Raw genomic sequence first — 52,639 nt, forward strand, 5'->3', positions numbered from 1 at the left:
TTTCCAGGACGGCGGCCACGCCGGACCCGTTGTCGTTGATGCCCGGCCCCTCGGGCACGCTGTCCAGGTGCGCGCCCGCCATCACCACGTCGGTGGGCGAACCGGTCTTCGTCTGCGCGATCACGTTGCGGGCCTTGACGTTTTGGACGCTCGCGTTGAGCTTGATCGTGGTGGGCCCGGGCTGGGCGCGCAGCTGGATCCCGATGGACTTGGTGACGCTCAGCACCGGAATCTTCACGTGGGTGTCGGGCCCGAGGGTGCCGCCCATCTGCTGCTCGTCGACGTTGTCGGCGACGATCATCGCGACGGCGCCGCGCTGCGCCGCGGCATCCTCCTTCTGGGCGAACGGGCAGGTGCCGCGGTCCACCAGCACCACCGCGCCCTGCACCCGCAGCCCATCGAAGTCGGAGGCCTTACAGCCCGGGTCGTCGCCCGGCGGCACCGGCACCAGCGGCCCGCTCACCCCGTCGGGCGGGGTGCCGAGGCTGAACTCCAAGGCCCGGGCCTCCACGGCCGTGCCGCCGACCGTCAGCGCCGGCTTGTCGCCGTGGAACACCCGGGCCGAGAATTCGGGCGTCTGCACGTCGAAACCGCTGCCGCGCAACGTGTTAACCACGTAATCGACGCTGGCTTCGTAGCCGGGGGTGCCTACTGCGCGGGTGCCATTGTTGGCGTTGGCGATGTCCTGGAGTTTGGTCAGGTGCGCCATCATCGCGTCGGCCGTGACCTTGTCGTGCAGGGCGGTCGCGAACGAGGCCGCGGCGGGATTACCGGTCGCCGGATCCGAGCCGACGCAGCGATGAGAGCAACCGAGCAGGGATGCGGTCAGGGCGACCGCGCCGAGCACCGCCGGGATCGTCCGCGATTTTTTTACCATCGCGCCCAAGGTTAGACATACAGCGCGGTGAATGGCGCAAAAGGAATGTTACGCACCACAAACCAGACCGCCACCAGCAGCAGCGTCACCATCGCCGCCCAGCGCTGATGCTGCCAAGCTTGGACCCGCCGGCCCGTCACCCGGCCATAGGTCCAGGCCCCGTACGCCCACACCAGCAGCACCAGCGCCACCAGGCCCAGCGCGTTGAACCGGGCCGCCGCCGCCAGGTTGCCGTGCATCAGCGAATACAACATCCGCGCGGTGCCGCACCCCGGGCAGTCGATGCCCAGCAGCGCTTTGGTGGGACACACCGGCAGCGGTCCGCCCGGCGTGGTGGGGTCACCCACCCACGTGGCCGCGCACACCAAGGTCGTCGACGCGGCCACCAGGAGCGGCGCGCCCAGGGCGAACCGCACCGGCCGTTGGCGCGTAACCACGAGCGTCCGCGCTCAGAACATCGCGGAAATCATGGCCGCGCTGGTGTTGTCCGCGTTCATCCCGACCGCCACCGTGTAGATGATGGCGACGACAACCCAGACGACCCAGATGATGACCGACCAGATGACCCACTTGCGGGCGCTGGCGGCGGCCGCCTGCGCCTCCGCGTGCAAACCCTGTGCCCACATTCCATTGACTTGGGCGGCTTTCACGATCGCGACGATCCCGGTGATGGGAAAGCAGAATATCGTCGCCAAAATCGCCCACACCAAGTAGTTATTCGGCGCTTGCCCAACGGGCTGCTGCTGCGGCGGGTATCCCGGTGGCGGGGGTGGCTGTGTCATGGATTCTCCAGTCGCGAGTAGTTAACTGGCGTGAAGCGGTGCTTACCATACCCGAGCGGCGCGGCGACGGCACTATCTCGGCGAAATTCATTATTTGCGCATACCGGCCGAGCGGCGCGAATATGCCGGAAGGGGACGAAATAGGCTGGCCGTGAACCGCTTTGCCGTCCGGGCAGGACCGGCCATCCGCGAATAGATAGATGCCCAAACAGATAATTGCCAGCGGAATGTATTGCATAGACAGGACATAGCCCTACGATCCCTTTAGCGGAAGCATTGTTTCCGGTGCGCGACGCAATCGTTAGGAGCCAGGGATGCCTCATCTGAGCAAGGCGCTGCGAGCCGCGGCGGCCGCAGCGCTCGCGGGCGGTTTCGCGTTGGCCGGTGCCGCCGCGGCGGTCGCGGACCCCAACACCGGTAACCCGGCGGACGTCAACACGCTGGCCGCCTCTCTGTCCAAGGGCTACGGCCTCAACAACTGCACGCCCGGAAACATCGACGCCGGTGAACTGGCCGTGCTCACCTGCGGCCAAAACCCCGACCCCGGCGGCCCGGTCCAGGCGAGGTACATCCTCCTGAACAACGCCGACAGCCTGAACGGCTCGTTCAAGACCAGCATCAAGGACGACGTGTTGACCGCGTGCGGGGACAGCGGCCCATCGCCCACGACGTGGCATCAGGGCGGTAACAACGCCAACTCGGGATCCGTGGCGTGCGGCACCTACCAGAATGCCGCCGAGGTGATCTGGACCACGGACTCCAAAAACGTGCTGAGCCTCATCCGCGGATCCAACTCCGACGTCGCGGCGCTCTACCAGTGGTGGCGCGCGAACGGCTGACATCAACCATTGGGCCGATCTATTTCGGCAACGCGGCTCGAAACATGCTCGGGTTCCTTGATTTTCCCACACGATGAAGGAGTTCAGAATGTCCCCTCTCACCAACGCGCTGCGGGCCGCGACGGCCGTGGCGCTCATGGGCGGCTCCGCCCTCGTCGGGGAGGTCACGGCGACCGCGGACCCCGGCACCGGCAGCTCGGACGACATCAACACCCTGGCCGGAGCGCTGTCGAAGGGCTACGGCCTCAACAATTGTCAAGCGGCGCCATTGTCGGGTCCCGTTCTGGCCGAACTCGATTGCGGGCAAAACCCCGATTCCGACGGACCGGCCGCCGGCGTCTACCAACTGTTCAACAACGGCAGCGACCTGGCCGCCGCGTTCACCTCCGGCATCAACGGTGTGTCGCTGAGCCCGTGCGGTGACAATGGCCAATCGCCGGGCACCTGGCACCAGGGCAGCACGGGCGCGACGGCGGGGCAGGTGGCGTGCGGAACCTACAAGAACGCCGCGGTCATCACCTGGACCACCGACGCCAAAAACGTGTTGAGCCACATCCGGGCGTCCAACACCGACGTCAACGCGCTCTACCAGTGGTGGCGCACCAACGGCTGACGCTCTACAGTTGCGCGGCAACCAAATCCGCGACCGCACGCATCCCGGCGCCGTTGGGGTGCAGCGGCGCCGGCCGCCCGGGCAGCGGCACACCGTATCGCGCGGGCGTGGTGGTCCACGGCTCGGCCGACCACGCGTGGTGTTGCCGGCTGGCGTCGGCGGCACGGACGATTTCGCATCCGGTCGCGGCGGCCGCGTCGGCGGTGGCGCGTTCGAGCGTGGTGGCGACATGGCGGCCCAGGTCGGCATCCGCCTGCGGCAACGGCGGCGCCGGCGCACCCGCGGGCGGCAGGATCGTCAGGTAGTCGACGAACAACACCCGGGCGCGTGGGGCGCCCCGGCGCACCGCGGTGCCGACCGCGCACAACGAATCGGACACGTCGGCCAGCGCCCGATCGCGCGCGTCGCGGTCCAGCAATCCGGAAATGAGCCCGCCCAGCAGTGGCAGGCCGCGGACCGCGCGCGGCAGCGCGGCGGCCATCAACAGCGGCACGTAGCCGACGTCGTTGCCGCCGATCGTCACCGTGACCAGGCTCTCCGATCCATCCAGCGCCGCGACCTGCGGCGGCCGGCCGTGCTGATGTTCGGCGAGCACGTGGCCGGTGGTGGCGCCGGAAAAGGTGACGTCGACCAGCTCGAAGTTCAGCCGTTGGGCGACCAGGTGCGGGTAGTTGCGGGCCGATCGGCCCGACCACCGCGGCGCCCCCGCCGCGCGGGGCCTGATGCCGGGGCCGGCGGCCATCGAACTGCCCAGTGCGACATAGCGCTTCATCGACTGTGCCTAATTGCCCGGCTCCTCAGCGGCCCACTGCGCGGGCCGCATCGTCGCCCGGTCGGGGCTGGACGCCTGCGCCCAGAACCGCTTCGGGATCCGCCCGGCGCGCCGCGCCAGATGGCCCGCGGTGACGGCGGCGGCCATCGCCGCGGCCATGGCCGGCGGGTCGGCGGCGCGGGTCACCGCGGTGGCCAGAAGCACGGCGTCGCAACCCAATTCCATGGCCAGCGCGGCATCGCTGGCGGTGCCGATGCCGGCGTCGAGCACCACCGGGACGCCGGCCCGCGCGACGATCATCTCGATGTTGTGCGGGTTGGTGATGCCCAGGCCGGTGCCGATCGGGGCGCCCAGCGGCATCACCGCCGCGCAGCCGGCGTCTTCCAGCCGACGGGCCAGCGCGGGGTCATCGTTGGTGTAGGGCAGCACGACGAACCCGTCGTCGACCAATTGCTCTGCCGCCCGCACCAATTCGACCGCGTCGGGCAGCAGCGTGCGTTCGTCGGCGATCACCTCGAGCTTGACCCAGTTGGTGTTCAGCGCCTCGCGGGCGAGCTGCGCGGTGAGCACCGCCTCGGCGGCGCCGCGGCAGCCCGCGGTGTTGGGCAGCGGCGTGATGCCCAGGCGGCCCAGCAGGTCCAGCAGCCCGGTCCCGCCCTCGGCGTCCACCCGGCGGATCGCGACGGTTGTCAGCTCCGTCCCCGACGCGACCAGCGCCTCCTCGAGCACCGCCAGGTTCGTCGCTCCCCCGGTGCCCATGATCAGCCGCGAGGCGAAGCTGCGGTCCGCGATCGTCAGTTTGGCATCAGCCACCTTGCACCGCCGTCACCACCTCGAGTCGGGCACCGTCGAATAATGTTGTGGCCCACCGCGACCGCGGCAGCACCGCCAGGTCCATCGCCACCGCGATGCCCCGCTCGGGGAAGCCCAGCGACTCCAGGAGCGCGGCGACGGTGGTCCGCTCGTCGACCTCGACCTGCTGCTCGTTGACCGTGACGATCATGAGTGGGCCCCGACCGGGAGGAGTTCGGACACGATCTGTTCGGCGGTCCACGGCGCCAGCAGGAAGCCGGACCGGCCGTGGCCGGCGGCGACCAGGGTGCGCTCGTCCAGGCGTTGCACGATGGGCAGATTGTCGGGTGTCATCGGGCGCAGCCCGGCGGCGCACTCGGCCAGTTCGTACTCCCCCAGCGCCGGCAGCACCGCGCACGCGTCATCGAGCAGGTCACGCACCCCGGACACCACCGGCGCGGTGTCGCGTCCGTGCTCGTACTGGGTGGCGCCGACGACCGCCCCGTCCGGGCGCGGCACCAGGTACACCTGGCGTCCGTGCACGCGGGCACGAATCACCCTGCGTGGCAACGGCATACACCCCTTGCGCCAGCGCAGCCGCAGCACCTCGCCCTTCACCGGGCGCACCGGCAGGCCGGGCCACAGCGTGGGCGCGTCGACGCCGTTGGCGATCACCACCGCGTCGGCCGCCACCCGCGCGAGGTCGCGCACCGGCCCAGCCCAGGCCACGCCCAGGCGCTCGCAGGCCGCGCTCAGCGCGTCGAGCACGGCGCGGTTGTCCACGGCCAGCTCGGTGGGCGCCCGGAAACCGTGCCGGATGCCCTGGGCCAGCAGGGGTTCCACGTCGCGCGCGGCCGACTCCCAGACCACCGGGTGCCCCTGCTGCGACAACCAGTCGGCGACGGTGCGCAGGTCCGCGACGTCGGCCCGGTCGACTGCCACCACCAGCGACTCGCGGGCGGTGACCACCTCCGGCGGCAGCCCGTCCAAATAGCCGCCTTCGCGCCACAGCCGCAGCGATTCGAGGCCCAGCCGCAGCAACCGCTCCTCGCCCGGCCAGCCCTCGCTGTGCGGGGCGAGCATGCCGCCCGCGACCCACGACGCGCCCGCATCGCCGGTACGGTGCACCCGCACCGACCAGCCGGCCTGCGCCGCGCGGCGCGCCACCGACAGCCCGATGACCCCGCCGCCCACCACGGCGAGTGAATGTGGCATCTGCTGCTCCCTTCGCCGGCATGACCCGGATCAGGTGTGACGGTAAGGGCAGGTCCAGTTGTTCTGGCTGTGCCCACTCTCAGCCCCGCCGGCAACCCGGGGCTCCCGTGCTCTTCGGAGTCCACGCTAGCGCGATACCGTCGCGCTGTGCACCAACCGGCTTCCCGTCTCGCCGCGGCGAGGTTGTATCTGTGTACCGACGCCCGCCGCGAGCTGGGCGACCTGGCCGAGTTCGCCGACGAGGCCCTGGCCGGCGGGGTCGACATCGTCCAGTTGCGCGACAAGGGGTCGGCCGGCGAGCGGCTGTTCGGGCCGCTCGAGGCGCGCGACGAGCTGGCCGCCTGCGAGATCCTCGCCGAGGCGGCGCGCCGGCACGGCGCCCTGTTCGCGGTCAACGACCGCGCCGACGTCGCCCGCGCGTCCGGCGCCGACGTGCTGCACCTGGGCCAGCGGGACCTGCCGCTGCGCGTGGCGCGCGAGATGGTCGGGCCAAACACGGTGATCGGGCTGTCCAGCCACGATCCCGGGCAGGCGGCGGCCGCCGCCGCATCCGAGGCCGACTACTTCTGCGTCGGGCCGTGCTGGCCCACCCCGACCAAGCCGGGCCGCCCGGCGCCGGGCCTGCAGCTGGTGCGGCTGGCCGCCTCGCTCGCCACCGACAAGCCGTGGTTCGCGATCGGCGGCATCGACGCCGAGCGGCTGCCCGACGTGCTCGGCGCGGGCGCGCGACGAGTCGTGGTGGTGCGGGCCATCACCGCGGCCGCGGACCCGCGGGCCGCTGCCGAACGGCTCAGGTCGGCGCTTGCAGCAGCGAGCTGATGCGGCGGCTCAGCTGCGACGGCTCCTGGCCGGCCTCACCCGGCATGCACCACACGAACACGCCGGCCTCGATCTCGAGGGTGCGCGGCAGGTACTTGCGCCGTTCGTCGCCGTGGTCCAGGTGCACCAGCGCCGGCGCGGTCCGCAGCCGCTGCCAGCTCGCCGCGAAACCGGGATGCAGCGGGAGGTCGGCCACGTCGCTCTCGGCGACCCAGCGCATCTCGGCGCTTTCCCGGTTGGGGACGGTCTGCAGCAGCTCGGCCGCGTCGGCGACAACGGTGGTGTAGCTCCAACGGGTGCCACCGATGCCGGACACCTCGGCGGTGACGACCGTGGCCCGGACGGAGACCAGGTCGGCCAGCAGCCCGGCCTCCTCGTGCGCCTCGCGGACCGCGGTCTGCTCCGGGGTCTCGTGGCTGTCCCGCGCGCCGCCGGGCAACCCCCACGTGCCGCCCTGGTGGCTCCACACCGCCCGGTGCTGCAGCAGCACCGCGGGCGTGCCGTCGGGCGCGGGGGCGCGCAACAAGAGGCCGGCCGCCCCGTAGCGGCCCCAGTAGTGAGCGCCGCTGTCGGATACCACCCATCCGTCACCGTCGCCGTGCACGTGATCAGGATATGCAGGAGATCCGCCCGGTCAATCGGGTCGCCTCCCCCCATCCGGGCGAACATTCTCTTAGAATTCGCTTATTCGGGTTCGTGCGGCGAAATTTGGGGCCTAGAGATGAGGGCTGAGCAGACGTGACGGTTGAGCTGGCGCACCCGTCGACCGAGCCGAAGGGGTCGCGGTCGCCGGCCGAACCCGCCCACCCCCGGTGGTGGTTCATCTCCACGACGCCGGGGCGGATCCTGACCATCGGCATCGTGCTCGCCGCGCTCGGCGTCTCCAGCGCCTTCGCCACCTCGACGACGATCAACCACCGCCAGCAGGTGCTCTCCACGGTGCTCAACCACACCGAGCCGCTGTCGTTCGCCGCCGGGCGGCTCTACACCACGCTGTCGGTGGCCGACGCGGCGGCGGCCACCGCGTTCATCGCCCAGGCCGAGCCGCGCCCGGTCCGGCTGCGCTACGAGCAGGCCATCACCGACGCCGCGGTCGCGGTGACCCGGGCGTCGAGCGGGCTGACCGACGAACCGCTGGTGCAGTTGCTGGGCCGACTCAACGCCGAATTGGCGGTCTACACCGGGCTGATCGAGATCGCGCGGACCAACAATCGGGAGGGCAACCCGGTCGGGTCGTCGTACCTGTCGGAGGCCTCGGGGCTGATGCAGTCGAGGATCCTGCCGGACGCCGCGCAGCTCTACCAGGCGACGTCGGAGCGGGTGGACAGCGAGACCACGGCGTCCACGCATTTCCCGGCCCCGGTGATCCTCGTCGTCGCCAGCACGGTGGTGTTCGGCGCGTTCTCGCATCGCTGGCTGGCCCGGCGCACCAGGCGCCGGATCAACCCGGGGCTGGTCGTCGGCGCGCTCGGTATCCTCGTCATGGTGGTATGGGTCGGGACCGCGCTAACCATCTCCACGACCGCGAGTCGTAGCGCCAAGGACACCGCCGCGGAGTCCCTGCGGACCGTCACCAACGTCGCCATCACCGCCCAGCAGGCGCGGGCCGACGAGACGCTGTCGCTGATTCGCCGCGGCGACGAGGAGATGCGCAAGCAGTCGTTCTACGACCGCATCGACTCCATGCACTCCCAGCTCGAGCAGTACCTGTCGCGCAGCGACGCCGTGGACAAGCCGGACCTGCAGGGCGCCGATCAACTGCTGGTGCGCTGGCGCCAGGCCAACGACCGGATCAACTCCTACATCTCCGTGGGCAACTACCGGGCGGCCACCCAGGTCGCGCTGGGCAGCGGCGAGGACGACTCGACCCCGGCGTTCGACAAGCTCGAGGACGAGTTGGGCAAGGCCATGGACCAGAGCCGCACCCACCTGCGCAACGACGTGATCAACGCGCGCAGCGGGCTGTCCGGCGCCCAGGTGGGCGGCGTGGTGCTGTCCCTCGGCGCCGCGATCGCCCTCGCGCTGGGCCTGTGGCCGCGGTTGAAGGAATACCGGTGATGAGGCGCTACCTGGGCGCGCTGGCCGCCGCGGTCGTCCTGGCCGGGTGCGGCCACACCGAGACGCTGACCGTGGCCACCGTGCCGACGCTGCCGCCGCCCACGCCGGTCGGCATGGAGCAGCTGCCGCCGCAGCCGCCGGTGCCGCCCGACGATCCCAGCCAGGGCTGCAACGCGACCGCCAGCCTGCGGCCGTTCGGAACCAAGGCCGAGGCCGACGCCGCCGTCGCCGACATCCGGGCCCGCGGCAGGCTGATCGTCGGGCTCGACATCGGCAGCAACCTGTTCAGCTTCCGCGACCCGATCACCGGCGAGATCACCGGCTTCGACGTCGACATCGCCGGCGAGATCGCCCGCGATATCTTCGGCGCCCCGTCGCACGTCGAGTACCGGATCCTGTCGGCGGACGAGCGCGTCACCGCCCTGCAGCGCAATGAGGTCGACGTCGTGGTCAAGACCATGACGATCACCTGCGAAAGGCGCAAGCTGGTCAACTTCTCCACCGTCTACCTCGACGCCAACCAGCGTATCCTGGCTCCGCGTGACTCGCCGATCGCCAAGGTGGCCGACCTGTCCGGCAAGCGCGTCTGCGTGGCAAAGGGCACCACGTCGCTGCACCGGATCCAGCAGATCGACCCGCCACCGGTCGTCGTGTCCGTGGTGAACTGGGCCGACTGCCTGGTGGCCATGCAGCAGCGCGAGATCGACGCCGTCAGCACCGACGACTCGATCCTGGCCGGGCTGGTGGAGGAGGACCCCTACCTGCACATCGTGGGGCCGAACATGGCCACCCAGCCCTACGGCGTCGGCGTCAACCTGAACAACACCGGCCTGGTCCGGTTCGTCAACGGCACGCTGGAACGGATCCGCCGGGACGGCACGTGGAACACGTTGTACCGCAAGTGGTTGACGGTGCTCGGACCCGCACCCGCCCCGCCGACGCCGAGGTACGTGGACTGATGGCCGAGCTGGATCACACCGAGCAGCCCGGCGCCGACGACGGCGCCGCAGCCCCGGACACGCAGGGCGGTCCGGTGACCGGGCGAATCCAGGCCACCCAAGCGCTGTTCCGCCCCGACTTCGACGACGACGAGGACGACTTCCTCATCCCGGGGATCGACACCGACGCGCCCGAACGGATGACGGTGGCCACGCGCGTGCTCCCGCCGACGCGGCAGCTCGGCGGTGGCCTGGTCGAGATCCCGCGCGTGCGGGACATCGATCCGCTCGAGGCCCTGATGACCAACCCGGTGGTGCCGGAGTCCAAGCGCTTCTGCTGGAACTGCGGGAAGCCGGTCGGCCGGTCGGGCGCCGAGGGCAAGGGCGAGTCGGAGGGCTGGTGCCCCTCGTGCGGCAGCCCGTATTCCTTTTTGCCGCAACTGAATCCGGGTGACATCGTCGCCGGCCAATACGAGGTCAAGGGCTGCATCGCGCACGGCGGCCTGGGTTGGGTCTACCTGGCGCTCGACCACAACGTCAACGACCGCCCGGTGGTGCTCAAGGGCCTGGTGCATTCGGGTGACGCCGAGGCGCAGGCCATCGCCATGGCCGAGCGGCAGTTCCTCGCCGAGGTGGTTCACCCGCAGATCGTGCAGATCTTCAACTTCGTCGAGCACACCGACGCGAACGGGGCCCCCGTCGGCTACATCGTCATGGAGTACATCGGCGGGCAGTCGCTCAAGCGGGCCCTCAAGGACGGCAAATCCGAGAAGCTGCCCGTCGCCGAGGCGATCGCCTACCTGCTGGAAATCCTGCCCGCGCTGACCTATTTGCACTCCATCGGCCTGGTCTACAACGACCTGAAGCCGGAGAACATCATGCTCACCGAGGAGCAGCTCAAGCTCATCGACCTCGGCGCGGTGTCGCGGATCAATTCGTTCGGATACCTCTATGGCACACCGGGTTTCCAGGCGCCCGAGATCGTGCGGACCGGCCCGACAATCGCCACCGACATCTACACGGTGGGCCGCACGTTGGCGGCGCTGACCCTGAACCTGCGCACCCGCAACGGCCGTTACGTGGACGGTCTGCCGGACGACGATCCGGTGCTGAAGAACTACGACTCGTTCGGCCGGCTGCTGCGGCGCGCCACCGACCCGGACCCGCGGCGCCGGTTCTCCACCGCCGACGAGATGTCCGCCCAGTTGATGGGCGTGCTGCGCGAGGTGGTCGCCCAGGACACCGGGATACCGAGACCCGGCCTGTCGACGGTCTTTTCGCCCAGCCGCTCGACGTTCGGGGTGGACCTGCTCGTCGCGCACACCGACGTGTACCTGGACGGGCAGGTGCACTCTGAGAAGCTGACCGCCAGGGAGATCGTGACCGCGCTGCCGGTGCCGCTGGTCGACCCGACCGACGTCGCGGCGCCCGTGCTGCAGGCGACGGTGCTGTCCCAGCCGGTGCAGACGCTGGACTCGTTGCGCGCGGCCCGACACGGCTCGCTGGACGCCGACGGCATCGAGGTGGCCGAGTCGATCGAGCTGCCGCTGATGGAGGTCCGCGCGCTGCTGGACCTCGGCGACGTGGCCAAGGCCACCCGCAAGCTCGACGACCTGGCCGAGCGGGTCGGCTGGCGGTGGCGGCTGGTCTGGTACCGGGCCGTGGCCGAGCTGCTCACCGGCGACTACGACTCCGCCACAAAGCATTTCACCGAGGTACTGGACACCTTCCCCGGCGAGCTCGGGCCCAAGCTGGCGCTGGCCGCAACGGCAGAGCTCGCCGGCAACACCGACGACCACAAGTTCTACCAAACCGTGTGGAAGACCAACGACGGCGTGATCTCGGCGGCTTTCGGGCTCGCCCGGTCGCTGTCGGCCGAGGGCGATCGCGAGGCCGCGGTGAGCACCCTGGACGAAGTGCCGCCCACCTCAAGGCATTTCACCACCGCGCGGCTGACCAGCGCGGTGACCCTGATGTCCGGCCGGTCGACGGGTGAAATCACCGAGGAGCAGATCCGCGACGCGGCCCGCCGCGTGGAGGCGCTGCCGCCGACCGAACCACGCGTGCTGCAGATCCGCGCCCTGGTGCTCGGCGGCGCGATGGACTGGCTGCAGGACAACGAGGCCAGCACCAACCACATTCTTGGTTTCCCCTTCACCGAACACGGCCTGCGCCTGGGCGTCGAGGCGTCGCTGCGGAGCCTGGCCCGCGTCGCGCCCACCCAGCGGCATCGCTACACGCTGGTGGACATGGCAAACAAGGTGCGGCCGACGAGCACGTTTTAGGCTGTGCCGTGCGCTGCGGCCCCCGTCGCGAGCGTGAGTCCTGGTCTTTGCGTGTGCATTCAGGGATTCGCGCGTGCGTTGAGGGCGGGAAGATCGCCCCGACGTCGCCGCGGGCTCACACTGGAAGCCGTCAACGCACGGTCAAGTCCGTCAGCACACGTGGCGGCCGTTGACCACACCGGGCCGCTGATGAGTTTGCGTGTGAATCGATGGCTTTGGGTGTGAATCCTGGGCTTGAAATTCGCCCGGATCCTGCGCTGTGTTCACAACCAAAGCCGCAGGTGCACAATGAAAGCCAAGGAATCGCGCTCACCTCGTCAGTGCGCCGCCCAACCCCGTTCCAGCAGCGCCAATCGCACCCGGCGCACGACACTGGCGCGGGGATCCTCGGCGACGACCCGGACGATGAGCCAGCCCATCCGATCAAGCATCTCGAGGCGCTGAATGTCGTAGACGTGCCGCCGCCGGTCGGTCTGGTGTTGCTCGCCTTCATATTCGACGCCGACCATGTACTGTTCCCAGCCCGCGTCGATGTGAGCGACGGGAATGCCGTCCGCGCCCAACACCGGTATCTGGGTCTGCGGCCGCGGGAATCCCGCTTCGATGAGGAGCAGCCGAAGATAGCTCTCCCTGGGAGACTGTGCGCCCGCATCGACGAGTTCGAGCGCGGTCTCCAACCGCCGCAGACCCGGTGAGCGCGGGTGGCGCCGCGAAACCCGCAAGACGTCCTCGACCTTGAAACCCGTCGCGGCCGCCAGCGCATCCAACCGCGCAACGGCCGAGTGAATCGCCCCACCGCGCCCGATGTCGAACGCCGTGCGCTCCGGCGTGGTGACCGACCGGCCGCCCATCGGCTGAGCTTCACCGTCCAACAGCACGCAGCGGCGGGTCAGGACGCCGCGCGGCGGCCGGGAGTTGACGCAGACCAACTCGACCGGGACGTCATGGGGAACCCACTTGGTGCCGTGCAGCGCCGCGGCAGCCGCACCCGCGATGGTCGCCCTGCCTCTCGACCACAGCCAAGCCGCGGAGATGCGCTGTTCCAGGGAGGGCTGCGCCGTCGTCGGCAGGTAGACGTCGGGCAACAAGGCGCGGTAGCGCGTCCGCAATTGATGGCGGTTCAACGCGCCCGACCCCAATGCCTCGCTGCCGATAAATGGTTCGCTCATGCGCCGCAGAGTTGCACAGCGGCCGCGGGCCGTGTCGACTTCCATCCACAGGCGCGCACCTAGCGAAAACCCAGGTTCGTGCCGCACACTTAGCCCATGCCGGGGGAGTCAGCTCGGTGGATCAGCACCGCCCGCGGGCTGCGCCGCTCCGGGTTCGGGGTGACCGGGCCCGAGGTCGACGCGGCCATGGCCCGGGACTGGTCGAGCCACGTCGACACCATGCTGGGCGCCAACCCGGACGCGGACCCGGGCGCGATCGCCACCCCGATGCCCACCCTGGCGGTTCCGCGCGCGCCCGGCAAGGGCGCGACCCAGGCGGCCCTCAAGCGGTACAACGGTCAGCTTTCCGAGCAGCAGCGCGTGCTGTCGGCGTGGTGGCTGAGCCGCATGGTCACCGTCGGCCAGCCGATTCACGAGAAGTTGACTTTGTTGTGGCACAACCACTTTGCCACCTCCGCGGCAAAAGTTCCGGTGGCCGCGTACTTGGCCGCGCAAAACCAGAAGCTCCGCGCCGGATCGCTGGGCGACTTCCGCACGCTGGCCTACGCGATGCTGACCGACGCCGCGATGTTGCGCTGGCTGGACGGCGAGAGCAACACGGCCAAGGCCCCCAACGAGAACCTCGCCCGTGAATTCATGGAGCTGTTCGCGCTGGGTCACGGCAACGGCTACACGGAGGACGACGTGCGCGCCGGCGCGCGGGCCCTGACGGGATGGGTGATCGGTGCCAACGGACAAACGGTGTTGCGTGCGAAACGCCACGACGCGGGCGCCAAGACGCTGTTCGGCCGAACCCAAAACTTCGACGCCGCCGGATTTTGTGACGCCGTGCTGAGCCAGCCCAAGTCGGCGGAGTATGTCGCGGGACGCCTGTGGCAGCAATTGGCGTCGGACGACCCGCCGTCGCCGCAGGCGCTCGGCCGCCTGGTCGCCGCGTACGGCGCGCGACGCGACCTGCGGGCGCTGACCCGGGCGATCCTCACCGACGACGAATTCACCGGCGCGCGGGCGACGGTCGTCAATACCCCGGTCGAATGGCTCGTCGGCGTGATGCGTGCGCTGCGGGTGCCACCGGCCATCCCGGCGCACCCCAAGCTCGCCCAGGCGACGTTGATTTGGCTGGGGCAGCGGCCGTTCTTCCCACCGAGCGTCGGCGGCTGGCCGCGGGGCCAGGTGTGGCTGTCCACCGCGAGCGCCGAAATCAGGCTTCGCACCGCGAGCCTGTTGGCGCGGGTCGGCGACCTGTCGGGCGTCGAAAGCGCCGCCCCGGGCGACCGCGTCGACGCGGTCGGCTACCTGATCGGGGTGGGCGCCTGGTCGGACCGGACCGCTGATGCGCTGCAATCCCTGGTGCGCAGACCGCCGCAGTTGGTCGCCGCCGCTGTCAACACTCCCGAATACCTGACCTCCTGAGTGGATAGCCGATGCCCGAGATCAACCGCCGCAGATTCCTGATCGCCAGCGCGGGCGCCGGCGCGGCCGGCCTGCTGTCGGCGGCGGTGACGGTCGAATGGCCCGATCTCATGCGCGCGGCCCGAGACCGGCCGCTACCGGCCGGCGCCAGCGTGCTGGTGATCGTCACGCTCTCCGGCGGCAACGACGGCATCAATACCCTGATCCCCCACGGCGACAACGCGTATCACGACGCGCGGCCCGGCCTCGCCTACCTGCCGGGTGAGGTGATCCACCTCGACGAGCGGCTCGGACTCAACCCGGCGATGAAGGGCCTCGCGGGGCTGTGGAACCAGCGCCGTCTCGCCATCGTCCGCGGCGTCGGCTATCCCAAGCCCGACCACAGCCATTTCCGGTCCATGGACATCTGGCAGACGGCCTCGCCGGCCGAGCCCGTCTCGACCGGCTGGATCGGCCGCTGGCTCGACGCCACCGGCGACGACCCGTTGCGCGCGGTCAACATCGGGCCCGTCCTACCGCCGCTCGCGGTCGGTGAAAAGTGGACGGCGGCCGCTCTTTCCCTCGCGCAGGCCCCGGTCGGCGACGACCTCGACGCCATCATGGGCGCGCTCGGCACCGATGATCCCGACGACACCCCGGCGATGGCGGCGGTGCGCCGGTCCTATCGCACCGCTCGGACCGTGAACAAGACGTTTAATTCCGTGAAACCACCTGGCCACCAAGTCAATCCGCTGTCCGCGCAGTTGAGCACGGTGGTCGCGGCGGTGCACGCCCGGGTGCCGACGCGGGTCTACACGGTGCAATTGGGCGGCTTCGACACCCATGCCAACGAACGCGGGGCCCAACAGCGCCTGCTGCAGGCCTTCGACGAGGCGGTCACCGGCTTCCTGCGGGAGGTGGGCAATCCGAATGTGGTGGTGATGGCGTACTCGGAGTTCGGCCGCCGGGTGCGCGCCAACGCCTCTCAAGGCACCGACCACGGCACCGCCGGCCCCGTCTTCGTCGCGGGCGCGCCCGTGCGGGGCGGCTTTTACGGCGAGGAGCCCAGCCTCACCGACCTGGACAACGGAGACCTGAAGTACACCACCGACTTTCGCGACGTCTACCACGAGCTGCTGACGCGAACCGTGAGGACCGATCCCACCCCGTCGGTGGGGACGGGACGAAAGAGCCTGGGATTCCTAACCGCTTAACGCGCTGACGCAGTCGCGGGCGATGGCGAGTTCCTCGTTCGTCGGTACCACCAGCACCTCGATCGGCGACCCGTCGGCGGAGATCTGCCGCGCGCCCCGGCTCCCGCTGAGGTTGCGGCGCTGGTCGAGCACGATGCCCAGCTCCTCCAGCCCGGCCACGGCGTCGCGGCGCACGGCCGGATCGTTCTCGCCGATGCCGGCGGTGAAGGTGATGACATCGGTGTGCCCCAGCACCGCCAGGTAGGCGCCGATGTACTTGCGCAACCGGTGAATGAACACGCTGTAGGCCAATTGTGCCGCGCCGTCGCCCGATTCGATCATCTCACGCAGCCTTCGGAAGTCACGTTCGCCGGATAGGCCCAGCACCCCGGACCGCTCGTTGAGCATGGCCTCGACCTCGTCGACGCCCATGTCGGCCCGATGCCACAGGTAGCTGACGATGCTGGGGTCGATGTCGCCGCTGCGGGTGCCCATGACCAGGCCCTCCAGCGGCGTCAGGCCCATCGACGTGTCGATGGGCCGGGTGCCGGCGATCGCGGACGCCGAGGAGCCGTTACCCAGATGCAGCACAATCTGTTTCAGGCCGCCGAGCGGCCGGTCCAGGAAAGCGGCGGCCTGCTCGCTGACGTAACGGTGCGACGTGCCGTGAAATCCATAGCGCCGGATCTGCCACCGCTCGGCCACCTGACGGTCGATCGCGTAGGTCGCCGCCGCGGGCGGCATGTCGTGGAAGAATGCCGTGTCGAACACCGCCACGTGGGGCACGCCGGGGAGCAGCTTGCGGGCCACCTCGATTCCCTTGAGCGCGGGCGGATTGTGCAGCGGCGCCAGCTCGGACAGCTTCTCGAGGGCGGCGATGCGGGCGTCGTCCATCAGTGTCGGCCGATAGAACTCGTTGCCGCCGTGCACCACCCGGTGCCCGACGGCGACCAGCCCGCAGGTTCGCAGGTCGATGCCGTCCTGCGCCAATCCGTCGAACGCGCGGTGCAGCGCCGCGTCGTGATCCGGTACCGACGATGCGCCTTCCCCGATCCGCTCGATGTGGCCGGCGGCGCGCGCTTCGCCCGAATCCGGCTCGACCAGTTGAAATTTCAGGGACGACGAGCCGGAGTTGATCACCAGCACGAGGCGGCTACCGGCCATGGACGCCCTGCGCTTGGATCGCGGTGATGGCCACCGTGTTCACGATGTCCTCGACCGTGGCGCCGCGGGACAGGTCGTTGACAGGTTTGCGCAGCCCCTGCAGCACCGGGCCGATCGCGATCGCCCCGGCGCTGCGCTGCACCGCCTTGTAGGTGTTGTTGCCGGTGTTCAGGTCGGGGAAGATCAGCACCGTGGCGCGCCCGGCCACCGGTGAATCGCGCAGCTTGGTGGCCGCCACGGACGGCTCGATGGCGGCGTCGTACTGAATGGGGCCCTCGACCAGGAGCTCGGGCTCGCGCCGCCGCACCAACCCCGTTGCCGTCCTGACCTTTTCGACGTCGGCGCCCGCCCCCGAATCGCCGGTCGAGTAGGACAGCATCGCCACTCGCGGCTCGATGCCGAAGTGCGCAGCCGTGCGCGCGGAGCTGATCGCGATGTCGGCGAGTTGCTCGGACGTCGGATTCGGGATGATCGCGCAGTCGCCGTAGACCAGCACCCGGTCGGGCAGGCACATGAAAAAGACGCTGGAGACGGTCGACACGTCGGGAACGGTCTTGATGACCTCGAAGGCGGGCCGAACGGTGTGCGCCGTGGTGTGGGCGGCGCCGGACACCATGCCGTCGACCGCGCCGTTGTGGACCAGCATGGTGCCGAAATACGTGCCGTCGCGCATGATCTCGCGGGCGTGCTCGACGGTGATCCCCTTCGCCTTGCGAAGCTCGGCGTACTGTTCGGCGAACTTCTCCCGCAGCTCGCTGCTCAGCGGATCGATCACCGTGGCTCCGTCGAGGTTCACGCCGAGCTCCGACGAACGCAGCCGGATCTGGGCTTCGTCGCCCAGGATGGTCAGGTCGGCGACGCCGCGCTGCAGCAGGCGGCCGGCGGAGCGGAGGATGCGGTCGTCGTCGCCCTCGGGAAGGACGATGTGCTTGCGATCCGCGCGGGCGCGCAGCCGCAGCTGGTAGGTGAACATCTGCGGGGTGACCACGGTCGGCATCGAAATGGCAAGCTGCGCCAGGAGATCGGCGATGTCGACGTGGCGGTCCATCAGCTCGAGCGCGGTGTCGATCTTGCGCTGCGACATCGCGGTGACCCGCCCGCGCGCCGAGGCGGCCGCGCTGGCGGCGTCGTAGGTGCCCAACGCGGTGGCGATGATGGGCAGGCGCAGCCGCAGGCCGCTCACCAGCGCCGCGATCGAAGGATGCAACTCGAACCCGCCATTGAGCACCAGGCAGGACAGCGAGGGAAACCCTTCCGCCGCATGGGCGCTGGCCACGGCGAGCACCACGTCGGAGCGGTCGCCGGGGGTGATGACCGCCATGCCGTCGCCCAGCCGTTCCAGCACGTGGTCGGCGGTCATCCCGGCCGCAAGCACGGCCATCACCTCGCGCTCCCGCAACGACGCCTCGCCGCTGACCGGCGTCCCGCCGATGGCCGCCTCCAGTTCGGCGACGGTCGGCGCCGACAGCAGCGGTTCCTCGGGCAGCACGTAGCTGCGCTGGGCGAACGCCCGCAATGCCGCAGCGACGTCCGCCAGCTCCGCCGGAGCGCAGCGGTTGGCCACCACCGCCGCGGTGTGGGCGTGCTGAGCGTTCAGCTCGGCGAGGCACACCTCGACGACGCCGGCCACCTCGGCAGGGGTCCGGCCCTTGCCGCTCACGGTCAGCAACACCGGCGCGCCGAGGTTGGCCGCGATGCGCGCGTTGACCGAGAGCTCAGCGGGCCGGGTGACGTCGGTGTAGTCGCTGCCGACGATCACCACCGCGTCGCAGGACTGCGCCATCGCGTGATACGAGTCGACGATGCCGGCGATCGCGGCGTCGGTGTCGGCGTGCAGCTGCTGGTAGGTCACGCCGACGCACTCGTCGTAGGGCAACCCCGCGCTGGTGTGCTCCAGCAGCAGTTCCAGGATGTAGTCGCGCTTCTCGCCCAGCCGGGTGATCGGGCGGAACACACCGACCCTGGCGACCGTGGCGGTCAGCCGGTGCAGCAGCCCCAGCGCGATCGTCGACTTGCCGGTCTCCGGCTCGGGAGCGGCAATGTAGATCGCTGAGGGTGGTTCAGGCAAGTCGCCGCAGCCTGGGCGCCAGGTCCTTTTCGAAGAGCTCCAGGAACCTGCGCTGGTCGTGGCCCGGCGCGTGGAACACCAGGTGGTTGAGGCCCCAGTCGACGTAGTCCTTGACCTTGGCGACGGCCTCGTCGGGATCGGAAGCCACGATCCAGCGCTTGGCGACCTGTTCGATGGGCAGCGCGTCGGCGGCCTTCTCCATCTCGATCGGGTCGTCGATGCTGTGCTTCTGCTCGGCGGTCAGCGACAGCGGCGCCCAGAACCGGGTGTTCTCCAGCGCCAGGTCGGGGTCCGGGTCGTAGGAGATCTTGATCTCGATCATCTTGTCGACGTCGTCGACGGTGCGCTCGGCGGCCGCCGCGCCCTCCTTGACGGCAGGGATCAGTTTGTCCTTGTACAGTTCCTCGCCCTTGCCGGAGGTGCAGATGAACCCGTCACCGGCCCGCCCGGCGTATTTGGCGACCGCCGGGCCGCCGGCGGCGATGTAGATGGGGACGCCGCCCTCGGGCACGTCGTAGATGGAGGCGCCCTTGAGCCGGTAGTACTCGCCGTCGAAGTCGACGCGGTCGCCGCGCCACAGCTCGCGCATCAGCCGCACCGACTCGCGCAGCCGGGCGAACCGCTCCTTGAACTCCGGCCAGTCGCCCTCGTAACCGGTGGCGATCTCGTTCAGCGCCTCACCGGTGCCGACTCCGAGGAAGATCCGGTTCGGGTACAGGCAGGCCATGGTGGCGAAGGCCTGCGCGATGACGGCCGGGTTGTAGCGGAAGGTAGGCGTGAGCACCGAGGTGCCCAGCACGATCCGCTTGGTGCGTTCGCCGACGGCGGTCATCCAGGCCAGCGAGAACGGGGCGTGCCCGCCCTCGTGCCGCCACGGCTGGAAGTGGTCGCTGACGGTTGCGCTGTCCATGCCGTGACCTTCGGCGGCGACAGCCAGCTCGACGAGCTCGCGCGGTGCGAATTGTTCAGCGGACGCTTTGTATCCGAGTTTCAGTTCAGCCACTCGTTATTTCTACTCCTACGATCGCTCCTACACTCGCGGGCATGGCGCAGCTGGTTCAGGTCACCGACACCGTCTACCTCGCCCAGGGCCACGCCGTGAACTGGACCCTGGTTGTCGACGGCACCGGCGTGCTGCTGATCGACGCCGGTTACCCCGGCGATCGCGAGGACGTGCTCGCCTCGCTGGCCAAGCTGGGCTACGGCGCGGGCGACGTGCGCGCCATCCTGCTGACGCATGCGCACATCGACCACCTGGGCTCCGCGATCTGGTTCGCCCGCGAGCACGGCACCCCGGTGTATTGCCACGCCGACGAGGTGGGTCACGCCAAGCGGGAGTACCTGGAACAGGTCTCCATTTTCGATGTGGCACTGCGCATTTGGCGGCCGCGGTGGGCGGTGTGGGGCGCGCACGTGGTGCGCAGCGGCGGACTGATCCGCGACGGCATCCCCTCGACGCGGCCGCTGACCGCCGACGTGGCCGCGGGCCTGCCCGGCAACCCGACGGCCATCGCCACGCCGGGGCACACCGGCGGGCATTGCTCGTACATCGTCGACGGCGTGCTGGCCAGCGGCGACGCACTGATCACCGGCCACCCGCTGCTGCGTCGCGGCGGGCCGCAGCTGCTGCCCGCGGTGTTCAGCCACGACCAGCAGAACTGCCTCCGCAGCCTGGGCGCGCTGGCTGTACTGGACACCGAGGTCCTACTCCCCGGTCACGGCGACGTGTGGCGCGGCCCGATCCGCGAGGCGACGGAAGCGGCGCTCCAACGCGCGAGTTGACGGCATGACAACGAGGAGTCCCGCTCGGCGCCCTAGCGCTGAGCGGCGTACTCGGGCAAAGCGATGTCGTCGCGGAATTCACGCCCGATGACCCGGTTGGCCAGCCAGGGAATGTCCAGCAACTTGGAAGCCTGATTTCGGGTCCACAGTCCGAGCGCCGTCTTCGGCGCGAACATCGAGGCGAACCCGCGCGCCGACCGCTGCCTGGCCTCGACGATCGGACGCAGCCGGCTTTCATAGCGGCCAAACGCTTCGGGGTAGTCGGCACCCGCGCGGCTGAGTTCGCCCGCCAGCACGTAGCCCTCCACCATGGCCAAACCCGTCCCCTCCCCCGCCAGCAGCGAGACGGCGCCCGCGGCATCGCCGATGAGCGCTACCCGCCCCTGCGACCAGCGGTCCATGACGATTTGGCTCACGCGGTCGAAGTACACCTCGGGGGCGGCGTCGAGTTCGCGCAGGATTTCGGGGCATTCCCACCCGGCGTCGCCGAAGACTTGCGACAGGGCGGTCCTGACCTCCGACAAGTCCTGCGGGTCGGGGCCACTCATGTGGTAGGCGGTGAAAACGAACAGAAACAACGTCTTTCCGCCGCGCATCGCGAACCGCGCGACCATGCGCCCGGGTGTGGTGTAGGCGAGGTAGACGGATTCGTCGCGCGGCTGATAGCCCTCGACCTCGAAGGCGGCCACCCGGTAACCCAGGTCGGCCTCGAATTGCGATTCGGGGCCGAACACCAAGGCGCGCACGGGCGAATGGATGCCACCGGCGCCGACGACCAGGTCGAACGGGCGTGACTGGCCGCTCTCGAACGTGACCCGGACCCCCGCGCCATCCTGCGCGATGGCCGAAACGCTTTCGCCGAACAGGGTTTCGACGTGGTCGTCGATCGAGCGGTGGATCATGGCCGCCAGATCACCGCGCGGGATGGTGGTGAACCGGCCATCGAGGGCGCGCCGGAACAGCTCCGCCGAAAAGCCGCCCACCTTGCGCGAATTCCGGTCCACCAGCCGCAGCTCCTGCACCTCGTATCCGGTGGCGTGCAATTCGGGGGTGAGTCCCATACGTTCGGCGACGGAGTAGCCGCCGCCCCAAAAATCCACGACGTAGCCGCCCGTGCGGAGCCGCGGCGCCTTTTCTATCAGTGTTGGCTCGTGGCCATAGCGCCAAAGCCAGTACGCGAGTGTTGGGCCGGCGATGCCGGCTCCGACGATGGCGACCTTCATGCGCACACCCCTTCTCTAATGCAGCGCGATTACTATATCATAGTGCAATAATTGCAGTAGGAAATTAATTAATCCGGCTCTCGGCGAGGGGGCGTTGTGCTGAAAGAACTTACGGGCATGCCGGCCGGCATTCAGGCCCTGGAGGCGGTCGGCACGGTGACGGCGGCGGACTACGACCGGGTCTTCGCGCCGCTGGTCGATCGCGCGCGACGAACTGGTGGTCGGATGCGGCTGCTGTACCAGTTCGGTCCGGGCTTCCGGCGCATCACACCGGGTGCGCAGTGGGCCGACACCCGGCTCGGGGTGAGCTACGGGCGGCTGCTCGACGGCTGCGCGGTCGTGAGCGACGTGGGCTGGATTCGGGCGGCATCCCGCAGCATCGGCGCCTGGATGCCGTGCCCGGTGCGGGTGTTCGAGGACGACGAACGCGATGACGCGATCGCGTGGCTGACCTCCTTGCCGGGCGGCGCCGGCGCGTCCGCCCGCGACCTGGCCAGGGCCTACCTCGGTGGAGTGGGCGCCGCGATCGGCAGCCTGGTCAGGCTTGCCGTCTCCGCGCGGGCCCAACCTCGCTGAGCCCCAGGTGATCCCGCAGCGTCTCGCCGGTGTACTCGGTGCGGAACGCGCCGCGCTCCTGCAGCAGCGGCACCACCCGGTCGACGAACTCGTCCAGCCCGTGCGGCGTCAGGTGCGGCACCAGGATGAATCCGTCACAGGCGTCGGCCTGGACATAGGTGTCGATCTCGTCGGCGATGTGCGCCGGGGTGCCGACGAACTGCTGGCGGCTGGTGACGGCGATGACGAGCTCGCGGATCGACAGGTTCTCGGCCGACGCGCGCTCGCGATAGCGGCGCGCGACCGCGACCGGGTCGCCGTGCCGAACCCGCCCCTGGGTGATGTCGCTGTCGACGACCGGGTCGACGTCGGGTAGCGGGCCGTCGGGGTCGTAGTCCGAGAGGTCGCGTCCCCACACCTGCTCGAGCATCGCGATCGCCGTCGCACCGCTGACCTGCTGATAGCGGATGTGACGCGCCCGGTCCTGCGCTTCGGAGTCGGTGTCGCCGATGACGAACGTCGCCGCCGGAAAAACCTTGAGCCGGTTGGGGTCCCGGCCGTAGGACGCGGCGCGGCCTTTGACATCGTCGTAGTAACGCCGGCCGTCCTGCAGCGACGAGTGCAGGGTGAACAAGGCGTCGGCGTTGCGGGCGCCGAACGCGCGTCCGTCGGCGGAGTCGCCGGCCTGTAGCAGTACCGGATGTCCCTGGGGGCCGGCGGGCAGCGTCGCGAACCCGCGCACGTCGAAGTGCGGACCGCGGTGCGCGACGCTGCGGATCCGGTCGGGATCGGCGTAGACCCCGGCGTCGACGTCGGCCAGCACGGCGTCGGCCGCCCAGCTGTCCCAGAATTGGCGGGCCACGGAGAGGAACTCCTCGGCGCGCGAATACCGGTCGGCGTGGGCCAGGAAGCCGCCGCGGCGGAAGTTGGCGCCGGTGAAGGCGTCCGACGAGGTCACCATGTTCCAGCCGGCGCGTCCGCCGGACAGGTGGTCGAGCGTCGCGAATTGCCTTGCCACTTCGAAGGGTTCGTTGAAGGTGGTGTTGATGGTGCCGGTCAGCCCGATGCGGTCGGTGACTCCCGCCAGCGCGGCCAGCACGGTGAAGGTGTCCGGGCGGCCCACCACGTCGAGCTCGTAGATGCGGCCGCGGTGCTCCCGCAGTCGCAGCCCCTCGGCCAAAAAGAAGAAGTCGAACATTCCCCGCTCGGCGGTGCGGGCCAGATGCACGAACGACTCGAACTCGATCTGGCTGCCGGCGGCGGGGTCGGTCCACACCGTGGTGTTGTTGACGCCCGGGAAATGCGCGGCCAGGTGAATCGGCTTGCGGCTCACGCGGTTAACCCCCACCGCTTGGCGATCAGTTCGTGCGAGCGCAACCGGTCGGACTGCCCGTGGGTGACCGAGGTGATGACCAGTTCGTCCGCGCCGGTCGCGCGTTGCAGCGTCTCCAACCGCTCGGCGACCTTGTCGGGATCGCCAACGAATTGCGTTGCCAGCCGGTCGATCACGACCTCGAGCTGTTCGTCGGTCAACGGGGTGCATTCGTCGGGGTGGGGATAGGGGACGGCGCCGCCGCCGGCCCGGATCGAATACACCCAATGGCCGTAGCTGGACGCCAAATGTTTCGCGGTGGCGGAGTCGTCGGCGACGACGATGTCGGCCGACACCACCACGTAGGGCCGCGGCGCCGTCGCCGACGGGACGAACGCGTCCCGGTAGGCGTCGATGGCGTCGAGCGCCGTCGCCGGGGTGAGGTGGTAGCTGGCCACGAACGGCAGGCCCCGCGCGCCGGCGACCTGGGCGCTGCGCCCCTTGCTGCTGCCGAAGATCCACGGCGTCAGGGCGGCGCCCTCCCCGGGCACGGCGTGCACGTCGAACCCGTCGACCTCGTAGGTTCCGGCCAGCATCGCCATGATGTCGCCGAGCTGCTCGGCGAAGTCGGGCGCGACGGCCTCGGGCTGCTGCAGGATCGCCTGGGTCGCCTGGACCCGGCCGCTGCCCAGCAGCTTGCGCAGATCGAACGCCGGCGGGATGACGACGCCGTCGACCTCGCGCCATTCGCGGGAAGGTTCGGGCCTGGGCGGTCTCGGGGCCCGCGGCTTGGTGATCCGCCGCTGCGCGGAGCGACCCACGCCGAGGTCGATGCGGCCCGGATAGAACGCGTCGAGCATGCCGAAGCTCTCCACCACCGCGGCGGCCGTGGTGTGACTGAGCTGCACGGCCGCCGAGCCCACCCGAATCGTGTTGGTGGCGGCCGCGATCTGCCCGATCAGCACCGCCGGTGCCGCGCTGGCGACGGCGACGAAGTGATGCTCGGCGATCCAGAACCGGCGATAGCCCCACCGCTCGGCGTGCTGGGCGAGCTCGATGGTGTTGCGCAGAGCCGTCGCCGCGTCGCCGCCGGAGCTGATCGGCACCAGGTCCAGGATCGACAGCGGCACCGGCGTCATCGGCGCACCGCCGCGTAGCGGTTGGGCGCCACGGGCAGGCCCAGGCGCGCCCGCAGGGTTTCGCCCTGCCGGTAGGCGGTACGGAAGCGGCCGGCTCGCTGCAGCAACGGCACCACCTCGTCGACGATCACCGGGAGGTCGATGGCGTTGACGGCCGGCCGCAGCCGCGCCCCGTCGACGCCCAGCCGTTGCCAGCCCACCACCATGTCCACCAATTCCGTTGCGCCGCCGGTGAAGACGAGGGCATCGGAGGAGAAGTCGCCCGCCCCGTGGAACGAAACGACCACGTCGGCAACGACTTTCAGGTGGGCGCCGCCCGCCGCCCGCAGCTCGTCGACGATGCCTTGCACCGAAGCGTCGTCGGTGGGGGTGACGAACACGACGTCGGCGCCGGCCGCGGCGAACTCGTAGGCCGGCCCGACGTGCGCCAGCGCGGCCACCACCGGCTGACCCTGCGGCGGGCGCGGCGTGATCGACGGGCCCTTGACGGAGAAGAACTTTCCGGTGAAGTCGACGTAGTGCAGTTTGTCGGCGTCGACGTAGCGCCCGGCGGTCACGTCGCGGATGATCGCGTCGTCCTCCCAGCTGTCCCACAACCGGCGCACCACGTCCACGTACTCGACGACCTCGTCGAAGAGCCGAGCCCCGGCGACGTCGCGGCGGCCGAACAGGGCCGCCTCATGGGTGGTGGCGCTCACCCGCGGCTGCCAGCCCGCCCGTCCGTGCGACACGAAGTCCAGCGTCGCAATGGATTTGGAGACGTGAAAGGGCTCGGTGTGGGTGACGGTGGCCACCGGGATCAGCCCGATGTGTCGTGTCGCGGGGGCGATTCGGGCCGCGACCAGGACGGCGTCGGCGCGCCCGGTCAGCCGATCCGGATGGATCCGGGAGCTTCGGCCGATCTGCGGCATCAGGGAGTCGTCGATGGTCAGGAAGTCCAGCAGCCCGCGCTCGGCGGTCACCGCCAGCTCGGCCCAGTACCGGCCGCCCAGCACCGACGGCGTCGCGGGCTCCGGACCCAGGGTGGCCCGCCACGCCTGCGGGTGCCATCCGTATCCGTCGAGCGCGACGCCCAGGAGCAACCGACCGGTCATGGCAGCCACTTTTCGAAGGCGATCGGCCGGAACGGCCCCCAGTCGGGCAGCGGCTCGGCCGGCGCGATGCGGGTGTAGCCCGTCGCGTCGTACAGCGCCTCGGCCTCGGGCTGGCGATTGCCGGTGATCAGATACAGCCGCCGGTAACCCCGCCCGGCGGTCTCGGCCTCCAGCGCCGCTAGCAGCGCCCGCGCGTATCCCCGGCGCCGATGGGCGCTGTCGGTCCAGATCCGCTTCAGCTCGGCCGTCTCGGCATCGAAGCGCAAAAACGCCCCGCCGGTGACCGCCACGCCGCCCACCACGCCGATGAGCAGGCCGCCGTCGGGTGCCGCCAGATCGTCCACCGGCACCGGCAGCCAGGCCAGGTGCGCGTCCGGCGTGCCGCCGTAGCGTTCCGCGTACTCGACGGCCAGCTCGCTCAGCAGCGGCCGCGCCAGCGGGTCTTCATGGGTGGCCGCGACGAACCGGAGCCGGGTGGTGGGCGTCACGTATCCATCTAACGTTTCCGACGCGCGCCCATTCCACCCGGCGGAGGGTCCGCTCTATTGGCCGGGCGGCATCAGCACCGTGTCGATCATGTACACCGTCGCGTTGGAGGTGTGCACGCCGCCGCAGACCAGGCCCGCGTTGTTCACCCGCAGGTCGTTGCCCTGGCCGGCCACGGTGAGGGGCGCGCCCTGGACGGTCGGGTGGACGCCGCCCACCGCCGCCGGGCTCAGCTGCCCCTGGACCACGTGATACGTCAAGATGCCGGTGAGCAGCGGCGCATCGGTCTTCAGCTTGTCGATGGTCCCCGCCGGCAGCTTGTCGAACGCGGCGTTGGTGGGCGCGAACACCGTGTACTGGCCGTTGTTGAGCGTCGACACCAGGTTCACGTTCGGATTCAGCTTGCCCGACAGCGCCGAGCTCAGCGTGGTCAGCATCGGGTTGTTCGACGCCGCCGTCGCCACCGGGTCGCGCGACATCCCAAGCACCGAGCCGGGGCCGCTCGGATTCTGCTTGGCGTAGTCGGCGCAGCCCGTGCCGATCAGGTCACCCGCGTTGTCGGCGAGCGCGGGACCGGCCGTGGGCCATGCCACGACGGCGATCGTCGCGAGGCCTGCCGCGGCAAGTGTTTTCGCACGAGTGCTCATCATTGCGTTTCGACTCCTTCGTCTACCGACGCCCGTGGGCGCCGTCTTCGGCTTGAACACAAGTCATTCGGAGCGGCGACGCGGATGGACGGAACTTCAGTAAATTAATCTTTAATCGACTTAATGAGCTATCGGGGCCCGCGACACCGGCTAACCGCGCGATGCCGTGACATACCGGGGCACCAGGTCCACGTGCTCCGGGCGGCCGCGCCACAAGTGGGCCAACCCCAAGCAGGTGAACAGCTCGACGATGTTCCGCTCGGCGGTCTGCCAACCGTGCGCCGCCAGATACTCGGGGACATAACGGTATTCGCCGGGGTACATCAGACTGGCCAGGTCGATGTCGAGGCCGTGCCGCCGCCAGGAGTCGACGAACGCCTGCCGCGCCGCCTGCCGGGCCGGGGTCCAGGTGGCCATGTGGTCCGCGGTGAAGCGGCTGCCGGCCGCGCTCGCCCGCGTGACGTCTTGCAGCAACCGGTGCTGCGCATCGGGCGGCAGGTACCCGACGAGCAGTTGCTCAGCGATCCACACCGCCGGCGCGGCGGCGTCGAAGCCGGCCCGGTGCAGCGCGGCCAGCCAATCCTGGCGCAGATCGACGCCGATCGCGCGGCGGTGCGTCGTCGGCCGGGCGTCCACTCCCCGCAGCACTTCGGACTTGAAATCGAGGACCTCGGGCCGATCGATCTCGTACACCGTCGTGCCCCGCGGCCACCACAGCCGGTAGGGACGGGTGTCCAGGCCCGACCCCAGGATCACCACCTGGCGGATGCCCGCCCTGCCCGCGTCGGCGAGGAACTCGTCCGTGAATCTGCTGTAGGCCGCCTGAACGTCGATGAGCCCGGCGGTGATCGGGTTGCCGCCGTCGTCGTCGGCGTATCGCTCGTCGTCGATCGCCCGGGTGAAATAGTCCACCCCGGCGGCGCGCACGAATCGCTCCGCGAAGGGGTCGTCGATCAGCCCCTTGTTGGTGGCGACGGCCCGCACGACCGCGTCGAAAGTGGTGGCCAAGCCGTCGCCGGTGGCCGGGTTCCAGCGGGCGCCTGGCATTGTCCGCTCAGGTCCTGCTCAGCGGTCGGCGCGGCGCCGCGCGGCCAATCCGGCGGCCGCCCGCCACCCGAGCAACAGAACCGCGGTGACCGACGCGGCGACCACCACGAAACTCGCCGCCACGCCCGCCGAACTGGCTTTGCGCAGCAGCATGCCGACCACGATGGTGCACAGCCAGACGATCACCCCGGTGGGGGCCACCGCGGTCGGCCGCCGCCAGCCGCGTGACACCAGCCACCCGACCAGGGTTCCGGTGAGGAACGGCCAGGCCGTCGTCGCGACGCCGCCGAGGTTGAGCCCCTCGTCGTGGCTGCGCCGGCCGACGGCGCAGAAGACCAGCACCGCGACGACGTCTGCGAGTAGCGACACAAGCCAGGCCGAGGACTGGAGCCGAAGCATGCCGCGACACTACCGGGCGAGCTGGGCATCCTTGACCCCGCGGGCGCGGTGACCCTAAATTCGGCACCGATGAATCGGGGCAGGCTCGCGGTGGTGACCGGCGCCGGGTCGGGCATCGGCAGGGCGGTGGCCCTCGCGTTCGCCGCGCAAGGCGACCGGGTCGTCGCCGCCGATATCGACGAGGCGGCCGCGCAGGCCACCGCGCAGGCGCGGCCCGAGCTGATCACCGCGCTGCCGGTCGACGTCGCCGACCCCGCCCGGGTCGAGTTGCTACGCAACAGGACCCATGCCGAGGTGGGCGTGCCCACCATCGTGGTCAACGCCGCGGGATGGGACCGCACCGACCAATTCCTCAATGCCACACCGGAATTCGCGGCCAAGGTGGTGGCGATCAACTACCTCGGCCCGGTGCACGTCTGCGGTGCGTTCCTGCCGGGAATGATCGACGCGCAGGCCGGCGGCCGCGTCGTCAACCTGGCCAGCGACGCCGGCCGGGTCGGCAGCGCGGGCGAGACCATCTACGCCGGCGCCAAGGGCGGCGTCATCGCGCTCACCAAGTCCCTGGCCCGCGAGATGGCCCGGCACCAGATCACGGTGAACTGCGTGTGCCCGGGGCCGACGGACACCCCGCTGTTCCACGCGCAACCGGAAAAACTGAAAGAAGCCCTGGTCAAGGCGATCCCGTTTCGCCGGTTGGCCCGTCCCGAGGAGGTCGCCGCGCCGGTGCTGTTCTTCGCGTCGGACGCCGCGTCGTTCATCACCGGACAGGTGATCAGTGTCAGCGGCGGCCTGACGATGGCAGGTTAGTGGCAGGCTGACTCCTATGAGCACCGATGCGCCCCCCGCCTTTGACCGCGACGACCCCCTGGGGCTGGACGCCTCCCTGTCCGACGACGAGCTCGCCGTGCGCGACACCGTGCGGAAGTTCTGCGCCGAGCACGTCATCCCTTACGTCGGGGAGTGGTTCGAGATCGGCGACCTGCCGGTGCGCCAGCTCGCCAAGCAGTTCGGCGAGCTGGGCCTGCTCGGCATGCACCTGCACGGCTACGGCTGCGGCGGGGCCTCCGCCGTGCACTACGGCCTGGCCTGCACCGAGCTGGAGGCCGCCGACTCCGGCATCCGGTCGATGGTCTCGGTGCAGGGGTCGCTGGCGATGTTCGCCATCTGGCAGTTCGGCTCGGAGGACCAGAAGCAGCAGTGGCTGCCCGGCATGGCCGCCGGCGAACTGCTCGGCTGCTTCGGGCTGACCGAACCCGACGTCGGGTCCGACCCGGCCGCGATGAAAACCCGGGCGCGCCAGGATGGTTCGGACTGGGTGATCAACGGCCGCAAGCTGTGGATCACCAACGGCTCGGTCGCCGACGTGGCGATCGTGTGGGCCGCCACCGACGACGGGATTCGCGGCTTCGTGGTGCCCACCAAGACCCCCGGCTTCACCGCCAACACCATCCACCACAAGCTGTCGCTGCGGGCCTCGATCACCAGCGAGCTGGTGCTCGACGACGTGCGGGTGCCCGCCGACGCGATGCTGCCGGGGGCACGGGGACTGCGCGGGCCGCTGTCGTGCCTCTCGGAGGCGCGCTACGGCATCATCTGGGGGTCGATGGGCGCCGCGCGCTCGGCGTGGCAGGCCGCGCTCGACTACGCCACGCAGCGGACCCAGTTCGGCCGGCCGATCGCCGGATTCCAGTTGACGCAGGCCAAACTCGTCGACATGGCCGTCGAGCTGCACAAGGGGCAGCTGCTGTCGCTGCACCTCGGTCGCCTCAAGGACGGCGTCGGCCTGCGCCCCGAGCAGGTCAGCTTCGGCAAGCTCAACAACACCCGCGAGGCGATCAAGATCTGCCGCACCGCGCGAACCATCCTGGGCGGCAACGGGATATCGCTGGAGTACCCCGTCATCCGGCACATGGTCAACCTGGAATCGGTGCTGACCTACGAGGGCACGCCGGAGATGCACCAGCTCGTCCTCGGCCAGGCGTTCACCGGCAGCGACGCGTTCCGCTGAGAGGAGTACCGCCCATGGGATCTTTCGTACATCGGATCGGTGTCCTCGTCGCCGCCTGCGGGCTGCTGTGTGCGCCGGCGGCGAGCGCCGACCCGGTCACCCTGCCGCCGATGACGTCCGGTGGCGGCGGGCCGATCATCGGCGGCGGCAACAACTCCGGCATTTCCCAGCAGCTAACGGGCCTCGGCAACCCGAACGTCCAGGAGGTTGACGGCTCGGACGCGGCCCAGTTCATCACGGCCGCTGCCGCGGTCAGCAATCCGCAGCTTGCCGCCCCCTTCGGGCTGCTCAAGCGGGCGCTGGCATGCCAGACCAACAACGCGGGGTTCGGGGCGCGCGCCTACCGGCGCAACGACGGGCTGTGGGGCGGCGCGATGCTGGTCGCCTCGAAGAGCACCACACCCAACGTCGACGCCCTGACGGCGTGCGCCAAGACCAATTGGCGCAAACCCACGACCGGTTCGGACACGGCGATGTGCAATGGCGGCTGGACGACGCCCAATTCCTTCGACAGCCGCCGCAGCAACGCGGAGGCGTACTACATCTTCCTCGCCGGGACCAACGACGACTTCTGCAACCAACTCAACGGGAAGTACAAGACCAACGCCGCCGCGTGGCCGTTCTAAATCGCTTGCACGTGAGCGGTTTTCACCACGGTCGGCGCACCCGAATCCGTGCTTGGGGAGTGCGGCAACAGGGCGGCAACGGTCCATAACGCGATGCCGCCGACGAGCACGACAGCGCCGATGACGATGCCGGCGATCGCCATGCCACGGCCCTTCTGGCCGGTTCTCTTGATCTGGGAGAGCGCCACGAAGCCGAAGATGATGCCCAGAAAGGCGCCGATGAACATGCAGACCCAGCCGAACAGGGAACACACCAACGACGCGACGGCGAAGCCGTTCGTGCCGACCAGCTGTGGCGGCGGGTAACCGGGCGGCGGGTAACCGTAACCGCCCGCGGGAGGCGGCGGATAGCCATAACCGCCCGGCGGTGGGGGTGGGTACCTGGGCGGTTGTTCCGTCACGCGAGCCTCCTACATCGAGAGGCCACACTCTACTCGCGTTTCGCCTGGTAGAGGCGTAAATCGGCCGCCACGCTAGGGGCCGCCGCCGGTGCCGCCGTGGCCGCCGACGATGACACCCGGGGTACCGAAGGTACTGGCGAGGCCGCCACCGCCACCGCCACCGATGCCGGCGGCGCCGCCGACGCCGCCGGGCGGCGAGGGCAGCGCGGTGCCACCGGCCTGACCGGCAGCGCCGCCGAGACCGGCCCCACTGTCACCGCCGCCGGTGCCCCCGGCGCCGCCGGTCCCACCGGTGATGCCGCCACCACCGCCGCCGCCGCCTTCGGCCGAGGCGATCGTGCCGACCGTGCCGATGACCGTGGCGCCGCCCCCGCCGCCGCCACCGCCCGTGGGGTTGCCCTGGCCGGCCTGGCCCAGGGCCCCGGAGGCCGCTTCGCTGCCGAAGACGGCCCCGGCGCCGCCGCCCCCACCACCTCCGGGACCACCGGTGGGGCCGGCGGGGCCGCCGCCATCACCACCGTCACCGCCGCCGGCCGAGGCCGTCGTCGTGCCCACGGCGTCGGCATTACCGCCGGCGCCGCCGCGGCCGCCGGTGCCGCCGACGCCCCCACCCGTGCTGTCGCCGCCGGCGCCGCCGCCACCGCGGCCGCCGGTACCGCCGTCGCCGCCGGTGAACGCGGCGGCACCGGTGCCGACCGTGAAGTTGCTGACGCCGCCGTCGCCGCCCCGGCCCCCGTGGCCGCCGAGGCCGCCCGGACTGAAGCCGCCGGCGCCGCCGTTGCCGCCGGTGCCGGCGGTGCCGGTGGCGCTCGAGGCACCCGCGGGGCCACCCTGGCCGCCGGTACCGCCGGTGCCGCCGTTGCCGGCATGGCCGGCCAGCAGCGCCTGGTTGACGCCGCCGATCCCACCGTCGCCGCCGCGCCCGCCGTGACCGCCGTCCATCGACGAGGCCCCACCGAGCCCGCCGGTACCGCCGGCCCCACCGTTACCGCCCTGCCCGCCGAACAGGTGCATGTTGGCGCCGCCGGCCCCACCGTTACCGCCGTGCCCGCCGGTCGCGCCGGCCGGGCCCACCACGAGCCCGGCCGAACCCCCGTTGCCGCCAATCCCGCCGGTGCCGCCGGCGCCGGCGAACAACCCACTGGCGCCGCCGGCCCCACCGTTGCCACCGGTGCCGGCGGTGCCCGCGAGGGCGTTACCGCCGGCGCCGCCGTTGCCGCCGCGGCCCCACAGCCCCGCCGACCCACCGTTGCCGCCGTTTTGGCCCGTCGCGCCGGCCGCGCCGTTGCCCCCGTTGCCGATCAGGATGCCGCCGTCCGCGCCGTTGGCCCCGGGCGTGGTCCCGTTGGCACCGTCGCCGATCAGCGGGCGACCCACGAGCAACTCGGTCGGCGCATTGATCACGCCCAACACGTCTTGCTCGAGCGTCTGCAGCGGCGAGGCGTTGGCCGCCTCGGCCAGCGAATACGCTTGCCCCGCACCGGTTAACACGCGGACAAATTCGCTCTGGAACGCCGCGGCGCGCGCGCTCAACGACTGATAGACCTGGGCGTGGCCGGAGAACAGCGACGCGACGGCCGCCGACACCTCGTCGTCGGCGGCGGCCAGCAGCGCGACGGTCGGGGCCGCCGCCGATGCATTCGCGGCGCTCACCGCCGAACCGATGCCCGCCAGGTCCCACGCCGCCGACGCCACAAACTCTGGGATTGCCACCACATAGGACATCGCTGCCCCCTTCGGTCGCACACACGAGGAGCATCCAAAATCGTACGCCGTTTGCGACCCGATGTTCCGGCGTCCAGCAAACTTTTTTCCCGCGGCGCTACATTGCCCTCGGGGGAGCGAAAAGCCAACGTCGCCAACGCATTTGGCGCGTTCTTCGGCTCAGCCGTCGATGTGCGTCGGCGGGTCGGCCAAACCCGGATCCCCAGGCCGCCGGTCGGGACCCATCACGTCGCAGCGCCGTTCGGGCACCAGGTAGGAACTGGCGCCGTGCGGAACCAACTGGGGAGCCGCCACGCAGCGTTGCCAACTGCCGTCGGGCTGGACGGGTCCGTCGCACTTGCTGAGCACCGGCCCCCCGTACAGGCAGCCGGCGCCGGCCGGCGGCGCCGCGGCGATCAGTCCCGAGGCCGCCAGCAGGCCCGCGAACATTCCGACGACGCAGCGCTTCATGGATGCCTCCCGTCACATCGCCGCTGGGGCCTGGCAATGACGCTACCGCGGCGCTGTGATCCAGGTCACCGCCGGGCTAGCATGGAGCTGTTATGAGGGCGGTCGTCATCGCGGTCTGCTCCGCGATCGTGTCGGTGTTTCTCGGCGTCCCGGCGGTGGCGCACGCGGACCCGTGCGTCAACGGCACCGTCCGGCCCGGCCCGGGTGCCGCCGTCCTGCTGTGCCAGGACCGCGGCTGGTTGCTGGTCATCCCGAGGGGCGCGGCCGGCTACGGCCCGGATCAGCCGCTGCCACCGACGTGTGCGACGTTCGCGGACAAGTACATGTGCCCGACCGAACAGTGAGGCGCCCGGTCAGCAGGCCTGTATGCCCGCGCCCGCCGGCAACATAGGGTGGAGGGCATGTCGCGCCATCGCGTCGTCATCATCGGTAGCGGGTTCGGCGGTCTGAATGCGGCCCGGTCACTCAAGCGGGCCGATGTCGACGTCACCCTGATCTCGAAGACGACCAGCCACCTGTTCCAGCCGTTGCTGTACCAGGTGGCCACGGGCATCCTGTCCGAGGGCGACGTCGCCCCGACCACCCGCCTGGTCCTGCGCAAGCAGAAGAATGTCCGCGTGCTGTGGGGCGAGGTCAGCGCGATCGACCTGACGGCGAGGACGGTGACGTCGCACCTGATGGGCATGCAGACGGTGACCGGCTGCGACAGCCTCATCGTGGCCGCCGGCGCCCAGCAGTCCTATTTCGGCCACGACGAGTACGCCGCCTTTGCGCCCGGCATGAAGAGCATCGACGACGCGCTCGAGCTGCGGGCTCGCATCCTCGGCGCGTTCGAGGCCGCCGAGGTCGCCACCGACCCGGCCGAGCGGCAACGCCGGCTGACCTTCGTGGTGGTGGGCGCGGGGCCGACGGGCGTCGAGCTGGCCGGCGAGATCGTCCAGCTGGCCGAGCGCACGCTGGCAGGGGCGTTTCGGACCATCACGCCCAGCGAGTGCCGGGTCATCCTGCTCGACGCGGCGCCGGCGGTGCTGCCGCCGATGGGCGAAAAGCTCGGCCTGAAAGCCCAACGGCGGCTGGAAAAGATGGGCGTCGAGGTCCAGCTCAACGCGATGGTGACCACCGTCGACTACCTGGGCATCACGGTCAAGGACTCCGACGGAACCGAGCGCCGCATCGAATGCGCCTGCAAGGTGTGGGCCGCCGGCGTGCAGGCCAGCCCGCTGGGCGCGATGCTCGCCGAGCAGTCCGACGGGACCGAAACCGACCGCGCGGGACGGGTGATCGTCGAGCCCGACCTCACCGTCAAGGGCCACCCCTACGTCTTCGTCGTCGGCGACCTGATGTCCGTGCCGGGCGTGCCGGGCATGGCCCAGGGCGCGATCCAGGGGGCGCACTACGCCGCCGCGCTGATCAAGCAGGCGGTGAAGGGCCACGACGATCCGGCCAACCGAAAGCCGTTCGCGTACTTCGACAAGGGCAGCATGGCCCTCATCTCGCGGTACAGCGCCGTCGCCAAGGTCGGCAAGCTGGAGTTCGGCGGCTTCATCGCCTGGCTGGCGTGGCTGCTGTTGCACCTGCTGTACCTGGTCGGCTTCCGCAACCGCATCGCCGCCATGTTCTCCTGGGGGATCTCGTTCCTGGGCCGCACCCGCGGCCAGATGGCCATCACCAGCCAGATGATGTACGCCCGGCCGGTGGTGGACTGGGTGGAGCGCCAAGCGCAAGAGGGGTCGCTCGCCGCGGCCGAACGCATCGATTCGGCCGAGCGGCAAGCGGGCTAGCTCAGCGCCTGATCGATGTCCGCGATCAGGTCGTCGGTGCCCTCCAGGCCGACGGAGATGCGAACGACGTTGTCGCCCAACCCGATCGCGGCGCGGCCCTCGGGCCCCATCGCGCGGTGGGTGGTGGTCGCCGGGTGGGTCACCAGCGATTTGGCGTCGCCCAGGTTGTTGGAGATGTCGATCAGGCGCATCTTGTCCAGCACCTCGAAAGCCCGTTGCTTGGCGGCGGTTTCGGCGCAGTCGAGCGCGAAGGTGAGCACCGTCCCGCCGCCCGACATCTGCCGCTTGGCCAGGTCGTACTGCGGGTGCGACGGCAGGTACGGGTAGCGCACCCAGCTCACCGCCGGGTGGGTCTCCAGGAATTCGGCGATCCGGTGCGCCGAGGAATTGCCGTGCTCGACCCGAACGGCCAGCGTCTCAAGGCCTTTCAGCAACACCCAGGCGTTGAACGCGCTCATTGCCGGCCCGGTGTGCCGCATCAGCTTCTGCACCGGTCCGTCGATGTAGTCCTTGTCGCCGAGGATCGCGCCGCCCAGGACGCGGCCCTGCCCGTCGATGTGCTTGGTGGCCGAGTACACCACCACGTCCACCCCGAGCGGAAAGCCCTGCTGCAGCAGCGGTGTGGCAAAGACGTTGTCCAGCAACACTTTTGCGCCCGCGGCGTGAGCGAGCTCGGTCACCGCGGCGATGTCGACCAGGGACTGCATCGGGTTCGACGGCGTCTCGAAGAACACCGCCGCCGTGGGCACCGACAGCGCCTCCTCCCACTGCGCGAGGTCGTCGCCGTCGACGAAAACCGTTTCCACACCCCACCGCGGCAGGATCTCGTTGCACACCACGAAGCACGACCCGAACAGGCTGCGCGCCGCGACCAGCCGGTCGCCCGCGGCCAGCAGCGCGCCCAGCGAGGTGAACACCGCGGCCATGCCGCTCGCGGTGGCGAACGCCGCGGGCGCCCCCTCGATCAGGCGCAGCCGCTCCTCGAACATCGTCACGGTCGGGTTGCCGTACCGGGAGTACACGAAATGGTCCACCTCGCCGGTGAACGACTGCTCCGCGACGGCCGCCGAGGGGTAGACGTAGCCGGACGTCAGGAACATCGCCTCGGCGGTCTCCTCGAACCCCGATCGCAGCAGGCCGCCGCGCACGCCGAGGGTGGCCTGGCTGACGCCGTCGGGCAACGCCTTGGGCGTGCGGGCCGATTCGGTCATCCCTGCTTCCAGGGTAATCCGACGGCGCGCCAACCGGTTTCACCGCGATGACCGTGGGCGTCGAGCTGGCCTTCGAAGCCGTCCAGCACGTTGTAGGCCGGCGTGATGCCCAGCCGCGTGGACACCTCGGCCGCGCCGATGGAGCGATTGCCCGAGCGGCACAAGAAGATCACGGGCCGCTCCTGGTCGGCCGGCGGGACCTGTTGGTTCAGCTCGTCGGCGAAGTTCGCGTTGGGCATCCCGTTGCCCGTCACCCACTCGATGTACACCACGTCGCGGCCCAGGCTCGACAGGTCGGGCACGCCGACGAAGCGCCATTCGGCGTCGGTGCGGACGTCGACCAACACGGCGTTGGGGTTGTCGCTGAGTAGCTTCCACGCCTGCAGGGGCGTGATGTCTCCCGCGTAGCTCATCCGCGTGAGTCTCGCATAGTCAGCGCGTTCGCCACCTGTCGGGCACGGTCGCGCGCGGCCGCCACGTCCGGCGCGGTGGCCAGTGCCACGCCGAGCGGGGCGGACGGCCGTTGCGGGGCGAAGATGCGGAGATCGCTTTCCGGCACCCGCAGCGCGCCGCCGAGCGCGTCGACGGTCGGGGACCCGCCGTCGTGGCCGGCGTCGATCAGGTGGGCGGCGGCCGGCGACATCATCATGGTGTCCACCGGCAGGCCCAGGACGGCCCGGGCGTGCAGTTCGAAGGCCGAGAGCCGCTGGCTGCGCAGGGTCACCCAGACGCTCGGGTGCGGGTGCGCGGTGACGTCGGAGAAGTACACCTCGTCGCCCTTGATCATCAATTCGACGCCGAAGACGCCCCGCCCGCCCAGCGCCTTGATGATCCGCGCGGCGATCGACTTGGCGGAGTCCACCGCGGCGTCGCTCATCTGCTGCGGTTGCCACGATTCCAGGACGGCGCCGTCGGCGTCCCGGTGGCCGATCGGTGAGCAGAACTCCAGCACCGGACCGGTCGGGCCCTCCTTGCGCACGGCGAGCAGGGTGACGTCGAAGTCGACGTCGACGACCGTCTCGGCCATCACCCGGCCCCCCGAGTTCCCCACCGCGCGCTGCCAGGCCGGCTCGATGTCGTCGGGCCCGGAGACCACCGAGTGCCCCCGCCCCGACACCGGCTTGACCAGCAACGGATACCCCGCGTGCGCGGCGACCGCCTGCAGTTCGCCGACCGATCCCACGAACCAGAACGGCGCGGTGGGCAGCCCCAGCTCGTCGGCCGCCAGCCGGCGCAGGGCCTCGCGGTCGGCGGTGAGCCGCACGGTGCGGGCGTTCGGCACCAGCTCGGTGCGCTCGTGGTCGTGGCTCAGCGCCTCGACGGCGACCGCGTCGGTGGCCGTCACCACGAACTGGGGTTTGTGCTGTTGAATCGCCCCCGCCAGCTCGTCGGCGTCGGCCAGGCGCTCCTCGACGGCGATCACCCGCGCGCCGAGGTGCCGCAGCGCGGTCGCCAGCTCCCGGCTGAGCTCACCGGAACCGAGCAGCAGCACCTTCGGCGCGCCGTCGGGATCGTGGGGGGGAGTTTGCGGGGGCAGGACAAGCGCCGTCGTCTTGTCGTCCTGTCCTTCGCTGAAGCCGTCGGTCACCGCTCAAGGATAGGTCGGTTCCAACGGCCCTAGGGCTGGCCGGGAAGCAGCCGCACCATCAGGCCGTTGGCCTCGGCCAGCACCGCGTCGTCGCCGTCGACCAATTCCGCCGCGACGAACGCCTTGCGGCCCTCGGCCGTGGTGACGCGGCCGCGCACCGCCAGCGGCGCGTCGATCGGCGTGACCTTGCGGTAGTCGACGTGCAGGAAGGCGGTGCGGCTGATCGGCCGCCCCGCGGCGTGGGAAATCATGCCGAACATGTGGTCAAACAGCAGCGGCAGCACGCCGCCGTGCACGGCGTGATTGCCGCCGACGTGAAACCGGCTGAAGTACCCGGTCATTTCGACGCCGTCGGGGGCGTAGCGCGTCAACGTCCAGGGGGGCAGCAGCAGGCTGCCCATGCCGGGCAGGTCGGGCGTCCGGCCGGCCGGCGCCTGGCCCTCGTCGGCCCGGAACGGGCGGAGCACCTCGACGAGGGCGGCGGCGCGGCCGGCCGCGTCGTCCCAGACGTCGTCGGCGGGGTTCGCGGACACGGCCAGGTCCTGCAGCGCTCGCATCGCCGCGACGAACCGGCCGAACCCCGGGCCGGGGCTGGCCGGGCCGTATTCGGGAAAGCCGCCGTGGTGTTCGTATTCGGGGTCGAGTTCTTTCGGGTCCGCCTCGGTCACGGGCGGGCCGCCAGGACGTCGCGGCGCACGATCGTCTGATCGCGGCCGGGCCCGACGCCGATGCATGAAATGTGGGCTCCGGCAAGCTCTTCCAGCCGCAACACGTAGTCGCGCGCCTTGGCGGGTAGGTCGTCGAACTCCCGGGCGTCCGAGATGTCTTCCCACCAGCCGGGCAGCTCCTCGTAGATGGGTTGGGCGCGGTGCAGGTCGCTCTGGGTCATCGGCATGTCGGCCGTGCGCTCCCCGTCGATCTGGTAGCCCACGCACACCGGCACGGTTTCCAGGCTGGAGAGCACGTCGAGCTTGGTCAAAAAGAAGTCGGTGATGCCGTTGACCCGGGTGGCGTAGCGGGCGACGACGGCGTCGAACCAGCCGCAGCGGCGGCGCCGGCCGGTGGTGACGCCGAATTCGCCGCCGGTCTTGGACAGGTATTCGCCGTTCTCGTCGAACAGCTCGGTGGGGAACGGCCCCGAGCCCACCCGGGTGGTGTAGGCCTTGAGGATTCCGAGCACGGTGGTGATCCGCGTCGGCCCGATCCCCGACCCCACGCACGCGCCGCCCGCCGTCGGGTTCGACGACGTCACGTAGGGGTAGGTGCCGTGGTCGACGTCGAGCAGCGTGCCCTGGGAGCCCTCCAGCAACACCGTCTCCCCGGCCTCCAGCGCCGTGTTGAGCAGCCGCCGGGTGTCGCGGATGCGGTGGCGAAAGCCCTCCGCCTGCCCCAGGAGGGCCTCGACGATCTGGTGCGGGTCCAGCGCCTTGCGGTTGTAGATCTTGACCAGGATCTGGTTCTTCAGGTCCAGCGCGGCCTCGACCTTGTGGGTCAGCAGCTCGGGGTCGAGGACGTCGGCGACCCGGATCCCCTGGCGGGCGATCTTGTCCTGGTAGCACGGCCCGATGCCGCGGCCGGTGGTGCCGATCTTCTTGTTGCCCATGTAGCGCTCGGTGACCTTGTCGATGGCGACGTGGTAGGGCAGCAGCAGGTGCGCGTCGGCGGAGATCAGCAGCTTGGTGGTGTCGACGCCGCGGTCCTCGAGGCCCTTGAGCTCGTCGAGCAGCACCCCGGGGTCGACCACCACGCCGTTGCCGATCACGTTGGTGACGCCGGGCGTCAGCACCCCCGACGGGATCAGGTGGAGAGCGAAATTCTCGCCACTGGGCAGGACGACGGTATGCCCGGCGTTGTTGCCGCCCTGATAGCGCACCACCCACTGCACGCGCCCGCCGAGCAGGTCGGTGGCCTTACCTTTGCCCTCGTCGCCCCACTGGGCGCCGATGAGGACGATTGCCGGCATGCCTTGCTCCCGCCTAATCCCACGCGTTTCAGCCTGCTTATTCGTGGTGATCGCAAGCGCGGCGCAGCCGGGCGCAGCGGGTCACCACAATAGTGTGGTCCAGCCGGTGACCCACCCTATCCCAGGAGGTTGCGAGGAACCCATGAATAACGTGGGGGTGTTGGTGTTCGGCGATCGTCGGGTGCCCGGGCCGCTGACCGGCCTGCCGGTGCAGGCGGCCGATATCGACGCCGCGATCGGGCCGTACCGGCGCCTGGCGGTCGTCGGCGCCGATGCCGACCTGGCCGCGGTGCTGACCCGGTTGCTGCGCGCCGACCGGCTCGACGTCGAGGTGGCCTACGTGCCGCCCCGCCGCACCCGCGCCACCCGGATCTATCGCCTGCCGACCGGCCGCCGCGCGGCGCGGCGCGCCCGCGCCGGCTCGGCCCGCCGGGTGACCCTGATCCGCGACGAGACCGGATCGGTGGTCGTCGGCCGCGCCGGCTGGCTGCCCGCCGACGGCGCGACGCTGCTGCGCGGCGAGGCGGTCGTCGACGACACCACGCTGTTCGACGGCGAGGTCGCCGCCGTGCGCATCGAGCCGACGCTGGCGCTGCCGGGGCTGCGGGCCTCGGTACGGAGGGGCCGCTGGGTCGCCGGCCGCGCGGCGCAGCTGGGCAGCACCGGCGTCACGGTCGTGCGCGACGGCGTCGCGGGGCCGCGCCCGGCGCGCCGGTCGACGTTCTACCGCCACGTCGAAGGGTGGCTGCTGGTCCGGTAATTTTTCAGCGTGAGCTTCCCCGCGCGCCAACACGAATCCGTGCGGCCCAGCCCGATCTTCCTTGGCCTGGTCGCGTTGACGGCGGCCGGCGGCGTGCTGGCCTGGCTGGCCGGATCGAGCGTGCGGCCGCTGTCCTACGCCGGTGTCTTTACTTTCGTGATCGCGGGCTGGCTGGTGTCGCTGTGCCTGCACGAATTCGGGCACGCCGTGACCGCCTGGCGCTTCGGCGACCACGACGTCGCCGTCCGCGGCTACCTGACGCTGGATCCGCGGCGCTACAGCCACCCCGCGCTCTCGCTCGTGCTGCCGATGGTGGTCATCCTGCTCGGCGGCATCGGGCTGCCGGGCGCCGCGGTGTACGTGCGGACGTGGTTCATGACCCCGACCCGCCGCACCCTGGTCAGCCTGGCGGGCCCGGCCGCCAACCTGGTGCTGGCGGTGCTGCTGCTGGCGTTGACCCGGGCGCTGTACGACCCGGCCCACGCGGTGCTGTGGGCCGGGGTGGCGTTTTTGGGCTTTCTTCAGCTGACCGCGGTGCTGCTGAACCTGCTGCCCGTTCCGGGCCTGGACGGCTACGACGCGCTGGAACCGCACCTGAGCCCGGAGACGCAGCGGGCCCTGGCGCCCGCCAAGCAGTGGGGCTTTTTCGTCCTGCTGTTTCTGCTGCTGGCGGCCAGCTCCTGGTTCTTCGCCCTGGTGCTGTGGCTCTTCGATTTCTCCGGTGTGCCGCACTGGCTGGTGTCCGCCGGCAACCAGCTGACCCGGTTCTGGAGTCGCTGGGTCTAACGGTTGCCATATATGCGCAATTGCGCATATATTGCTGGGCTATGGGCGCCGGCCACAATCACACCCCCGCCGAGGGCGACTCGTCCCGGATGGTCGCCCGCATGGTCGCGGCCGCGGCGATCCTGGCGACCTTTTTCGTCATCGAGTTGACCACCTCGCTGCTGATCAACTCGATCGCGCTGCTGGCCGATGCGGGGCACATGCTGACCGACGTCGTCGCGGTGTTCATGGGGCTGACCGCGGTAACCCTGGCCAGGCGCGGCAGCTCGTCTCCCGCGCGCACCTACGGCTGGCATCGGGCGGAGGTGTTCACCGCGGTCGCCAACGCCGGGCTGCTGATCGGGGTGGCCCTGTTCATCCTTTGGGAAGCCATCCAGCGGCTCAGGGAAACCCCGTCGATCCCCGGCGTGCCGATGATCGTCGTCGCGCTGCTCGGCCTGCTGGCCAACCTGGCGGTCGCGCTGCTGCTGCGGTCGCACTCGGGAAGCAGCCTGGCCGTCAAGGGCGCCTACATGGAGGTGGTGGCCGACAGCGTCGGCAGCCTGGGCGTGCTGATCGCCGGCATCGTCACGGTCACGACGCACTGGCCGTACGCCGACGTGGTGGTCGCGGTGTTGGTCGCGCTGTGGGTGGCGCCCCGGGCCATCTCCCTGGCCCGCGACGCGCTGCGCATCCTGTCCGAGGCCTCGCCGGCCCACATCGACGTGGAGGAGCTGCGCGGCGCGCTCGGTGCGGTCGACGGCGTGACCGAGGTGCACGACCTGCACGTGTGGACGCTCTCGCCCGGCAAGGACATGTGCACGGCGCATTTGACCAGCGATGGCGACTCGGACCGCGTGCTGCAGGACGCGCGCGCGGTGCTGTCGGCGCGCGGACTGGATCACGCGACCGTCCAGATCGAGGGCCCCGGCGGCGGCGACTCGTGCTCGGAGAGCTCTGGGAGCTACTGAAGCCCCAGCGCCCCGCGCGCCGCGGGGTCGCAGTCGTCGAGCAGGTCCAGGCAACGCTGGTATTCGTCGGTCTCGCCGATGGTGTCGGCGGCCTTCGCCAGCGCCGCGACGCAACGCAGGAAGCCCCGGTTGGGCTCGTGCGCGTACGGCACCGGCCCGAAGCCCTTCCAGCCGTTGCGGCGCAGCTGGTCCAGGCCGCGGTGGTAACCGGTGCGGGCGTAGGCGTACGCGGTGACGGCCTTGTCCTCCGCCAGCGCCTCTTCGGCGAGGGCCGCCCAGGCCACCGACGCCGACGGGTGCGCGGCGGCGACGGAGCTGGGGTTTTCGTTGGCGAGCAGCTCCGCCTCGGCATCGCTGTCGCCGGGCAGCAGGATCGGATCGGGTCCGAGAAGATCTCCCATCGAGGTCATGGTGTCTATTTTGCCGTCCCCCCGGTGCGGGTCGCTAAGCTCCTTGCATGCCCAACCCACCCGAACCCGACCGCGGCGGCGCGCCGAGGCGGCCCGGGTTCGATCCACGCGAATCGCGCAACGAGCCTGGCGCCGACGCGCCCGGCGGCGAGGGAGCCGAGGGCCAGCCGATGGTGCCGAGCGATCCCGAGACCGAGACCGTGGTGATCAACAAACCCGATCAGGGCGACGGCCCCGACGCGGATCCGGACGGGGCACAACGCGAACGTCGTTTCACCGCACCGGGATTCGACGCGAAGGAGACTCAGGTCATCGCGACGTCCGCCGAGCCCGCCACCGAGGTGTTCGCGTCACCGCCCGGGGCGGAAGCCCCGCCGCCACCGCAGGCCGCCCCCCCGAAAGCCGCTGTGCCGCAATCCATTCCGCCCCGATTGGGGGCCAAGCTGCGGACGACGCGGCAAATCAACTGGGGCTGGATACTGGCGCTGGTGGTGGTCGTGCTCGCGCTGGCGGCGATCGCGATCCTGGGGACCGTGCTGCTGACCCGCAGCAAGCACTCGAAAGTCTCTGAGGAAGACCAGGTTCGGCACACCATCCAGCAGTACGACGTCGCGGTGCAACGGGGCGATCTGACCGCGCTGCGCACCATCACGTGCGGCAACGCCCGCGACGGGTATGTCGATTACGACGAACACGCCTGGCAGGAGACCTACCAGCGGGTATCGGCGGCCAAGCAGTATCCGGTGATCGCCAGCATCGACCAGGTCGTCGTCAACGGCCAGCACGCCGAGGCGAACATCACCACGTTCATGGCCTACGACCCGTCGCTGCGCTCGACCCGCAGCCTCGACCTGCAGTACCGCGACGACCACTGGAAGATCTGCCAGTCCCCCAGCGGCTAGCTATTGATCGCGAGCAGACGCAAAATCGCACATTCCTTCGCGGAATCGTGCGATTTTGCGTCTGCTCGGCAAGGGGGGTTGGCCCCCGGCTCGGCAGCGTCAGCCCAGGGACTTTGCGGCGCAGTGCAGGTCGTTGCAGGCCTCGACGACGCGCTGGGTCATGCCGGCCTCGGCCATCTTGAGGTAGGTGCGTGGGTCGTAGGCCTTCTTGACGCCGACCTCGCCGTCGATTTTGAGCACGCCGTCGTAGTTGGTGAACATGTGACCGGCGATCGGGCGGGTGAACGCGTACTGGGTGTCGGTGTCGACGTTCATCTTCACCACGCCGTAGCGCAGCGCCTCCTCGATCTCCGACTTCAGCGAGCCCGAACCGCCGTGGAACACGAAGTCGAACGGCTTGGCTCCGTCGGGCAGGCCCAGCTTGGCGCACGCCACCTGCTGCCCCTGCGCGAGGATGTCGGGGCGCAGCTTGACGTTGCCGGGCTTGTAGACGCCGTGCACGTTGCCGAACGTCGCGGCCAGCAGGTACTTGCCGTGCTCGCCGTGGCCCAGCGCATCGATCGTCTTCTCGAAGTCCGCGGGCGTGGTGTAGAGCTTGTCGTTGATCTCGTTGGCGACGCCGTCCTCCTCGCCGCCCACCACGCCGATCTCGATCTCCAGGACGATCTTGGCCGCCGCCGCCTCCTTGAGCAGCTCCTGCGCGATGACCAGGTTCTCGTCGATCGGCACCGCCGAGCCGTCCCACATGTGGGACTGGAAAAGGGGGTCGCGGCCCGCGCTCACCCGTTCCGCCGAGATCGCCAGCAGCGGGCGCACGTAGCTGTCCAGCTTGTCCTTGGGGCAGTGGTCGGTGTGCAGCGCGACGTTGACCGGGTATCTGGCCGCGACGACGCGGGTGAACTCCGCCAGCGCGACGGCGCCGGTCACCATGTCCTTGACCCCGAGGCCGGACGCGAACTCCGCGCCGCCGGTGGAGAATTGGATGATGCCGTCGCTGCCGGCGTCGGCGAAGCCTTTGATCGCGGCGTTGACCGTCTCCGACGAGGTGCAGTTGATGGCCGGGAAGGCGTAGGAGTTCTCCTTCGCCCGGCCCAGCATCTCGGCGTAGATCTCGGGGGTGGCGATCGGCATGGGCTCCTCCTGGCGACTGGGCCCATCCAGTATCGCAACAACGGTATGTTGAAGCATCGTGAGCACCACCGTGACGGCCTTGCCGAACATCCTCGACCCGATGTACTGGCTGGGCGCGGGTGGCGTCTTCGGATCGGCGGTGCTGCCCGGCATCCTGGTCATCGTCTTCATCGAGACCGGGCTGCTGTTTCCGCTGCTCCCCGGGGAATCGCTGCTGTTCACCGGCGGGCTGCTGGCCGCGCACCCCAACCCGCCCGCGAACATCTGGGTGCTGGCGCCGTCCGTCGCCGTCGTCGCGATCCTGGGCGACCAATGCGGATATTTCATCGGGCGGCGGATCGGGCCGGCGCTGTTCAAGAAGGAAGACTCCCGCTTCTTCAAGAAGCACTACGTGACCGAGTCGCACGCGTTCTTCGAGAAGTACGGGCCCTGGGCGGTCATCCTGGCCCGGTTCGCGCCGTTCGTGCGGACGTTCGTCCCGCCGGTGGCCGGGGTGTCGTACATGCGCTACCCGGTGTTCCTCGGGTTCGACATCGTCGGCGGCATCCTGTGGGGCGGCGGTGTGACGCTGGCGGGCTACTTCCTGGGCACCGTGCCGTTCGTGCACCACAACCTGGAAAAGATCATTCTGGGCATCCTGTTCGTGTCGCTGATCCCGGCGTTCGTCGCCGCCTGGCGCGCCTACCGGGGGCGCCGCCGCGGGTCCGACGAGACCGACTCAGGACACCCGACTTCTGCGGTACGCAACGAAAGCGTCTAGCAGGTCGGGCCGGTCGATCGAGCTCTGCTGCACCGCCTGGTCCGGCGCGGTCCCGAGCAGGATCCGCTTGATCGGGATCTCGAGCCGCTTGCCGGTCAGCGTCCGCGGGATGCCGGGAACGTCGAGGATGTCGTCGGGCACGTGCCGCGGCGAGGCGTGCTGACGGATCTCGGCGACGATCCTCGACCGCAGCGCGTCATCCAATGCGACGCCGTCCGCCAGGTGCACGAACAGCGGCATCCAGTAGCCGCCGTCGTCCTGCTCGACGCCGACCACCAGGCAGTCGGTCACCTCCGGCATGCGTTCGACCGCCGTGTAGATCTCCGCGCTGCCCATCCGCACGCCCATCCGGTTCAGGGTGGCGTCCGAACGGCCGTGCACCACAACGGATCCCCGGTCGCTGATGGTGATCCAGTCCCCGTGGCACCACACGCCCGGGTACTTGTCGAAGTAGGCGGCGCGGTAGCGGCTGCCGTCGTCGTCGTTCCAGAAGGACACCGGCATGGACGGCATCGGCTTGGTCACCACCAGCTCGCCCTCCTCCCCGATGACGGGGTGGCCCTGGCCCTGCCAGGCCTCGATGGCCGCGCCGAGGCACAGGCACGACAGCTCGCCGGCCACCACGGGCAGGATCGAGCAGCCGCCGATGAAGGCCGTGCACACGTCGGTCCCGCCGCTCATCGAGATCACCGGAACCGCGCGGCCGAGTCCCTCTTGCACCCAACGGAATCCGGACGCCGGCAGCGGCGACCCGGTGGATCCGACCGCGCGCACGCCATCCAGTTTGTACGACGCGCCCGGCCTCAATTCCTGTTTGGCACAAGCCAATAGGTAGCCCGCACCGGCGCCGAGGAATGTGACGCCGGCCTCGGCGGCAACCTGCCAGAGCCCATCGGTGCCCGGATGCGTCGGGCTGCCGTCGTAGAGGACGATGGTGGTGCCGGCCAGCAGCCCGGACACCAGGAAGTTCCACATCATCCAGCTCGTCGACGAGTACCACAGGAAGCGGTCGCCCGGGTGCAGATCCAGTTGCAGGTTCAGGTATTTCAGATGCTCGACCACCACGCCGCCGTGACCGTGCACGATGCCCTTCGGCTTGCCCGTCGTTCCCGACGAGAACATCACCCACAGCGGGTGGGCGAACGGGACCGGCGTGATCTCGAGGGCGGCATCGTTGTCGACCGCCGCGGCCCACGCCACGGTGTCGCCGTCGGCGTCGAGCCCGAGCCGCGGCACCACCACGGTGGCCTTCAGCGTCGGCATCGCACCCCGGATCGTGGCCAGCTCCGCGCGCCGATCGATGCGCTTGCCCGCGTACACCGAGCCGTCGGTGGCGACCAGCACGGCCGGCTCCACCTGGCCCAGCCGGGCGATCACGCCGTCGACCGACACGTCCTGGTTGCACACCGCCCAGATCGCGCCCACGCTGGCCGCGGCCAGCGCGGCGACGACGGCCTCGGCGACGTTGGGCAGATACCCGACGACGGCGTCGCCGGGCTTGACGCCCAGGTTGCGCAGGTAGGCGGCGAAGGCCGCCGTCTCGCGCTGCAGCCGCGCCCAGGACCACTCGGTGGATCCGTCCTCGCCGACGGCGATCAGCGCCGGGCGCTCGTCGGTGGCGTGCCGGAAGATCTCGGTGGCGTAGTTGAGCGTGGCGCCGGGGAACCACTCGGCGCCGGGCATGGAACGCTCACCCAGCACCGCGCGGGGCGAGCTGCCCGCCCGGATGTCGAAGTAGGCCCAGATGGCGTCCCAGAACCAGTCGATGTCGTGCACCGACTTTGCCCACAGGCCTTGGTAGTCGGCGTACTCGCCGCGGCCGGTCTCGGCCAGCCAGGCCATGAAGCGGGTGAGGTTGGCGCCGGCAAGCGTTGCCTCGTCGGGGATCCAGCCGCCGCCCAGTTCGCTCATTTGTCGATCACGGCGGTGACGTTACAGGCGGCCTCCATCAGCATCCACCCCGAGAGCTGCACCGACAGATCGCGTTCGGCGATCTCGGAAGCGTTGACCGCGCCCTCGACGAATTGCGCCTCTTCGCCACCCGCCTTGGGCAGCTCGGCGTCGCGGTCCCAGAACGCGCCGAACAGCGGCAGCCCGGCCACCGTTTGCCGGTAGTCCCAGGCCGATTTCGCCGACGACAGCACGATGGTGCGCGCGGTGTCGCGTGCGACCACGTCGTCGGCGGAGTCGCCCGGCAGGGTGGTGGCGACCAGTGCGAGGTAGCGGGCGGTGATGCCGCCGAACAGGCCGCCGTCGCCGCCGCCGGCGCCGCGCAGCACGCCCGACGGTGCCATCTGCTCGCTGACCGCCGCCACCAGCCGGTGCACCCGGGCCTGATGCCGGGCCCGAGCCTCGGCGCCGGTGCGCGCGGCGAGCTCGGTCTCCAGGCCCAGCACCACGCCCTGGCAGTAGGTGTACTGCGCGCGCACCAGCGAGCCGGACTTGATGCCGTCGAACACCAGGTGCGTCTCCGGGTCGATCAGGGTGGCATCGATCCAGTCGCTCATCTGGTCGGCCCGCTGCAGGTGCTCCCCGTAGCGGGCGAGGAAGATGCCGGCCGGGCCGTTGGCCGGGGCGTTGAAGAACTTGTCCTGCTTGCGCCACGGGATGCCGCCGCCGTCCCCGGGCGCCCACGCGTCGACGAACTGGTCGGCGAGCTTGGGCAGCGCGCGATGGCGCTCGACGCCGGCGAGCCGGGCCGCGCGTTCCAGCGCCAGCGCCAGCCACGCCATGTCGTCGTAATAGCTGTTGGTCCACCTCAGGTTGTTGCGCAGCCGGTGGCTGCGGACCTGGCGGTTGATCATCGTGTGCCGGTGCGGTTGCGGATCGCGCAGCTGCGCGTCGACCAGGCAGTCCAGCAGGTGCGCCTGCCACCAGTAGTGCCAGGTGCCGAACAGCCGGTCCTTGCGGGTCGGCGGCCAGGCCACCACCCCGAGCTGGGTGCCCGGCAGCGCCCACAGCCGCTTCAGGTGTCGCTGCGCGACAGCGGCTTCGGAGCTGGCCGCCCGGTTGGCCCATAGCTGATCCATACCGCTCGATCCTGCCCTAGGCCGCCGCCGGAGGATGCTGGAGGCCATGGGCGATCTGACGGGCCTGACGGTCAATGGGCGGCGACACGAGGTCGACGCCGCGGACGACACCCCGCTGCTGTACGTGTTGCGCAACCACCTGGGCTTGAAGGGCACCCGGTTCGGCTGCGGGGTGGGGCTGTGCGGGGCGTGTTTCGTGCTCGCCGACGGCCGGCCCGTCTATTCCTGCGACACCCCGCTGTGGTCGGTGGCCGGCAAGTCGATCCGCACCGTCGAGGGACTGGGCGACGACGGGGAGCCGCACCCGGTGGCACGCGCGATCGTCGCCGGGCAGGCGGCCCAATGCGGCTACTGCATGTCGGGGATCGTGGTGGCGGCCGCGGCGCTACTGGCCGACAACCCGGACCCGACGGAGGACGAGGTGCGCGCCGCCCTGGACGCCAACCTGTGTCGGTGCGGCTCGCACAATCGCGTGGTCGCGGCGGTGCTGAGCGCCGGGGCCGAGTTACGGGGGTCCGCCGATGCCTGAGTCGCCTGCGCTGCCGGAGTCGCTGGCCGCCAATCCCATTCTGGGCGAATGGATTCGGATCGACCCGGACGGCGTCGTCGAGGTCCGCTCGGGCAAGGTCGAGCTGGGCCAGGGCGTATTGACGGCGCTGGCGCAGATCGCCGCCGAGGAGCTTGACGTGGGCGTGGCGCGCGTCCGGATGATCGCCGCGACGACGGATCGCAGCCCCGACGAGGGCTTCACCGCCGGCAGCCGGTCGATCCAGCAGTCGGGGGCCGCGCTGCGCCAGGCGTGCGCCGAGGCGCGGGCGATCTATCTGGACGCGGCGGCGGCCAAGCTGTCCGTCGCGCCCGACGAGTTGGACGTGGTCGACGGCGAGTTCAGCGGTCCGCACGGATTGGTCACCAGTTATTGGGAACTCGCCGACGATTCGCTGCTGGATCGGGCCGCCACCGGGGAAGCGGCCCCGAAGCCCGAGGCGGACTACGCGGTCGTCGGCACCGACGTCGCGCGGCTGGATTTGCCCGACAAGCTGACCGGGCGGCCGCGCTACCTGCACGACCTCGTGGTGGACGGGCAGCTGTACGGCCGCGTCGTCCGCCCGCCGTCGCGCGGGGCTCACCTGCGCGACGTCGACACCGGCCCGACGCTTGCTATGGCGGGCGTGGTCACCGTGGTGCGTGACGGCGAGTTCCTCGGCGTGATCGCCGAGCGGGAGGAGGTCGCGGTGCGCGCGGCCGAGCGCCTGCGCGCCGACGCCACCTGGGACCGGCGACCGACGCTGCCCGACGAGGACGACCTGCCGGCGTTTCTGCTGTCGGCGGCGGCCGAGACGTCGGTGCTGGCGTCCAAAGAGGCTGCGGCGCCGGTTCATTCGTCGCGGTCGCATTCGGCCCGCTACCACCGCCCGTACCTGGTGCACGCCTCGATCGGCCCGTCGGCCGCGGCGGCGCTCGCGCAGCCCGGCGGCCGCCTGGAGGTCTGGTCACACAGCCAGGGGGTGCACGTACTGCGGCGCGAACTGGCCGCGGCGCTGGACCTGCCGGCCGGTGCGGTGGTGGTGCGCCACGTCGAGGGCGCCGGGTGCTACGGGCACAACGGCGCCGACGACGCCGCCATGGACGCCGCGGTGCTGGCGCGGGCGGTGCCCGGGCGCCCGGTGCACCTGGTCTGGTCGCGCGCCGACGAATTGTCCTGGGCGCCGTTTGGTCCCGCGGCGGTGGTCGAGATCGCCGCCGATTGCGGGGACGACGGCGCCGTCGTCGACTGGCGCCACGAGATCTGGAGCGGCAGCTACATGGGCCGGCCCGGCACGACGCCGACGCCGGCCTTCCTGGCGGCCGGCGAGCGCGCCGGTGGCGAGCCGATCCGCGCCGGCGGCGAGCCGCCGGTCGAGTGGGGCGGCGGCACCGGCCGCAATGCGGTCCCGGGCTACGACTTTCCGTCCTACCGGGTGATCAACCACCTGTTGACCGAGATGCCGCTGCGCACCTCGGCGCTGCGCTCGCTGGGGGCGTTCGTCAATGTCTTTGCGGCGGAATCGTTCATGGACGAGCTGGCGGTGGCTGCGGCGCGCGATCCGCTCGAGTTCCGGTTGGCGCAGCTGTCGGACGAGCGCGGGCGCGCGGTGCTGCGGGCGGCGGCGGAGCGCGCCGGCTGGGCGGGGCGCGCGCGGCGGGAATCGGTCGGGCACGGCATCGGGTATGCGCGCTACAAGAATTCGGCCGCCTACTGCGCGGTGGTCGCCGAGGTCGAGGCGCTCGAGCGGGTCCGGGTGCGCCGGCTGGTCATCGCGGTGGACGCCGGGCTGGTGATCAATCCCGACGGCGCGGCCAATCAGATCGAAGGCGGCGCGGTGCAGGCTACCAGCTGGACCCTCAAGGAGCGGGTCCGCTTCGACGGGTTCGGCGTCACCAGCGACACCTGGGAGACCTACCCGATCCTGCGGTTCTCCGAGGTGCCCGCGGTCGACGTCGAATTCCTTGCCGGACAGGGCAATCCCCCGTTGGGCATCGGCGAGTGCGCCCAGGGCCCGACGGCCGCCGCGATCGCCAACGCGGTCCGCGACGCGATCGGCGTGCGGGTGCGCTCGCTGCCGCTGACGCCCGAGCAGCTCATCGCCGCGATGGATTAGCCAGCGCGACAAGCAAGTCGCGCAACCCGGTGAGCGAGTGCGCCGGCAAGAACAGGTCGCAATAGGGCAGGGCCGCCGCCATCGAACCGGCCAGCGGCTGGAAATCGCCGTGCGCCGCGCGGGGATTGAGCCACACCAGCGTCGCGGCGCGGCGGCGCAGCCTGGCCATCGCGTGGGCGAGCACGTCGGGCGGATCGGCGTCCCAGCCGTCGGAGGCGATGATCACCACCGCGCCGCGCAGCGCGTTGCCGTGCGGCGGGGCGAGCAGGGCGCCGACGCTGCGGCCGATGAACGTGCCGCCGTAGCGGTCGGTGACTTTCGCGTTGGCTTTCTGCAGCGCCACCTCGGCGGAGCGGTGCGACAGTACCGACGTGAGCCGGGTCAGCGACGTCGAGAACGCGAAGACCTCCGGCCGCAGGCCGTGCCGGCGCAGCGCGGCGGCACGCATCAGATGCAGGTACACCGCGGCGTAGGGCTGCATCGAGCGGCTCACGTCGCAGGCCAGGACCACCCGGCGGGGCCGGCGGCGGGGCCGGGTGCGCGCCACTTTCACTGATTCCCAGCCGGTTTGGCGCGCGGCGTTCATCGTGGCGCGCAGGTCGATGCGTTTGCCGCCCGCGCTGGGCTCGAACCGCATGCTGCGCCGCCGCGGCCAGCGCGCGACCGTGGCCTCCAGCCAGGAGCCCAGCAGGCGGAGGTCCCCGGCGTCGAAGCTGTCGAACGGCTCGTCGGCGCGGGCGGCGATCCGGCTGGGCAGCAGATCGGGCAGCAGGACGCTCGTTTCCTCGGCTGCGTCCCGGACGGTGGACGCGCGGGTGGCCCAGGGCAGTTGTCGGGCGCCGGCGTTCGGCGCGGC

55 protein-coding genes and 1 riboswitch are annotated in these 52,639 nt (G+C 70.5%); of the genes, 22 read left to right on the forward strand and 33 right to left on the reverse strand.

What is annotated here, in order from left to right:
• The 3 genes from A5673_RS24375 to A5673_RS24385 form a co-directional block, all read right to left on the reverse strand.
• The coding region (locus tag A5673_RS24375; protein ID WP_156748585.1) for a PA domain-containing protein at positions 1-877 on the reverse strand (877 nt) is incomplete at its 3' end.
• A gap of 11 nt (positions 878-888) precedes the next feature.
• A complete protein-coding gene (locus A5673_RS24380) occupies positions 889-1,314 on the reverse strand; it encodes a DUF2752 domain-containing protein (protein WP_068238578.1) in 426 nt (141 codons plus the stop codon).
• 12 nt (positions 1,315-1,326) lie between these two features.
• The gene (locus tag A5673_RS24385) at positions 1,327-1,659 is read right to left on the reverse strand and encodes a CD225/dispanin family protein (protein WP_068238580.1); all 333 of its coding nucleotides are present in this window, start codon (positions 1,657-1,659) and stop codon (positions 1,327-1,329) included.
• A gap of 314 nt (positions 1,660-1,973) precedes the next feature.
• On the opposite strand from A5673_RS24385, the gene A5673_RS24390 reads away from it, so the two are divergent.
• On the forward strand, positions 1,974-2,498 hold the full coding sequence (locus tag A5673_RS24390; protein ID WP_068238582.1) for a serine/threonine protein kinase: 525 nt from the start codon (positions 1,974-1,976) through the stop codon (positions 2,496-2,498).
• An 88-nt stretch (positions 2,499-2,586) separates the two neighbouring features.
• The gene (locus A5673_RS24395) at positions 2,587-3,111 is read left to right on the forward strand and encodes a serine/threonine protein kinase (RefSeq protein ID WP_068238680.1); all 525 of its coding nucleotides are present in this window, start codon (positions 2,587-2,589) and stop codon (positions 3,109-3,111) included.
• Between the two features lie 4 nt (positions 3,112-3,115).
• Here A5673_RS24395 and A5673_RS24400 read toward each other — a convergent pair whose 3' ends face one another.
• The 4 genes from A5673_RS24400 to thiO all read right to left on the reverse strand — a co-directional run bounded on the left by A5673_RS24400 (position 3,116) and on the right by thiO (position 5,890).
• Positions 3,116-3,883 carry an SGNH/GDSL hydrolase family protein gene (locus A5673_RS24400; protein WP_068238585.1) on the reverse strand — a complete coding sequence of 256 codons (768 nt, stop codon included), beginning with the start codon at positions 3,881-3,883 and terminating at the stop codon, positions 3,116-3,118.
• Positions 3,884-3,892: 9 nt separating this feature from the next.
• Positions 3,893-4,696 carry a thiazole synthase gene (locus A5673_RS24405; protein ID WP_068238587.1) on the reverse strand — a complete coding sequence of 268 codons (804 nt, stop codon included), beginning with the start codon at positions 4,694-4,696 and terminating at the stop codon, positions 3,893-3,895.
• A complete protein-coding gene (gene thiS / locus A5673_RS24410) occupies positions 4,689-4,886 on the reverse strand; it encodes a sulfur carrier protein ThiS (RefSeq protein WP_068238589.1) in 198 nt (65 codons plus the stop codon). The genes A5673_RS24405 and thiS overlap by 8 nt, the downstream gene beginning before the upstream one ends.
• Complete coding sequence (gene thiO / locus A5673_RS24415; protein WP_068238682.1) at positions 4,883-5,890, reverse strand: glycine oxidase ThiO; 1,008 nt, start codon at positions 5,888-5,890, stop codon at positions 4,883-4,885. The genes thiS and thiO overlap by 4 nt, the downstream gene beginning before the upstream one ends.
• A riboswitch (TPP riboswitch) is annotated at positions 5,881-6,009 on the reverse strand. (Overlaps the previous gene by 10 nt.)
• A gap of 28 nt (positions 6,010-6,037) precedes the next feature.
• Here thiO and thiE point away from each other — a divergent pair.
• On the forward strand, positions 6,038-6,709 hold the full coding sequence (gene thiE, locus A5673_RS24420; protein WP_068238591.1) for a thiamine phosphate synthase: 672 nt from the start codon (positions 6,038-6,040) through the stop codon (positions 6,707-6,709).
• Here thiE and A5673_RS24425 read toward each other — a convergent pair.
• Entirely contained in the window at positions 6,681-7,313 is a 633-nt protein-coding gene (locus A5673_RS24425; RefSeq protein ID WP_068238594.1) for an NUDIX hydrolase, read from the reverse strand. The genes thiE and A5673_RS24425 overlap by 29 nt on opposite strands.
• Before the next feature lie 134 nt (positions 7,314-7,447).
• On the opposite strand from A5673_RS24425, the gene glnX reads away from it, so the two are divergent.
• From glnX to A5673_RS24440, 3 genes are read left to right on the forward strand one after another with little or no spacing between them, the layout of a single operon-like run.
• Positions 7,448-8,767, forward strand: coding sequence for a protein kinase G-activating protein GlnX (glnX, locus tag A5673_RS24430; RefSeq protein WP_068238596.1), 1,320 nt, complete (start codon positions 7,448-7,450; stop codon positions 8,765-8,767).
• Positions 8,767-9,726 carry a glutamate ABC transporter substrate-binding protein gene (locus tag A5673_RS24435; protein WP_068238598.1) on the forward strand — a complete coding sequence of 320 codons (960 nt, stop codon included), beginning with the start codon at positions 8,767-8,769 and terminating at the stop codon, positions 9,724-9,726. The genes glnX and A5673_RS24435 overlap by 1 nt, the downstream gene beginning before the upstream one ends.
• Complete coding sequence (locus tag A5673_RS24440; protein WP_068238600.1) at positions 9,726-11,990, forward strand: serine/threonine-protein kinase PknG; 2,265 nt, start codon at positions 9,726-9,728, stop codon at positions 11,988-11,990. Before A5673_RS24435 ends, A5673_RS24440 begins: the two co-directional genes overlap by 1 nt.
• Before the next feature lie 317 nt (positions 11,991-12,307).
• On the opposite strand, the gene A5673_RS24445 is transcribed toward A5673_RS24440, so the two are convergent.
• Positions 12,308-13,159, reverse strand: coding sequence for a hypothetical protein (locus A5673_RS24445; protein ID WP_068238602.1), 852 nt, complete (start codon positions 13,157-13,159; stop codon positions 12,308-12,310).
• A 96-nt stretch (positions 13,160-13,255) separates the two neighbouring features.
• Between A5673_RS24445 and A5673_RS24450 the strand changes: the two genes are divergently transcribed.
• Entirely contained in the window at positions 13,256-14,572 is a 1,317-nt protein-coding gene (locus tag A5673_RS24450) for a DUF1800 domain-containing protein (RefSeq protein ID WP_068238604.1), read from the forward strand.
• A gap of 11 nt (positions 14,573-14,583) precedes the next feature.
• A complete protein-coding gene (locus A5673_RS24455; protein ID WP_068238606.1) occupies positions 14,584-15,765 on the forward strand; it encodes a DUF1501 domain-containing protein in 1,182 nt (393 codons plus the stop codon).
• Here A5673_RS24455 and A5673_RS24460 read toward each other — a convergent pair.
• From A5673_RS24460 to fgd, 3 genes are read right to left on the reverse strand one after another with little or no spacing between them, the layout of a single operon-like run.
• Complete coding sequence (locus tag A5673_RS24460) at positions 15,754-16,908, reverse strand: acetate kinase (RefSeq protein ID WP_068238608.1); 1,155 nt, start codon at positions 16,906-16,908, stop codon at positions 15,754-15,756. The genes A5673_RS24455 and A5673_RS24460 overlap by 12 nt on opposite strands.
• Positions 16,898-18,976: a phosphate acetyltransferase gene (gene pta, locus A5673_RS24465; RefSeq protein WP_068238610.1), complete on the reverse strand. Its 2,079-nt coding sequence runs from the start codon at positions 18,974-18,976 to the stop codon at positions 16,898-16,900. The genes A5673_RS24460 and pta overlap by 11 nt, the downstream gene beginning before the upstream one ends.
• Positions 18,969-19,979 carry a glucose-6-phosphate dehydrogenase (coenzyme-F420) gene (fgd, locus tag A5673_RS24470; RefSeq protein ID WP_068238612.1) on the reverse strand — a complete coding sequence of 337 codons (1,011 nt, stop codon included), beginning with the start codon at positions 19,977-19,979 and terminating at the stop codon, positions 18,969-18,971. Before fgd ends, pta begins: the two co-directional genes overlap by 8 nt.
• A 41-nt stretch (positions 19,980-20,020) precedes the next feature.
• On the opposite strand from fgd, the gene A5673_RS24475 reads away from it, so the two are divergent.
• On the forward strand, positions 20,021-20,758 hold the full coding sequence (locus tag A5673_RS24475) for an MBL fold metallo-hydrolase (protein WP_068238614.1): 738 nt from the start codon (positions 20,021-20,023) through the stop codon (positions 20,756-20,758).
• Between the two features lie 32 nt (positions 20,759-20,790).
• On the opposite strand, the gene A5673_RS24480 is transcribed toward A5673_RS24475, so the two are convergent.
• Positions 20,791-21,981 (reverse strand): FAD-binding domain, encoded by a 1,191-nt coding sequence (locus A5673_RS24480; RefSeq protein ID WP_068238616.1) that lies wholly within the window; start codon positions 21,979-21,981, stop codon positions 20,791-20,793.
• Positions 21,982-22,077: 96 nt separating this feature from the next.
• On the opposite strand from A5673_RS24480, the gene A5673_RS24485 reads away from it, so the two are divergent.
• Positions 22,078-22,557: an STAS/SEC14 domain-containing protein gene (locus A5673_RS24485; protein WP_068238618.1), complete on the forward strand. Its 480-nt coding sequence runs from the start codon at positions 22,078-22,080 to the stop codon at positions 22,555-22,557.
• Here A5673_RS24485 and A5673_RS24490 read toward each other — a convergent pair.
• The 7 genes from A5673_RS24490 to A5673_RS24520 all read right to left on the reverse strand — a co-directional run bounded on the left by A5673_RS24490 (position 22,520) and on the right by A5673_RS24520 (position 28,660).
• Complete coding sequence (locus A5673_RS24490; protein WP_068238620.1) at positions 22,520-23,869, reverse strand: NtaA/DmoA family FMN-dependent monooxygenase; 1,350 nt, start codon at positions 23,867-23,869, stop codon at positions 22,520-22,522. The two genes, A5673_RS24485 and A5673_RS24490, sit on opposite strands and share 38 nt — an antisense overlap.
• Complete coding sequence (locus A5673_RS24495) at positions 23,866-24,987, reverse strand: LLM class flavin-dependent oxidoreductase (protein ID WP_068238622.1); 1,122 nt, start codon at positions 24,985-24,987, stop codon at positions 23,866-23,868. Before A5673_RS24495 ends, A5673_RS24490 begins: the two co-directional genes overlap by 4 nt.
• Complete coding sequence (locus tag A5673_RS24500; RefSeq protein WP_068238624.1) at positions 24,984-26,081, reverse strand: LLM class flavin-dependent oxidoreductase; 1,098 nt, start codon at positions 26,079-26,081, stop codon at positions 24,984-24,986. Before A5673_RS24500 ends, A5673_RS24495 begins: the two co-directional genes overlap by 4 nt.
• On the reverse strand, positions 26,078-26,569 hold the full coding sequence (locus A5673_RS24505) for a GNAT family N-acetyltransferase (protein WP_068238626.1): 492 nt from the start codon (positions 26,567-26,569) through the stop codon (positions 26,078-26,080). The genes A5673_RS24500 and A5673_RS24505 overlap by 4 nt, the downstream gene beginning before the upstream one ends.
• Before the next feature lie 54 nt (positions 26,570-26,623).
• Complete coding sequence (locus A5673_RS24510) at positions 26,624-27,217, reverse strand: fasciclin domain-containing protein (protein ID WP_068238628.1); 594 nt, start codon at positions 27,215-27,217, stop codon at positions 26,624-26,626.
• Between the two features lie 147 nt (positions 27,218-27,364).
• A complete protein-coding gene (locus A5673_RS24515; RefSeq protein ID WP_068238630.1) occupies positions 27,365-28,261 on the reverse strand; it encodes a class I SAM-dependent methyltransferase in 897 nt (298 codons plus the stop codon).
• An 18-nt stretch (positions 28,262-28,279) separates the two neighbouring features.
• Positions 28,280-28,660: a DUF3054 domain-containing protein gene (locus A5673_RS24520; RefSeq protein ID WP_068238632.1), complete on the reverse strand. Its 381-nt coding sequence runs from the start codon at positions 28,658-28,660 to the stop codon at positions 28,280-28,282.
• Positions 28,661-28,729: 69 nt separating this feature from the next.
• Here A5673_RS24520 and A5673_RS24525 point away from each other — a divergent pair, with 69 nt between their 5' ends.
• The 3 genes from A5673_RS24525 to A5673_RS24535 are packed head-to-tail and all read left to right on the forward strand — an operon-like array spanning position 28,730 to position 31,294.
• The gene (locus A5673_RS24525) at positions 28,730-29,467 is read left to right on the forward strand and encodes an SDR family NAD(P)-dependent oxidoreductase (RefSeq protein WP_068238634.1); all 738 of its coding nucleotides are present in this window, start codon (positions 28,730-28,732) and stop codon (positions 29,465-29,467) included.
• Between the two features lie 16 nt (positions 29,468-29,483).
• Positions 29,484-30,668, forward strand: a complete 1,185-nt coding sequence (locus A5673_RS24530) for an acyl-CoA dehydrogenase (protein WP_068238636.1) — start codon at positions 29,484-29,486, stop codon at positions 30,666-30,668.
• Positions 30,669-30,682: 14 nt separating this feature from the next.
• Positions 30,683-31,294, forward strand: coding sequence for a hypothetical protein (locus tag A5673_RS24535; protein WP_068238638.1), 612 nt, complete (start codon positions 30,683-30,685; stop codon positions 31,292-31,294).
• Here A5673_RS24535 and A5673_RS24540 read toward each other — a convergent pair.
• From A5673_RS24540 to A5673_RS24550, 3 genes are all read right to left on the reverse strand, one after another.
• Positions 31,291-31,695: a DUF4190 domain-containing protein gene (locus A5673_RS24540; protein WP_068238640.1), complete on the reverse strand. Its 405-nt coding sequence runs from the start codon at positions 31,693-31,695 to the stop codon at positions 31,291-31,293. The genes A5673_RS24535 and A5673_RS24540 overlap by 4 nt on opposite strands.
• Positions 31,696-31,767: 72 nt before the next feature.
• Positions 31,768-33,420 (reverse strand): PE family protein, encoded by a 1,653-nt coding sequence (locus tag A5673_RS30535; protein WP_068238642.1) that lies wholly within the window; start codon positions 33,418-33,420, stop codon positions 31,768-31,770.
• Positions 33,421-33,579: 159 nt separating this feature from the next.
• The gene (locus tag A5673_RS24550) at positions 33,580-33,870 is read right to left on the reverse strand and encodes a hypothetical protein (RefSeq protein ID WP_068238644.1); all 291 of its coding nucleotides are present in this window, start codon (positions 33,868-33,870) and stop codon (positions 33,580-33,582) included.
• A 92-nt stretch (positions 33,871-33,962) separates the two neighbouring features.
• Between A5673_RS24550 and A5673_RS24555 the strand changes: the two genes are divergently transcribed.
• Together A5673_RS24555 and A5673_RS24560 are read left to right on the forward strand one after the other, a co-directional pair.
• Positions 33,963-34,214: a hypothetical protein gene (locus tag A5673_RS24555; protein ID WP_068238646.1), complete on the forward strand. Its 252-nt coding sequence runs from the start codon at positions 33,963-33,965 to the stop codon at positions 34,212-34,214.
• A 57-nt stretch (positions 34,215-34,271) separates the two neighbouring features.
• The gene (locus A5673_RS24560; protein ID WP_068238647.1) at positions 34,272-35,651 is read left to right on the forward strand and encodes an NAD(P)/FAD-dependent oxidoreductase; all 1,380 of its coding nucleotides are present in this window, start codon (positions 34,272-34,274) and stop codon (positions 35,649-35,651) included.
• On the opposite strand, the gene A5673_RS24565 is transcribed toward A5673_RS24560, so the two are convergent.
• From A5673_RS24565 to A5673_RS24585, 5 genes are read right to left on the reverse strand one after another with little or no spacing between them, the layout of a single operon-like run.
• Positions 35,648-36,862, reverse strand: coding sequence for an O-succinylhomoserine sulfhydrylase (locus tag A5673_RS24565; protein ID WP_068238649.1), 1,215 nt, complete (start codon positions 36,860-36,862; stop codon positions 35,648-35,650). The two genes, A5673_RS24560 and A5673_RS24565, sit on opposite strands and share 4 nt — an antisense overlap.
• Positions 36,859-37,275, reverse strand: coding sequence for a rhodanese-like domain-containing protein (locus A5673_RS24570; protein ID WP_068238651.1), 417 nt, complete (start codon positions 37,273-37,275; stop codon positions 36,859-36,861). The genes A5673_RS24565 and A5673_RS24570 overlap by 4 nt, the downstream gene beginning before the upstream one ends.
• A complete protein-coding gene (gene purT, locus A5673_RS24575) occupies positions 37,272-38,450 on the reverse strand; it encodes a formate-dependent phosphoribosylglycinamide formyltransferase (protein ID WP_068238653.1) in 1,179 nt (392 codons plus the stop codon). The genes A5673_RS24570 and purT overlap by 4 nt, the downstream gene beginning before the upstream one ends.
• 29 nt (positions 38,451-38,479) lie before the next feature.
• The gene (locus tag A5673_RS24580) at positions 38,480-39,118 is read right to left on the reverse strand and encodes a PaaI family thioesterase (protein ID WP_068238655.1); all 639 of its coding nucleotides are present in this window, start codon (positions 39,116-39,118) and stop codon (positions 38,480-38,482) included.
• Positions 39,115-40,413, reverse strand: a complete 1,299-nt coding sequence (locus A5673_RS24585) for an adenylosuccinate synthase (protein ID WP_068238657.1) — start codon at positions 40,411-40,413, stop codon at positions 39,115-39,117. The genes A5673_RS24580 and A5673_RS24585 overlap by 4 nt, the downstream gene beginning before the upstream one ends.
• Before the next feature lie 142 nt (positions 40,414-40,555).
• Between A5673_RS24585 and A5673_RS24590 the strand changes: the two genes are divergently transcribed.
• The 3 genes from A5673_RS24590 to A5673_RS24600 are packed head-to-tail and all read left to right on the forward strand — an operon-like array spanning position 40,556 to position 42,909.
• Positions 40,556-41,173, forward strand: a complete 618-nt coding sequence (locus tag A5673_RS24590; RefSeq protein ID WP_068238659.1) for a peptidase M50 — start codon at positions 40,556-40,558, stop codon at positions 41,171-41,173.
• Positions 41,174-41,182: 9 nt separating this feature from the next.
• On the forward strand, positions 41,183-41,959 hold the full coding sequence (locus tag A5673_RS24595) for a site-2 protease family protein (protein ID WP_068238661.1): 777 nt from the start codon (positions 41,183-41,185) through the stop codon (positions 41,957-41,959).
• A gap of 41 nt (positions 41,960-42,000) precedes the next feature.
• The gene (locus A5673_RS24600; RefSeq protein ID WP_068238662.1) at positions 42,001-42,909 is read left to right on the forward strand and encodes a cation diffusion facilitator family transporter; all 909 of its coding nucleotides are present in this window, start codon (positions 42,001-42,003) and stop codon (positions 42,907-42,909) included.
• On the opposite strand, the gene A5673_RS24605 is transcribed toward A5673_RS24600, so the two are convergent.
• Positions 42,903-43,319, reverse strand: coding sequence for a DUF3151 domain-containing protein (locus A5673_RS24605; RefSeq protein WP_068238664.1), 417 nt, complete (start codon positions 43,317-43,319; stop codon positions 42,903-42,905). The genes A5673_RS24600 and A5673_RS24605 overlap by 7 nt on opposite strands.
• Positions 43,320-43,366: 47 nt before the next feature.
• On the opposite strand from A5673_RS24605, the gene A5673_RS24610 reads away from it, so the two are divergent.
• On the forward strand, positions 43,367-44,221 hold the full coding sequence (locus A5673_RS24610; protein WP_068238666.1) for a hypothetical protein: 855 nt from the start codon (positions 43,367-43,369) through the stop codon (positions 44,219-44,221).
• A gap of 99 nt (positions 44,222-44,320) precedes the next feature.
• Here A5673_RS24610 and fbaA read toward each other — a convergent pair whose 3' ends face one another.
• Positions 44,321-45,352 carry a class II fructose-bisphosphate aldolase gene (gene fbaA / locus A5673_RS24615; RefSeq protein WP_068238668.1) on the reverse strand — a complete coding sequence of 344 codons (1,032 nt, stop codon included), beginning with the start codon at positions 45,350-45,352 and terminating at the stop codon, positions 44,321-44,323.
• Positions 45,353-45,410: 58 nt separating this feature from the next.
• Here fbaA and A5673_RS24620 point away from each other — a divergent pair, with 58 nt between their 5' ends.
• Entirely contained in the window at positions 45,411-46,112 is a 702-nt protein-coding gene (locus tag A5673_RS24620; protein WP_068238670.1) for a DedA family protein, read from the forward strand.
• Here the strand turns inward: A5673_RS24620 and A5673_RS24625 are convergent.
• Entirely contained in the window at positions 46,071-48,023 is a 1,953-nt protein-coding gene (locus tag A5673_RS24625) for an acetoacetate--CoA ligase (RefSeq protein WP_068238672.1), read from the reverse strand. The two genes, A5673_RS24620 and A5673_RS24625, sit on opposite strands and share 42 nt — an antisense overlap.
• Complete coding sequence (locus A5673_RS24630; RefSeq protein ID WP_068238674.1) at positions 48,020-49,141, reverse strand: glycoside hydrolase family 76 protein; 1,122 nt, start codon at positions 49,139-49,141, stop codon at positions 48,020-48,022. Before A5673_RS24630 ends, A5673_RS24625 begins: the two co-directional genes overlap by 4 nt.
• 46 nt (positions 49,142-49,187) lie before the next feature.
• Here A5673_RS24630 and A5673_RS24635 point away from each other — a divergent pair, with 46 nt between their 5' ends.
• Complete coding sequence (locus tag A5673_RS24635; RefSeq protein ID WP_068238684.1) at positions 49,188-49,670, forward strand: (2Fe-2S)-binding protein; 483 nt, start codon at positions 49,188-49,190, stop codon at positions 49,668-49,670.
• The gene (locus A5673_RS24640) at positions 49,663-51,783 is read left to right on the forward strand and encodes a molybdopterin cofactor-binding domain-containing protein (RefSeq protein ID WP_068238676.1); all 2,121 of its coding nucleotides are present in this window, start codon (positions 49,663-49,665) and stop codon (positions 51,781-51,783) included. The genes A5673_RS24635 and A5673_RS24640 overlap by 8 nt, the downstream gene beginning before the upstream one ends.
• On the opposite strand, the gene A5673_RS24645 is transcribed toward A5673_RS24640, so the two are convergent.
• Positions 51,764-52,639: VWA domain-containing protein (locus tag A5673_RS24645; protein ID WP_068238678.1), on the reverse strand; the 876-nt coding region annotated here is incomplete at its 5' end. The two genes, A5673_RS24640 and A5673_RS24645, sit on opposite strands and share 20 nt — an antisense overlap.

Origin of the sequence: Mycobacterium sp. E3198 (assembly GCF_001667015.1) — a bacterium.
Classification (GTDB): Bacteria; Actinomycetota; Actinomycetes; order Mycobacteriales; family Mycobacteriaceae; genus Mycobacterium.

Excerpts from the sequence above, each read along its gene's own strand:
- A5673_RS24610 (WP_068238666.1), top strand. The coding sequence starts at position 43,367 with ATGCCCAACCCACCCGAACCCGACCGCGGCGGCGCGCCGAGGCGGCCC.
- A5673_RS24475 (WP_068238614.1), top strand. The coding sequence starts at position 20,021 with ATGGCGCAGCTGGTTCAGGTCACCGACACCGTCTACCTCGCCCAGGGC.
- A5673_RS24495 (WP_068238622.1), bottom strand. The coding sequence starts at position 24,987 with ATGACGCCGGTGCCGCTGTCGATCCTGGACCTGGTGCCGATCAGCTCC.
- A5673_RS24570 (WP_068238651.1), bottom strand. The coding sequence starts at position 37,275 with ATGAGCTACGCGGGAGACATCACGCCCCTGCAGGCGTGGAAGCTACTC.
- A5673_RS24450 (WP_068238604.1), top strand. The coding sequence starts at position 13,256 with ATGCCGGGGGAGTCAGCTCGGTGGATCAGCACCGCCCGCGGGCTGCGC.
- A5673_RS24515 (WP_068238630.1), bottom strand. The coding sequence starts at position 28,261 with ATGCCAGGCGCCCGCTGGAACCCGGCCACCGGCGACGGCTTGGCCACC.
- A5673_RS24390 (WP_068238582.1), top strand. The coding sequence starts at position 1,974 with ATGCCTCATCTGAGCAAGGCGCTGCGAGCCGCGGCGGCCGCAGCGCTC.
- A5673_RS24480 (WP_068238616.1), bottom strand. The coding sequence starts at position 21,981 with ATGAAGGTCGCCATCGTCGGAGCCGGCATCGCCGGCCCAACACTCGCG.
- A5673_RS24590 (WP_068238659.1), top strand. The coding sequence starts at position 40,556 with ATGAATAACGTGGGGGTGTTGGTGTTCGGCGATCGTCGGGTGCCCGGG.
- A5673_RS24535 (WP_068238638.1), top strand. The coding sequence starts at position 30,683 with ATGGGATCTTTCGTACATCGGATCGGTGTCCTCGTCGCCGCCTGCGGG.
- A5673_RS24600 (WP_068238662.1), top strand. The coding sequence starts at position 42,001 with ATGGGCGCCGGCCACAATCACACCCCCGCCGAGGGCGACTCGTCCCGG.
- A5673_RS24455 (WP_068238606.1), top strand. The coding sequence starts at position 14,584 with ATGCCCGAGATCAACCGCCGCAGATTCCTGATCGCCAGCGCGGGCGCC.
- A5673_RS24395 (WP_068238680.1), top strand. The coding sequence starts at position 2,587 with ATGTCCCCTCTCACCAACGCGCTGCGGGCCGCGACGGCCGTGGCGCTC.
- A5673_RS24605 (WP_068238664.1), bottom strand. The coding sequence starts at position 43,319 with ATGACCTCGATGGGAGATCTTCTCGGACCCGATCCGATCCTGCTGCCC.
- A5673_RS24585 (WP_068238657.1), bottom strand. The coding sequence starts at position 40,413 with ATGCCGGCAATCGTCCTCATCGGCGCCCAGTGGGGCGACGAGGGCAAA.
- A5673_RS24435 (WP_068238598.1), top strand. The coding sequence starts at position 8,767 with ATGAGGCGCTACCTGGGCGCGCTGGCCGCCGCGGTCGTCCTGGCCGGG.
- A5673_RS24440 (WP_068238600.1), top strand. The coding sequence starts at position 9,726 with ATGGCCGAGCTGGATCACACCGAGCAGCCCGGCGCCGACGACGGCGCC.
- A5673_RS24635 (WP_068238684.1), top strand. The coding sequence starts at position 49,188 with ATGGGCGATCTGACGGGCCTGACGGTCAATGGGCGGCGACACGAGGTC.
- A5673_RS24640 (WP_068238676.1), top strand. The coding sequence starts at position 49,663 with ATGCCTGAGTCGCCTGCGCTGCCGGAGTCGCTGGCCGCCAATCCCATT.
- thiS (WP_068238589.1), bottom strand. The coding sequence starts at position 4,886 with ATGATCGTCACGGTCAACGAGCAGCAGGTCGAGGTCGACGAGCGGACC.
- A5673_RS24555 (WP_068238646.1), top strand. The coding sequence starts at position 33,963 with ATGAGGGCGGTCGTCATCGCGGTCTGCTCCGCGATCGTGTCGGTGTTT.
- A5673_RS24500 (WP_068238624.1), bottom strand. The coding sequence starts at position 26,081 with ATGACCGGTCGGTTGCTCCTGGGCGTCGCGCTCGACGGATACGGATGG.
- A5673_RS24560 (WP_068238647.1), top strand. The coding sequence starts at position 34,272 with ATGTCGCGCCATCGCGTCGTCATCATCGGTAGCGGGTTCGGCGGTCTG.
- A5673_RS24520 (WP_068238632.1), bottom strand. The coding sequence starts at position 28,660 with ATGCTTCGGCTCCAGTCCTCGGCCTGGCTTGTGTCGCTACTCGCAGAC.
- A5673_RS24565 (WP_068238649.1), bottom strand. The coding sequence starts at position 36,862 with ATGACCGAATCGGCCCGCACGCCCAAGGCGTTGCCCGACGGCGTCAGC.
- A5673_RS24625 (WP_068238672.1), bottom strand. The coding sequence starts at position 48,023 with ATGAGCGAACTGGGCGGCGGCTGGATCCCCGACGAGGCAACGCTTGCC.
- A5673_RS24445 (WP_068238602.1), bottom strand. The coding sequence starts at position 13,159 with ATGAGCGAACCATTTATCGGCAGCGAGGCATTGGGGTCGGGCGCGTTG.
- A5673_RS24630 (WP_068238674.1), bottom strand. The coding sequence starts at position 49,141 with ATGGATCAGCTATGGGCCAACCGGGCGGCCAGCTCCGAAGCCGCTGTC.
- fbaA (WP_068238668.1), bottom strand. The coding sequence starts at position 45,352 with ATGCCGATCGCCACCCCCGAGATCTACGCCGAGATGCTGGGCCGGGCG.
- A5673_RS24400 (WP_068238585.1), bottom strand. The coding sequence starts at position 3,883 with ATGAAGCGCTATGTCGCACTGGGCAGTTCGATGGCCGCCGGCCCCGGC.
- A5673_RS24530 (WP_068238636.1), top strand. The coding sequence starts at position 29,484 with ATGAGCACCGATGCGCCCCCCGCCTTTGACCGCGACGACCCCCTGGGG.
- A5673_RS30535 (WP_068238642.1), bottom strand. The coding sequence starts at position 33,420 with ATGTCCTATGTGGTGGCAATCCCAGAGTTTGTGGCGTCGGCGGCGTGG.
- thiO (WP_068238682.1), bottom strand. The coding sequence starts at position 5,890 with ATGCCACATTCACTCGCCGTGGTGGGCGGCGGGGTCATCGGGCTGTCG.
- A5673_RS24550 (WP_068238644.1), bottom strand. The coding sequence starts at position 33,870 with ATGAAGCGCTGCGTCGTCGGAATGTTCGCGGGCCTGCTGGCGGCCTCG.
- A5673_RS24510 (WP_068238628.1), bottom strand. The coding sequence starts at position 27,217 with ATGATGAGCACTCGTGCGAAAACACTTGCCGCGGCAGGCCTCGCGACG.
- A5673_RS24460 (WP_068238608.1), bottom strand. The coding sequence starts at position 16,908 with ATGGCCGGTAGCCGCCTCGTGCTGGTGATCAACTCCGGCTCGTCGTCC.
- A5673_RS24385 (WP_068238580.1), bottom strand. The coding sequence starts at position 1,659 with ATGACACAGCCACCCCCGCCACCGGGATACCCGCCGCAGCAGCAGCCC.
- A5673_RS24525 (WP_068238634.1), top strand. The coding sequence starts at position 28,730 with ATGAATCGGGGCAGGCTCGCGGTGGTGACCGGCGCCGGGTCGGGCATC.